Origin of the sequence: Neobacillus sp. C211 (assembly GCF_051842875.1) — a bacterium.
In the GTDB taxonomy this organism is placed as follows: domain Bacteria; phylum Bacillota; class Bacilli; order Bacillales; family Cytobacillaceae; genus Neobacillus.
Map to the genome: position 1 here is coordinate 1 of NZ_JBPXRO010000027.1, position 56,185 is coordinate 56,185.

At 40.5% G+C, this 56,185-nt stretch carries 69 protein-coding genes and 2 other annotated features (1 of these 71 cut by a window edge); of the genes, 68 read left to right on the forward strand and 1 reads right to left on the reverse strand.

What is annotated here, in order from left to right; genetic code table 11:
• The first annotated feature begins 514 nt into the window (after positions 1-514).
• The 67 genes from ACSU6B_RS21575 (at position 515) to rpsI (ending at position 53,929) form a co-directional block, all read left to right on the forward strand.
• Complete coding sequence (locus tag ACSU6B_RS21575) at positions 515-976, forward strand: CtsR family transcriptional regulator (protein ID WP_410888397.1); 462 nt, start codon at positions 515-517, stop codon at positions 974-976.
• 27 nt (positions 977-1,003) lie between these two features.
• Positions 1,004-1,552: a UvrB/UvrC motif-containing protein gene (locus ACSU6B_RS21580; RefSeq protein ID WP_215000181.1), complete on the forward strand. Its 549-nt coding sequence runs from the start codon at positions 1,004-1,006 to the stop codon at positions 1,550-1,552.
• A 1-nt stretch (position 1,553) separates the two neighbouring features.
• Entirely contained in the window at positions 1,554-2,624 is a 1,071-nt protein-coding gene (locus ACSU6B_RS21585) for a protein arginine kinase (RefSeq protein WP_168241487.1), read from the forward strand.
• 17 nt (positions 2,625-2,641) lie between these two features.
• Positions 2,642-5,083 (forward strand): ATP-dependent protease ATP-binding subunit ClpC, encoded by a 2,442-nt coding sequence (gene clpC / locus ACSU6B_RS21590; RefSeq protein WP_215000179.1) that lies wholly within the window; start codon positions 2,642-2,644, stop codon positions 5,081-5,083.
• Between the two features lie 112 nt (positions 5,084-5,195).
• The gene (gene radA / locus ACSU6B_RS21595; RefSeq protein ID WP_168241489.1) at positions 5,196-6,578 is read left to right on the forward strand and encodes a DNA repair protein RadA; all 1,383 of its coding nucleotides are present in this window, start codon (positions 5,196-5,198) and stop codon (positions 6,576-6,578) included.
• Positions 6,579-6,581: 3 nt separating this feature from the next.
• Positions 6,582-7,655 (forward strand): DNA integrity scanning diadenylate cyclase DisA, encoded by a 1,074-nt coding sequence (gene disA, locus ACSU6B_RS21600; protein WP_410888398.1) that lies wholly within the window; start codon positions 6,582-6,584, stop codon positions 7,653-7,655.
• A gap of 205 nt (positions 7,656-7,860) precedes the next feature.
• Positions 7,861-8,949, forward strand: a complete 1,089-nt coding sequence (locus ACSU6B_RS21605; RefSeq protein WP_215000175.1) for a PIN/TRAM domain-containing protein — start codon at positions 7,861-7,863, stop codon at positions 8,947-8,949.
• 125 nt (positions 8,950-9,074) lie between these two features.
• On the forward strand, positions 9,075-9,779 hold the full coding sequence (gene ispD, locus ACSU6B_RS21610) for a 2-C-methyl-D-erythritol 4-phosphate cytidylyltransferase (protein ID WP_410888399.1): 705 nt from the start codon (positions 9,075-9,077) through the stop codon (positions 9,777-9,779).
• Positions 9,780-9,806: 27 nt separating this feature from the next.
• Positions 9,807-10,289 (forward strand): 2-C-methyl-D-erythritol 2,4-cyclodiphosphate synthase, encoded by a 483-nt coding sequence (gene ispF, locus ACSU6B_RS21615; protein ID WP_088084963.1) that lies wholly within the window; start codon positions 9,807-9,809, stop codon positions 10,287-10,289.
• Between the two features lie 114 nt (positions 10,290-10,403).
• The gene (gene gltX, locus ACSU6B_RS21620) at positions 10,404-11,861 is read left to right on the forward strand and encodes a glutamate--tRNA ligase (protein WP_410888400.1); all 1,458 of its coding nucleotides are present in this window, start codon (positions 10,404-10,406) and stop codon (positions 11,859-11,861) included.
• 46 nt (positions 11,862-11,907) lie between these two features.
• Positions 11,908-12,157: a binding site (T-box leader), on the forward strand.
• Positions 12,158-12,272: 115 nt separating this feature from the next.
• Positions 12,273-12,941, forward strand: a complete 669-nt coding sequence (gene cysE, locus ACSU6B_RS21625; RefSeq protein ID WP_410888401.1) for a serine O-acetyltransferase — start codon at positions 12,273-12,275, stop codon at positions 12,939-12,941.
• Positions 12,922-14,319, forward strand: a complete 1,398-nt coding sequence (cysS, locus tag ACSU6B_RS21630) for a cysteine--tRNA ligase (protein WP_410888402.1) — start codon at positions 12,922-12,924, stop codon at positions 14,317-14,319. The genes cysE and cysS overlap by 20 nt, the downstream gene beginning before the upstream one ends.
• 3 nt (positions 14,320-14,322) lie before the next feature.
• Positions 14,323-14,742: a Mini-ribonuclease 3 gene (locus ACSU6B_RS21635; RefSeq protein WP_410888403.1), complete on the forward strand. Its 420-nt coding sequence runs from the start codon at positions 14,323-14,325 to the stop codon at positions 14,740-14,742.
• A gap of 1 nt (position 14,743) precedes the next feature.
• Positions 14,744-15,490, forward strand: coding sequence for a 23S rRNA (guanosine(2251)-2'-O)-methyltransferase RlmB (rlmB, locus tag ACSU6B_RS21640; protein WP_410888404.1), 747 nt, complete (start codon positions 14,744-14,746; stop codon positions 15,488-15,490).
• 2 nt (positions 15,491-15,492) lie between these two features.
• Positions 15,493-16,002, forward strand: coding sequence for an NYN domain-containing protein (locus tag ACSU6B_RS21645; protein ID WP_214716663.1), 510 nt, complete (start codon positions 15,493-15,495; stop codon positions 16,000-16,002).
• A gap of 69 nt (positions 16,003-16,071) precedes the next feature.
• Positions 16,072-16,722, forward strand: coding sequence for an RNA polymerase sporulation sigma factor SigH (gene sigH / locus ACSU6B_RS21650; protein ID WP_210427096.1), 651 nt, complete (start codon positions 16,072-16,074; stop codon positions 16,720-16,722).
• Positions 16,723-16,831: 109 nt separating this feature from the next.
• On the forward strand, positions 16,832-16,978 hold the full coding sequence (gene rpmG / locus ACSU6B_RS21655; protein ID WP_088084971.1) for a 50S ribosomal protein L33: 147 nt from the start codon (positions 16,832-16,834) through the stop codon (positions 16,976-16,978).
• A gap of 47 nt (positions 16,979-17,025) precedes the next feature.
• A complete protein-coding gene (gene secE, locus ACSU6B_RS21660; protein WP_215009927.1) occupies positions 17,026-17,208 on the forward strand; it encodes a preprotein translocase subunit SecE in 183 nt (60 codons plus the stop codon).
• A 320-nt stretch (positions 17,209-17,528) separates the two neighbouring features.
• Complete coding sequence (gene nusG, locus ACSU6B_RS21665) at positions 17,529-18,065, forward strand: transcription termination/antitermination protein NusG (protein WP_098933849.1); 537 nt, start codon at positions 17,529-17,531, stop codon at positions 18,063-18,065.
• 233 nt (positions 18,066-18,298) lie between these two features.
• Positions 18,299-18,724, forward strand: a complete 426-nt coding sequence (rplK, locus tag ACSU6B_RS21670) for a 50S ribosomal protein L11 (RefSeq protein WP_007085303.1) — start codon at positions 18,299-18,301, stop codon at positions 18,722-18,724.
• A gap of 101 nt (positions 18,725-18,825) precedes the next feature.
• Positions 18,826-19,524 carry a 50S ribosomal protein L1 gene (gene rplA / locus ACSU6B_RS21675; protein WP_168241499.1) on the forward strand — a complete coding sequence of 233 codons (699 nt, stop codon included), beginning with the start codon at positions 18,826-18,828 and terminating at the stop codon, positions 19,522-19,524.
• Positions 19,525-19,577: 53 nt separating this feature from the next.
• Positions 19,578-19,724 (forward strand) — a sequence feature (ribosomal protein L10 leader region).
• A 33-nt stretch (positions 19,725-19,757) separates the two neighbouring features.
• A complete protein-coding gene (rplJ, locus tag ACSU6B_RS21680; protein ID WP_098933847.1) occupies positions 19,758-20,258 on the forward strand; it encodes a 50S ribosomal protein L10 in 501 nt (166 codons plus the stop codon).
• A 58-nt stretch (positions 20,259-20,316) separates the two neighbouring features.
• Positions 20,317-20,676, forward strand: coding sequence for a 50S ribosomal protein L7/L12 (gene rplL, locus ACSU6B_RS21685; RefSeq protein ID WP_098933846.1), 360 nt, complete (start codon positions 20,317-20,319; stop codon positions 20,674-20,676).
• Positions 20,677-20,781: 105 nt separating this feature from the next.
• Positions 20,782-21,384 (forward strand): class I SAM-dependent methyltransferase, encoded by a 603-nt coding sequence (locus ACSU6B_RS21690; protein ID WP_168241500.1) that lies wholly within the window; start codon positions 20,782-20,784, stop codon positions 21,382-21,384.
• 252 nt (positions 21,385-21,636) lie between these two features.
• Entirely contained in the window at positions 21,637-25,194 is a 3,558-nt protein-coding gene (rpoB, locus tag ACSU6B_RS21695) for a DNA-directed RNA polymerase subunit beta (RefSeq protein WP_098933844.1), read from the forward strand.
• 216 nt (positions 25,195-25,410) lie between these two features.
• Positions 25,411-29,010 (forward strand): DNA-directed RNA polymerase subunit beta', encoded by a 3,600-nt coding sequence (gene rpoC / locus ACSU6B_RS21700; protein ID WP_410888405.1) that lies wholly within the window; start codon positions 25,411-25,413, stop codon positions 29,008-29,010.
• A gap of 135 nt (positions 29,011-29,145) precedes the next feature.
• Positions 29,146-29,394, forward strand: coding sequence for a 50S ribosomal protein L7ae-like protein (locus ACSU6B_RS21705; RefSeq protein WP_410888406.1), 249 nt, complete (start codon positions 29,146-29,148; stop codon positions 29,392-29,394).
• A gap of 101 nt (positions 29,395-29,495) precedes the next feature.
• On the forward strand, positions 29,496-29,918 hold the full coding sequence (gene rpsL / locus ACSU6B_RS21710; RefSeq protein ID WP_026565517.1) for a 30S ribosomal protein S12: 423 nt from the start codon (positions 29,496-29,498) through the stop codon (positions 29,916-29,918).
• A gap of 40 nt (positions 29,919-29,958) precedes the next feature.
• A complete protein-coding gene (rpsG, locus tag ACSU6B_RS21715; RefSeq protein ID WP_098933842.1) occupies positions 29,959-30,429 on the forward strand; it encodes a 30S ribosomal protein S7 in 471 nt (156 codons plus the stop codon).
• A gap of 48 nt (positions 30,430-30,477) precedes the next feature.
• Positions 30,478-32,559, forward strand: a complete 2,082-nt coding sequence (gene fusA / locus ACSU6B_RS21720; protein WP_410888407.1) for an elongation factor G — start codon at positions 30,478-30,480, stop codon at positions 32,557-32,559.
• A gap of 131 nt (positions 32,560-32,690) precedes the next feature.
• The gene (tuf, locus tag ACSU6B_RS21725; protein WP_088084983.1) at positions 32,691-33,878 is read left to right on the forward strand and encodes an elongation factor Tu; all 1,188 of its coding nucleotides are present in this window, start codon (positions 32,691-32,693) and stop codon (positions 33,876-33,878) included.
• A 489-nt stretch (positions 33,879-34,367) separates the two neighbouring features.
• On the forward strand, positions 34,368-34,676 hold the full coding sequence (gene rpsJ / locus ACSU6B_RS21730; RefSeq protein WP_066094693.1) for a 30S ribosomal protein S10: 309 nt from the start codon (positions 34,368-34,370) through the stop codon (positions 34,674-34,676).
• Positions 34,677-34,715: 39 nt separating this feature from the next.
• Positions 34,716-35,342: a 50S ribosomal protein L3 gene (gene rplC / locus ACSU6B_RS21735; protein WP_410888408.1), complete on the forward strand. Its 627-nt coding sequence runs from the start codon at positions 34,716-34,718 to the stop codon at positions 35,340-35,342.
• Between the two features lie 28 nt (positions 35,343-35,370).
• Positions 35,371-35,994 carry a 50S ribosomal protein L4 gene (gene rplD / locus ACSU6B_RS21740; RefSeq protein WP_410888409.1) on the forward strand — a complete coding sequence of 208 codons (624 nt, stop codon included), beginning with the start codon at positions 35,371-35,373 and terminating at the stop codon, positions 35,992-35,994.
• Complete coding sequence (rplW, locus tag ACSU6B_RS21745; protein WP_066249400.1) at positions 35,994-36,278, forward strand: 50S ribosomal protein L23; 285 nt, start codon at positions 35,994-35,996, stop codon at positions 36,276-36,278. The genes rplD and rplW overlap by 1 nt, the downstream gene beginning before the upstream one ends.
• 29 nt (positions 36,279-36,307) lie before the next feature.
• Entirely contained in the window at positions 36,308-37,138 is an 831-nt protein-coding gene (rplB, locus tag ACSU6B_RS21750) for a 50S ribosomal protein L2 (RefSeq protein ID WP_410888410.1), read from the forward strand.
• 60 nt (positions 37,139-37,198) lie between these two features.
• Positions 37,199-37,477, forward strand: a complete 279-nt coding sequence (rpsS, locus tag ACSU6B_RS21755) for a 30S ribosomal protein S19 (protein WP_026565526.1) — start codon at positions 37,199-37,201, stop codon at positions 37,475-37,477.
• A 17-nt stretch (positions 37,478-37,494) separates the two neighbouring features.
• The gene (gene rplV / locus ACSU6B_RS21760; protein ID WP_088084987.1) at positions 37,495-37,836 is read left to right on the forward strand and encodes a 50S ribosomal protein L22; all 342 of its coding nucleotides are present in this window, start codon (positions 37,495-37,497) and stop codon (positions 37,834-37,836) included.
• 3 nt (positions 37,837-37,839) lie between these two features.
• Positions 37,840-38,496, forward strand: a complete 657-nt coding sequence (gene rpsC / locus ACSU6B_RS21765) for a 30S ribosomal protein S3 (RefSeq protein WP_098933838.1) — start codon at positions 37,840-37,842, stop codon at positions 38,494-38,496.
• Between the two features lie 2 nt (positions 38,497-38,498).
• Entirely contained in the window at positions 38,499-38,933 is a 435-nt protein-coding gene (rplP, locus tag ACSU6B_RS21770) for a 50S ribosomal protein L16 (protein ID WP_026565529.1), read from the forward strand.
• A complete protein-coding gene (gene rpmC / locus ACSU6B_RS21775) occupies positions 38,923-39,123 on the forward strand; it encodes a 50S ribosomal protein L29 (protein ID WP_026565530.1) in 201 nt (66 codons plus the stop codon). The genes rplP and rpmC overlap by 11 nt, the downstream gene beginning before the upstream one ends.
• A gap of 22 nt (positions 39,124-39,145) precedes the next feature.
• Positions 39,146-39,409, forward strand: coding sequence for a 30S ribosomal protein S17 (gene rpsQ, locus ACSU6B_RS21780; RefSeq protein ID WP_088084990.1), 264 nt, complete (start codon positions 39,146-39,148; stop codon positions 39,407-39,409).
• A gap of 40 nt (positions 39,410-39,449) precedes the next feature.
• A complete protein-coding gene (gene rplN / locus ACSU6B_RS21785) occupies positions 39,450-39,818 on the forward strand; it encodes a 50S ribosomal protein L14 (RefSeq protein WP_026565532.1) in 369 nt (122 codons plus the stop codon).
• Between the two features lie 35 nt (positions 39,819-39,853).
• Positions 39,854-40,162 (forward strand): 50S ribosomal protein L24, encoded by a 309-nt coding sequence (gene rplX / locus ACSU6B_RS21790; protein ID WP_168245868.1) that lies wholly within the window; start codon positions 39,854-39,856, stop codon positions 40,160-40,162.
• Positions 40,163-40,190: 28 nt separating this feature from the next.
• The gene (gene rplE / locus ACSU6B_RS21795) at positions 40,191-40,730 is read left to right on the forward strand and encodes a 50S ribosomal protein L5 (protein ID WP_088084992.1); all 540 of its coding nucleotides are present in this window, start codon (positions 40,191-40,193) and stop codon (positions 40,728-40,730) included.
• Positions 40,731-40,754: 24 nt separating this feature from the next.
• Positions 40,755-40,940 carry a type Z 30S ribosomal protein S14 gene (locus tag ACSU6B_RS21800; RefSeq protein ID WP_034676107.1) on the forward strand — a complete coding sequence of 62 codons (186 nt, stop codon included), beginning with the start codon at positions 40,755-40,757 and terminating at the stop codon, positions 40,938-40,940.
• Between the two features lie 29 nt (positions 40,941-40,969).
• Positions 40,970-41,368 (forward strand): 30S ribosomal protein S8, encoded by a 399-nt coding sequence (gene rpsH / locus ACSU6B_RS21805; protein WP_168241507.1) that lies wholly within the window; start codon positions 40,970-40,972, stop codon positions 41,366-41,368.
• Between the two features lie 31 nt (positions 41,369-41,399).
• Positions 41,400-41,936 carry a 50S ribosomal protein L6 gene (gene rplF, locus ACSU6B_RS21810; RefSeq protein ID WP_410888411.1) on the forward strand — a complete coding sequence of 179 codons (537 nt, stop codon included), beginning with the start codon at positions 41,400-41,402 and terminating at the stop codon, positions 41,934-41,936.
• 32 nt (positions 41,937-41,968) lie between these two features.
• The gene (gene rplR / locus ACSU6B_RS21815; RefSeq protein ID WP_098262320.1) at positions 41,969-42,331 is read left to right on the forward strand and encodes a 50S ribosomal protein L18; all 363 of its coding nucleotides are present in this window, start codon (positions 41,969-41,971) and stop codon (positions 42,329-42,331) included.
• Between the two features lie 24 nt (positions 42,332-42,355).
• Entirely contained in the window at positions 42,356-42,868 is a 513-nt protein-coding gene (rpsE, locus tag ACSU6B_RS21820; protein WP_088084996.1) for a 30S ribosomal protein S5, read from the forward strand.
• 1 nt (position 42,869) lies between these two features.
• Positions 42,870-43,052: a 50S ribosomal protein L30 gene (gene rpmD, locus ACSU6B_RS21825; RefSeq protein WP_088084997.1), complete on the forward strand. Its 183-nt coding sequence runs from the start codon at positions 42,870-42,872 to the stop codon at positions 43,050-43,052.
• A gap of 32 nt (positions 43,053-43,084) precedes the next feature.
• Entirely contained in the window at positions 43,085-43,525 is a 441-nt protein-coding gene (rplO, locus tag ACSU6B_RS21830) for a 50S ribosomal protein L15 (protein ID WP_168241509.1), read from the forward strand.
• A complete protein-coding gene (secY, locus tag ACSU6B_RS21835) occupies positions 43,525-44,820 on the forward strand; it encodes a preprotein translocase subunit SecY (RefSeq protein ID WP_410888412.1) in 1,296 nt (431 codons plus the stop codon). The genes rplO and secY overlap by 1 nt, the downstream gene beginning before the upstream one ends.
• 57 nt (positions 44,821-44,877) lie before the next feature.
• Positions 44,878-45,525, forward strand: coding sequence for an adenylate kinase (locus tag ACSU6B_RS21840; RefSeq protein WP_410888413.1), 648 nt, complete (start codon positions 44,878-44,880; stop codon positions 45,523-45,525).
• A complete protein-coding gene (map, locus tag ACSU6B_RS21845; RefSeq protein ID WP_410888414.1) occupies positions 45,525-46,271 on the forward strand; it encodes a type I methionyl aminopeptidase in 747 nt (248 codons plus the stop codon). Before ACSU6B_RS21840 ends, map begins: the two co-directional genes overlap by 1 nt.
• 192 nt (positions 46,272-46,463) lie before the next feature.
• The gene (gene infA / locus ACSU6B_RS21850; RefSeq protein ID WP_007085268.1) at positions 46,464-46,682 is read left to right on the forward strand and encodes a translation initiation factor IF-1; all 219 of its coding nucleotides are present in this window, start codon (positions 46,464-46,466) and stop codon (positions 46,680-46,682) included.
• Positions 46,683-46,720: 38 nt separating this feature from the next.
• The gene (gene rpmJ / locus ACSU6B_RS21855; RefSeq protein ID WP_000868344.1) at positions 46,721-46,834 is read left to right on the forward strand and encodes a 50S ribosomal protein L36; all 114 of its coding nucleotides are present in this window, start codon (positions 46,721-46,723) and stop codon (positions 46,832-46,834) included.
• Between the two features lie 24 nt (positions 46,835-46,858).
• Complete coding sequence (rpsM, locus tag ACSU6B_RS21860) at positions 46,859-47,224, forward strand: 30S ribosomal protein S13 (RefSeq protein ID WP_026565543.1); 366 nt, start codon at positions 46,859-46,861, stop codon at positions 47,222-47,224.
• Positions 47,225-47,246: 22 nt separating this feature from the next.
• Entirely contained in the window at positions 47,247-47,636 is a 390-nt protein-coding gene (gene rpsK, locus ACSU6B_RS21865; protein ID WP_075689916.1) for a 30S ribosomal protein S11, read from the forward strand.
• 176 nt (positions 47,637-47,812) lie between these two features.
• A complete protein-coding gene (locus ACSU6B_RS21870; protein WP_088085002.1) occupies positions 47,813-48,757 on the forward strand; it encodes a DNA-directed RNA polymerase subunit alpha in 945 nt (314 codons plus the stop codon).
• A gap of 64 nt (positions 48,758-48,821) precedes the next feature.
• Complete coding sequence (rplQ, locus tag ACSU6B_RS21875) at positions 48,822-49,184, forward strand: 50S ribosomal protein L17 (protein ID WP_168241513.1); 363 nt, start codon at positions 48,822-48,824, stop codon at positions 49,182-49,184.
• 408 nt (positions 49,185-49,592) lie between these two features.
• Positions 49,593-50,432, forward strand: a complete 840-nt coding sequence (locus tag ACSU6B_RS21880; RefSeq protein ID WP_168241514.1) for an energy-coupling factor ABC transporter ATP-binding protein — start codon at positions 49,593-49,595, stop codon at positions 50,430-50,432.
• On the forward strand, positions 50,408-51,277 hold the full coding sequence (locus ACSU6B_RS21885) for an energy-coupling factor ABC transporter ATP-binding protein (protein ID WP_215009939.1): 870 nt from the start codon (positions 50,408-50,410) through the stop codon (positions 51,275-51,277). The genes ACSU6B_RS21880 and ACSU6B_RS21885 overlap by 25 nt, the downstream gene beginning before the upstream one ends.
• The gene (locus tag ACSU6B_RS21890; protein WP_410888415.1) at positions 51,274-52,071 is read left to right on the forward strand and encodes an energy-coupling factor transporter transmembrane component T family protein; all 798 of its coding nucleotides are present in this window, start codon (positions 51,274-51,276) and stop codon (positions 52,069-52,071) included. The genes ACSU6B_RS21885 and ACSU6B_RS21890 overlap by 4 nt, the downstream gene beginning before the upstream one ends.
• A gap of 12 nt (positions 52,072-52,083) precedes the next feature.
• Positions 52,084-52,824, forward strand: coding sequence for a tRNA pseudouridine(38-40) synthase TruA (gene truA / locus ACSU6B_RS21895; RefSeq protein WP_410888416.1), 741 nt, complete (start codon positions 52,084-52,086; stop codon positions 52,822-52,824).
• Between the two features lie 254 nt (positions 52,825-53,078).
• The gene (gene rplM / locus ACSU6B_RS21900; protein WP_088085008.1) at positions 53,079-53,516 is read left to right on the forward strand and encodes a 50S ribosomal protein L13; all 438 of its coding nucleotides are present in this window, start codon (positions 53,079-53,081) and stop codon (positions 53,514-53,516) included.
• Between the two features lie 20 nt (positions 53,517-53,536).
• Positions 53,537-53,929 carry a 30S ribosomal protein S9 gene (rpsI, locus tag ACSU6B_RS21905; protein WP_215000111.1) on the forward strand — a complete coding sequence of 131 codons (393 nt, stop codon included), beginning with the start codon at positions 53,537-53,539 and terminating at the stop codon, positions 53,927-53,929.
• A 104-nt stretch (positions 53,930-54,033) separates the two neighbouring features.
• Here the strand turns inward: rpsI and ACSU6B_RS21910 are convergent, their stop codons facing one another.
• Positions 54,034-54,495 carry a hypothetical protein gene (locus tag ACSU6B_RS21910; protein ID WP_410888417.1) on the reverse strand — a complete coding sequence of 154 codons (462 nt, stop codon included), beginning with the start codon at positions 54,493-54,495 and terminating at the stop codon, positions 54,034-54,036.
• A 255-nt stretch (positions 54,496-54,750) separates the two neighbouring features.
• On the opposite strand from ACSU6B_RS21910, the gene ACSU6B_RS21915 reads away from it, so the two are divergent.
• Positions 54,751-56,185 carry the 5' portion of an outer membrane protein assembly factor BamB family protein gene (locus tag ACSU6B_RS21915; protein ID WP_410888418.1) on the forward strand. Its footprint extends 548 nt past the window's final position, so 1,435 of the gene's 1,983 nt are visible here — the first part of the coding sequence; its start codon is at positions 54,751-54,753; its stop codon lies off the right edge, out of view.

Below are 56,185 nucleotides of genomic sequence, written 5' to 3' on the forward strand. Positions count from 1 at the left end.
TCTAAGACAACCAGAAATGGTTGTCTTTTTGCTATGAGGAGAAACTTGTTTAGTGTTAGAAGATTAGGGTTTTACCATGCCCGTTAATGAGTAAAATGTCCATCGGAGGGTTTCCGAAGGACAAAACCCCACCAGTGAACAGGGAAAATGTCTATCGGAGAGCTTCCGAAGGACAAAACCTCGCAAGTGAACAAGGAAAATGTCTATCGGAGAGGGTCCGAAGGACAAAACTGCACAAGTGAACAGGGAAAATGTCTATCGTAAATGCTCTAAATGACAAAAGGTTACTGATAAAAAGGTCATTCCCAAATATAAATCAAAGACAGCCAAAAAGGTTGTCTTTTTTGTGTTCTCATTTTTATTCAACCACCCCACCCCTACATATTTTAACTAATGTACGTTTCACAATGGCGGGTTTTGGAGAAAATCATTAGTAGTGAATCGTTGCATCTACATAAAAAATTCAGTATAATTTAGTCAAATATAGTCAAAGTCAGAGAATGGGGGTGGGAAGATGAGAAACATCTCTGATATTATTGAAAAATATCTTAAACAAGTATTGGAATTAAGTGAAAAGGATCTTGTTGAAATTAAACGAAGTGAAATCGCTGATAAATTTCAATGTGTACCATCTCAAATAAATTATGTAATCAATACCCGTTTTACAATTGAAAGAGGATATATTGTGGAGAGTAAACGGGGCGGTGGCGGGTATATAAGGATTATGAAGGTTCAATCCCATGACTTGGCCCATTTAATTGATCAATTGCTCTCACTAATACAAGGCAGGGTTAGTCAAACGAGTGCAGAAGATGTCATTATAAGGCTCGTACAAGAAGAAATTATTTCACAGCGGGAAGCGAAAATTATGTTAAGTGTAATCGATCGTTCCGTTCTTTATATTGATCTTCCATACCGAGATGAATTAAGAGCAAGAATGCTAAAAGCGATGTTAACATCTTTAAAATATAAATAAATTTTTTTCTGAGTAAGAGGTGAAAGTATGATTTGCCAAGAATGTAATCAAAGACCTGCAGCGCTTCATTTTACAAAAATCATTAATGGTGAAAAGACTGAAGTGCATCTTTGTGAAAAGTGTGCTCAGGAAAAGGGAGAAATGTTCATTTTTAATGGGGAATCTGGTTTTGCTTTTAATAATTTATTAGCAGGATTATTAAATATTGATCCGAACTTTCAAAAGCCTAGCCAAAGTCCCTTCCACCAGGAGGAGATTCTTCAATGCGCTTCTTGTTCAATGACCTTTCCACAGTTTTTAAAGGTAGGCCGCTTTGGATGTTCCCATTGTTACGAAGCGTTTAAAGAACAACTTATACCAGTTTTAAGACGACTTCATAGCGGGAACTGGACACATAATGGGAAAATACCGAAGAGAATTGGTGGGGGCATCCATCTTCGTAAACAAATTGAAGAATTGAAAAGTAATCTAAAGGAATCCATCCAAAATGAGGAATTTGAAAAGGCGGCAGAGATTCGTGATGAAATACGAAAGTTGGAGAAAAATTTAGCAGCCAGCCACGAGGGAGGGGAATAACATGTCGCTTGAGCGATTTCTAAATCAAGCTGTCAGCTCCTGGATGAGTGCGGAAGGACCGGATTCAGATATTGTCCTTAGCTCCCGTATTCGTTTGGCTCGTAACTTTGATGCATATAAATTTCCAACCCTTTTTTCACATGAAGAAGCAAAATTGATTATTGAAAATATGGAAGAAATTTTAAAACAGTCTCCTATTCAAAAGTTTGGCCAAATGGAATTGTTGAAAATTGAAGAATTACAACCGCTCCAAAAAAGAGTATTAGTTGAAAAACATTTAATAAGCCCTCATCTAGCTGAAGATTCACCATATGGGGCAGTTATATTAACCGAAAATGAAGAAGTTAGTATTATGATTAATGAAGAGGATCATATCCGGATTCAATGCTTGTATCCAGGTTTGCAATTATCTGAAGCGTTGGATGCTGCGAATGAAATCGATGATTGGCTTGAAAGTAATATTCAATACGCATTTGATGAAAAACACGGCTATTTAACCAGTTGTCCTACAAACGTTGGAACAGGTCTCCGTGCTTCGGTCATGATGCACTTGCCAGGGTTAATGTTAACACAGCAAATTAATAAAATTATTCCTGCAATTCACCAATTAGGTCTTGTTGTTAGAGGAATTTATGGTGAAGGTAGCGAAGCATTAGGTAATATATTTCAAATTTCTAATCAGATCACACTTGGTAAATCAGAAGAGGACATTGGCCGTGACCTAAGAGGGGTTGTAAGTCAACTCATTTCACAAGAAAGGTCGGCCCGTGAAGCATTACGAAAAACTTCGAACATACAATTAGAAGACAGAGTGTTCAGATCATTAGGTGTGTTATCTAATAGCCGAATTATTGAATCGAAAGAAGCAGCTAGATGTTTATCTGATGTTCGGCTTGGAATAGATATGGGTTATATTGATAAAATGCCTAAGACAATCTTAAATGAATTAATGATACTGACCCAGCCAGGATTCTTACAGCAATATGCTGGGGGTTCATTAAGACCACATGAAAGAGACATCAGACGGGCAGCATTAATTAGGGAACGAATAAAAATGGAGCAAGAAAAATAGGTGGGGAGGAAGAGAATATGATGTTCGGCCGTTTTACTGAAAGAGCGCAGAAAGTTCTAGCTTTAGCACAAGAGGAAGCGATTCGTCTTGGTCATAACAATATTGGAACAGAGCACATTTTATTGGGGTTAACTCGGGAAGGGGAAGGGATTGCTGCGAAAGCCCTTTATGGACTTGGTTTAGGTTCTGAAAAAATCCAAAAAGAAGTAGAAAATTTAATTGGCAAAGGACAGGATGCTTCTCAAACCATTCACTATACTCCAAGAGCTAAAAAGGTCATTGAATTATCGATGGATGAAGCACGAAAATTAGGACATTCCTATGTAGGGACCGAGCATATTCTCCTTGGCTTAATCCGAGAAGGAGAAGGGGTTGCTGCCCGAGTACTTAATAATTTGGGAGTTAGTTTAAATAAGGCAAGACAGCAAGTGCTTCAACTATTAGGAAGTAATGAGTCTGGCGGGCATCAAGGCGGGGCATCAGCAAGTGCTAACACACCGACGCTAGATAGCCTTGCACGGGATCTAACGTCAATTGCCCGTGAAGGTAGCCTGGATCCTGTTATTGGACGCGGTAAGGAAATTCAACGTGTGATTGAAGTATTAAGCCGACGGACTAAAAATAACCCGGTATTAATTGGAGAGCCTGGTGTAGGTAAAACAGCCATAGCAGAAGGACTCGCCCAACAAATTGTCAATAATGAAGTCCCTGAAATACTGCGTGATAAACGAGTAATGACGCTTGATATGGGGACAGTAGTAGCAGGGACAAAATACCGTGGTGAATTTGAAGATCGTTTGAAAAAAGTCATGGATGAAATTCGCCAAGCAGGAAATATTATTCTTTTCATCGATGAGTTGCATACATTGATTGGTGCGGGTGGTGCAGAAGGGGCTATTGATGCTTCCAATATTTTAAAGCCATCGCTTGCTCGTGGAGAACTCCAATGTATTGGAGCAACCACACTTGATGAATATCGAAAATATATCGAAAAAGATGCCGCTTTAGAACGACGTTTCCAGCCAATTCGTGTTGATGAACCAACAGCGGAAGAATCAATCCAGATTTTAGAAGGTTTACGTGACCGCTATGAAGCCCATCATCGTGTCTCCATTACAGATGAAGCGATTAAGGCAGCTGTTAAACTGTCAGACCGCTATATCTCTGATCGCTTCCTGCCAGATAAAGCGATTGATCTAATCGATGAAGCAGGTTCCAAGGTACGGCTTCGTTCCTTTACAACTCCACCTAATTTAAAAGAATTAGAAGTGAAGCTTGAGGAAGTACGAAAGGAAAAAGATTCTGCAGTCCAGAGTCAAGAATTTGAAAAAGCGGCTTCTTTACGGGATACGGAGCAGCGTTTGCGTGAACAACTAGAGGAAACAAAGAAGAGCTGGAAGGAAAAGCAAGGGAAAGAAAACAATGAAGTAACAGTTGAAGATATTGCAAGTGTTGTTTCAAGTTGGACCGGTGTACCTGTTTCCAAGCTAGCTCAAACTGAGATGACGAAGCTGCTTAATTTAGAGGAAGTTCTCCATTCTCGTGTGATTGGCCAGGAGGAAGCTGTTAAGGCAGTATCTAAGGCTGTCCGCCGTGCTAGAGCAGGATTAAAAGATCCAAAACGGCCAATTGGCTCCTTCGTTTTCTTAGGACCAACTGGTGTAGGGAAAACAGAATTAGCCCGTGCCCTTGCTGAAGCCATGTTTGGTGACGAGGATGCGATGATTCGGATTGACATGTCCGAGTATATGGAAAAGCATTCTACCTCTCGTCTAGTTGGTTCTCCGCCAGGATATGTCGGCTATGAGGAAGGCGGACAATTAACAGAGAAGGTTCGCAGAAAGCCATATTCCGTTGTTTTACTTGATGAAATTGAAAAGGCACATCCAGACGTATTTAATATCCTTTTGCAGGTTCTAGAGGATGGCCGTTTGACTGATTCAAAAGGAAGAACAGTAGATTTCCGTAATACCGTCTTGATTATGACATCCAATGTGGGTGCTGAAGCCTTAAAACGGAACAAGTATGTCGGCTTTAATATTCAGGATGGCGATCAGGATTATAAAGACATGAAGGGGAAAGTAATGGGCGAATTAAAGAAAGCCTTCCGCCCTGAATTCCTGAACCGTATTGATGAAATTATTGTTTTCCATGCGTTGGAAAGAAAGCATCTTGAAGAGATTGTAACTTTACTTTCAGAGCAGTTAATTAAACGCTTAAAAGAGCAAAATATTTCTTTAGAATTAACTTTAGCAGCGAAGGAAAAAATTTCTCAGGAAGGTTATGACCCTGAGTATGGGGCAAGACCATTGCGTCGTGCGATTCAAAAGCATATTGAAGACAGACTTTCAGAAGAATTATTAAAAGGAACATTGTTAACAGGTCAGCATGCGGTGATCGATGTTGATAATGGAGAATTTATTGTTCGAATGGAAGAGAAAACAAGTTTGGTAAAATAGAAATGTAATCCATTAGTGTTGCTATACCATGAGAGGTACACGTGAATAAAGCTAAACCGTGTGCCTCTTTTTTTAATTATTTGTAATGTTTCAACGAGAGGATCGAAGTAGAATGGCAAAACGAAAGACAAAGTTTATGTGTCAGGAGTGCGGTTATGAATCTCCAAAGTGGATGGGGAAATGCCCTGGCTGCGGTGAATGGAATAAGATGGTTGAGGAAGTTGAAGTAACTGGTGCAACAAGAAGAGGGGCATTCGCCCATTCCCAAGGCGGATCAGGACTATTAACCAAACCAATGCCGATCAATTCTATTGAAATGGAGAATGAACCAAGGATTCAAACAGACTTAAATGAATTAAACCGGGTACTTGGCGGGGGTGTGGTCAAAGGATCCTTAGTGCTGATTGGCGGAGACCCTGGAATCGGTAAATCAACGCTTCTGTTACAGGTATCATCGCAATTAGCGAATAAAGGAAATAAGGTTTTATACATATCTGGTGAAGAATCATTACGGCAAACAAAGCTTCGTGCGGAGCGATTAGGAATATCCTCTGAAAATCTCCTCGTTTACTCTGAAACGAATCTTGAGGAAATTAACCGGACCATCGATAGTACAAATCCAAGCTTTGTCATCATTGATTCTATCCAAACTGTATTTCATCCAGATGTAACAAGCGCACCTGGGAGTGTCTCACAGGTGCGTGAGTGTACCTCGGAATTAATGAGAATAGGGAAAACCAAAGGGATTGCGATCTTTATTGTTGGACACGTAACGAAAGAAGGATCGATAGCCGGCCCTAGACTGTTAGAGCATATGGTGGATACCGTCCTCTATTTTGAAGGAGAAAGACATCATACCTATCGGATTTTACGGGCAGTTAAAAACCGTTTTGGTTCAACGAATGAAATGGGAATCTTTGAAATGAAAGAATTCGGTCTTGAAGAAGTGGCAAATCCCTCCGAGATATTTTTAGAAGAGCGTTCACGGGGTGCTGCTGGCTCAACGGTGGTCGCATCGATGGAAGGGACAAGACCGGTCCTCGTTGAAATTCAAGCGTTAATTTCCCCCACTAGCTTTGGTAACCCAAGAAGAATGGCAACTGGAATTGATCATAACCGTGTGCCACTTTTGATGGCAGTTTTAGAAAAGCGGGTTGGGATGCTCCTTCAGAATCAGGATGCATACCTAAAAGTTGCTGGTGGCGTAAAATTGGATGAACCAGCAATTGATTTAGCCGTGGCTGTCAGTATTGCTTCCAGCTTTAGAGATAAACCCACAAGACCAACCGATTGTATTATCGGAGAGGTCGGGTTAACCGGTGAAGTAAGAAGGGTTTCAAGGATTGAGCAGCGTGTCCAGGAAGCGGCCAAGCTAGGATTTGAGCGAGTCATTCTCCCTGCTAATAATCTTGGCGGCTGGAAGGGCCCAAACGGAGTTGAACTCATTGGTGTGAAGTCAGTGAGCGAAGCATTAAAAGCAGCGTTAGGAGGGTAGCAGATGGAGAGTAAAAAGCTTGGTGAGCATACCGTAAGTGAAGTTTTACAGTTCCTTGCACCTGGTACACCCATTCGCGAGGGAATCGACAATGTGCTCCGTGCGAACACAGGCGGCCTTATTGTCATTGGTTTTAACGAAAAGGTAAAAAGTATCGTTGACGGCGGCTTTGAAATCAACTGCCCATTTTCGCCCAGCTTTTTATATGAATTAGCAAAAATGGACGGGGCCATCATCCTCAATGAATTAGGAAATAAAATTCTCTTTGCCAATGCCCAGTTGGCCCCTGATTCCGATATACCTTCTTCTGAAACAGGGATGCGGCACCGCACAGCAGAAAGGGTAGCGAAACAAACAAAAGCCCTAGTGATTGCCATTTCCCAAAGGAGAAATGTCATTACCCTGTATCAAGGGAATTTTCGCTATGCATTAAAAGATATTGCGGTAATTTTAACTAAAGCCAATCAAGCCATTCAGACGCTTGAGAAGTATAAAACCGTTTTGGAACAAAGCATCAGCAATTTGAGTATCCTAGAGTTCGAGGAGTCCGTAACCTATAACGATTTTTTACTTGTTCTCCATCGTTTTGAAATGGTCTTAAAGATTAAGAATGAACTTCTAACCTATTTACATGAGTTAGGAACAGAAGGCCGTCTCATTCGTTTACAATTGAATGAAATATTAACAGATCTCGAAGACGAGACCATGCTCATTATTAAAGATTATGCCTTCGACAGAGACATCAAGGCCAGAGAAGTGATTGGACGGATGCAGTCCATGGCTACGAGCGGTACCATTGAGGATATGGTCTTATTAAAATTGATGGGATACCTTGGCTATGTGCACCTTGATGAGAATAAAAGTCCGCGCGGCTACAGAATTCTTAATAAAATTCCAAGACTTCCATCCATCATTATTGAAAATCTCATCAGCAGTTTTGGTGAGCTTTCAAAAATAATAACCGCAACAGTGGAAGAACTTGATGAAGTGGAAGGAATCGGGGAAGTTCGTGCCAAAAAGATTAAGGAAGGCTTTAAATTGATTAAAGAGCGGTTATACACCGATCGCCATCTATAAAGGCAATTATTCTAGGTTCCTAAAAGTTAAAAAAATCCAATTGTTTGACACAAAAATTTTCCAATGCTACCCTATGAGGAGAATCTTCAACCTATTAATTTTCACTAACAAATTAAATTTAATACGTTTTTTAATCTAAAAATAATCCGTAAATTAAGGTTTCATTTCCATGAATATGTTTATAATGAATAGAGGAGGTGAAGGAATGTTAAAACGTATTGTGCAGGCTTGCTTCCTCATTATAGGTGGTACGCTTGGTATTTTGTTATTACCGGAATTGTTCAATTTACTTCATATCAATGACATTCCCTTAATTAATAACTCGTATATCACTGCTATTATAGGTGCTATTATTTTTTATCTTATTACCTTTTGGGCAGTAGATTATGTTTTTAACTTTATTAAATGGGCTGAAGATTCTTTAGTGAAAGTTCCTGTAACAGATGTCCTTTTTGGAAGTGTAGGTCTAATCTTTGGATTGTTGGTTGCGTTTTTAATCGGCTTTGCCCTGAATGCTGTGCAAGTCCCAATATTAAATGCTGTGGCTCCGATATTACTGACCATTTTGTTTGGTTATCTCGGCTTTCAGGTGGGCTTCAAGAAAAGAGATGAACTTTTAGGTCTTTTTGGAAACCGCGGTAATAAGAAAAAAACCAGTGATGAAGAGAATGATAAGGAAGTTAATCATCCTTTGAAAATATTAGATACGAGCGTTATCATTGATGGGCGCGTTGCTGATATTTGTCAGACCGGATTTTTAGAAGGAACGATTGTTATTCCACAGTTCGTCCTTGAGGAATTACAGCATATTGCCGATTCTTCCGATGTGTTGAAACGAAATCGCGGCCGCAGAGGCTTGGATATATTAAACCGAATTCAAAAGGAACTCGCCATAAAGGTAGAAATTTATGAAGGCGACTTTGAGGAAATTAGTGAAGTGGACTCAAAGCTCGTTAAATTAGCTAAAATAACCAATGGCATCTTGGTCACGAATGATTTTAATCTGAATAAAGTCTGTGAATTGCAAAATGTATCTGTGTTAAACATCAATGATTTAGCAAATGCAGTTAAGCCTGTTGTCCTTCCTGGTGAGGAATTAACCGTTCAAGTAATTAAGGATGGAAAAGAATATCATCAAGGCGTTGCTTATTTAGATGACGGAACGATGATTGTGGTTGAGGAAGGTAGAGAATATATCGGGAAAAGAATCGAGGTTCTCGTAACGAGTGTTCTCCAGACATCGGCAGGACGAATGATATTTGCCAAGCCCAAATTATTAGAAAAAGCACTGTAGCTTAAAAAGCGGAAGCGCCTAGGCGCTCCTCAGAAAAGCTAACGCTTTTCTTTCGTGCGAGGCTTCGCTCCGAAGCATAATCTTATGGAGCTAGAGTTTGATATTAGATAGAGTGGGGTAATGATATGACCTACCAAGTCATTCTCCCGGCAGCTGGCCAGGGAAAAAGAATGGGAGCAGGGAAAAATAAGCTTTTATTGGAACTTAACGGTATTCCTGTTCTAATCCATACATTAAGGGTGTTTGAACAGGATGAAGCTTGCAGCGGGATTATTTTAGCCATTCACCCACAGGATAAACCAGAATTTCAAGTGTTACTCGATCGGTATCATGTGACGAAGGTTATCAACTTAGTACCGGGTGGAAATGAACGTCAGGATAGCATTTATAATGCTCTTAAATTAGTTGAAACCGACGGGATTATCCTTGTGCATGATGCGGCGCGTCCTTTTATCTTAAAAGAACATATCCATCGTTTAACTGAAATGGCTGAAGAAACAGGTGCAGCCATTTTGGGAGTGCCGGCAAAAGACACCATGAAAAAGATAAATGATGGTGTGGTCGTTGAAACTGTCGAACGTTCAAGCTTGTGGGCTGTTCAAACCCCACAAGCTTTTCGCATTTTGCTGCTTAAGGAAGCGTATGAAAAGGCCGAAAAGGATCACTTTCTGGGAACCGATGATGCTAGTTTGGTTGAGCGGCTTCACTATCCTGTTGCGGTAGTAGAAGGCGATTACGATAATATAAAACTAACGACACCAGAAGACTTGTTCTTTGCTGAAGCGATAATAGAAAAGCGGAAGCGCCTTGATCAGGGGCGCTGTAGCTAGACAATAGGAAAAAAGGGGTTTTTAATGATGTTTCGAATTGGTCAGGGCTTTGATGTTCATCAATTAACAGAAGGGCGTCCGCTAATCATTGGTGGGATTACAATCCCTTATGAAAGGGGTTTGCTAGGTCATTCGGATGCTGATGTGTTATTACATACGGTCTCCGATGCCTGCCTTGGTGCGATTGGGGAAGGCGATATTGGCAAACACTTTCCGGATACCGATCCAAATTTTAAGGATGCTGACTCCGCGAAGCTGATGGAGCATGTATGGCAATTGGTGAAAAATAAAGGGTACGAGCTTGTGAATGCCGATTGTACAATTATTGCTCAACAGCCCAAGATGGCACCCTATATTGAGCAAATGCGCGGTAGGATTGCGGAATTGCTAGAGGCAGCACCTGAACAAGTCAATGTAAAGGCGACAACAACAGAGAAGCTAGGCTTCACTGGCAGAGGGGAAGGCATTGCCTCCCAGGTAGTTGTATTGTTAAAAAAGGTTAACAATTAACCTTTTACAGTGAACGGCACAATGATACAATAAATCAGATAAAAACATATGGTAAAGCTGTCTAGCTCCAGCGCCTAGGGGCTTTTGCTTTTCGAGAATGGAGGCATTATAGTTATGTCAAACGAAGTTCGTGTAAGATATGCTCCAAGTCCAACGGGACATTTACATATTGGAAACGCCCGTACTGCATTATTTAATTATTTATTTGCACGCCATCATGGCGGGAAATTTATTATCCGAATTGAAGATACCGATAAAAAGCGGAATATTGAAGGCGGAGAAGAAAGCCAGTTAAAATATTTAAAATGGCTTGGGATGGATTGGAACGAGGGTGTCGACGTTGGTGGCGAATACGGTCCATATCGCCAATCTGAGCGTAATGATATTTATGAAACCTACTACAACCAATTATTAGCAAATGGCCATGCCTATAAATGTTATTGTACAGAAGCTGAAATCGAAGCAGAGCGGGAGGCCCAGAGCGAAAGAGGAGAAACACCTCAGTATTCCGGTAAATGCCGCCATTTAACCGATGAACAGCGCCGTCAATTTGAAAGCGAAGGCCGTCAGCCAAGCATCCGCATCCTCGTACCTGAAGGGAAAACCTATACGTTTGATGATATGGTCAAAGGCAGCGTTTCGTTTGAATCGGAAGGGATGGGTGATTGGGTCATCATTAAAAAGGATGGCACCCCAACCTATAACTTTGCTGTAACGATTGATGATTATTTAATGAAAATCTCTCATGTGCTCCGTGGCGATGATCATATTTCTAACACGCCAAAGCAATTGATGGTCTATGAAGCATTAGGCTGGGAGCCGCCAGTTTTTGGACACATGACTTTGATTGTCAATGAAAGCCGCAAAAAGTTAAGTAAGCGTGATGAGTCCATCATTCAGTTTATTGAACAATATGAAGAATTAGGTTATATCCCAGAAGCACTCTTTAACTTTATTACACTACTCGGCTGGTCGCCGGCAGGTGAAGAAGAAATTTACTCTAAGAACGAGTTTATTGAAATATTTGACGCGAATCGCCTATCCAAATCGCCAGCATTATTTGATAAGCAAAAGCTGTTGTGGATGAATAATCAATATATGAAAAAAATTGAGGTGAACCGTGTAGTTGATCTGGCTATGCCTCACTTAATTAAGGCAGGCCGAATAAGTGAAAGCATGACAGATGAACAGTATCAATGGCTCCAAGGACTTGTAGCTCTTTTACAGGAAAAAATGAGCTTTGGTGCTGAAATCGTAGAATTATCAGATATGTTCTTTCAAGAGGATGCCATCTATGAAGAAGATGCAAAGGAAATATTAACCGGGGAAACTGTTCCAGAAGTGTTAAGGGCATTTTCACATGAACTTGACCAACTGGAAAGCTTCCGGGCTGATGGTATAAAGGCAGCCATGAAGGCAGTTCAAAAGTCGACCGGTCAAAAGGGGAAAAATCTATTTATGCCAATTCGAGCGGCGGTAACAGGCCAAACACATGGACCAGACCTGCCAATGGCAATTGAACTCTTAGGTAAAAATAAGGTTCAAACGAGAATTAATAAAATTATTAGTTAACATTAGAGAAGAAATGTAATATAGTAGAGTAAACAATTATATAGTTACTAAAGTGTAGAAGAGGATAAGTAAAAAAAGGATGCTTTAAAGAGAAAACCATCACCGGCTGAAAGTGGTTTAAGCCTCTCGTTTTTTGAAATGCACCTCTGAGCCCTGTTTCGAAAAGAGTCAACTTCTAGTAGAAATGGGCGGAACCTATCCGTTACCAGGTAGAGTGAGACCCATATTAAGCTTTCCGTTACCAAAACGAGCTTTTCGGTCTAATCAGAGTGGAACCGCGCATAAGCGTCTCTGTCGTTAAGACAGAGGCGCTTTTTTGTTTCTAAGAAGATATATAACTTTGAACTTAGATAACAGTCCATACGCCGCTAAACGGGCGGCTTACGCTTTATAAAAAGGGGGAGAATGGTAATGTTCAAGAAGTTGAGGGAGGACGTTGAGGTTGTTTTTGAACAAGATCCTGCGGCAAGAAGTCATTTAGAAGTCATCTTAACGTATTCAGGCTTGCATGCCATTTGGTCACATCGACTCGCGCATGCACTCTTTAATCGGAAATTCTATTTTCTAGCCAGGGTTATTTCACAAGTAAGCCGCTTTTTTACCGGAATTGAAATTCATCCTGGGGCAAAAATAGGCAGAAGATTTTTTATTGACCATGGTATGGGCGTTGTTATAGGGGAAACGTGCGAAATTGGGGATAATGTAACTATATATCAAGGGGTAACACTTGGTGGAACGGGTAAAGAGAAAGGAAAGCGGCATCCGACGATTAAGGATAATGTCCTGATTGCCACAGGTGCAAAGGTGCTTGGTTCGATAACCATTGGAGAAAATTCCAAAATTGGCGGCGGCTCAGTAGTATTAATAGAAGTCCCCCCTAACTCGACGGTAGTTGGGATTCCAGGGAAAGTGGTGATCCAGGATGGTAGAAGAATTACAAGAGACTTGAATCACTGTGACTTACCAGACCCTGTTGCCGACCGCTTAAGAGAAATGCAAAATGATCTGGATAAATTAATGCACGAACTCGAAGAATTAAAAGGAGAAAGGATAAAAGTCAATGGCCATTCAACTTTATAATACACTAACTCGCAAAAAGGAAACCTTCGTACCGCTCGAAAAAGGGAAAGTCAAAATGTATGTTTGCGGTCCGACGGTCTATAATTATATTCATATCGGTAATGCACGTCCGGCAATCGTCTTTGATACAGTTCGGCGCTATTTGGAATATCGCGGCTATGATGTTCATTATGTTTCCAATTTTACCGATGTCGATGACAAATTGATTCGTGCTGCCAATCAATTAGGAGAAAGTGTTCCGGCGATTGCGGACCGATTTATCAATGCTTATTTTGAAGATGTGACGGCATTAGGCTGCCAAAAGGCAGATGTTCATCCACGGGTAATGGAAAACATGGACATTATCATTGATTTTATTAGTCAATTAGTCGAAAAAGGCTACGCTTATGAATCTGCAGGAGATGTTTATTTCCGGACAAGAAAATTCGATGAATATGGTAAGCTATCGCATCAATCCATTGATGACCTGCAGGTAGGTGCAAGAATTGAAGTCGGCGATAGGAAACAAGACGACTTAGACTTTGCCTTATGGAAAGCGGCAAAGGAAGGCGAAATCTTCTGGGAGAGTCCGTGGGGACTTGGCCGGCCGGGCTGGCATATTGAGTGCTCGGCAATGGCGAAAAAGTATCTTGGCGAAACCATTGACATTCATGCCGGTGGACAGGATTTGACCTTCCCGCATCATGAAAATGAAATTGCCCAATCAGAAGCACTGTCAGGAAAATTATTTTCTCGTTACTGGATGCACAATGGCTATATCAATATTGATAATGAAAAAATGTCTAAATCATTAGGAAACTTTGTCCTTGTTCATGACATTATTAAAAAACATAATCCGCAAGTGTTACGGTTTTTTATGTTATCCGTTCATTACCGCAATCCGATTAATTACAGCGAGGAATTACTGGAGAGTACGAAAGCAGCATTTGAACGTATCACCACCTCTTATCAAAACTTAAAGCATCGGAAAGAAGCGAGTACTGACTTAACAGATTCGAATCAGGTATGGCTTGAAGGTATTGCAAAAAGGCAAGAAGAATTTATTGAGGCAATGGATGATGATTTCAATACAGCTAAAGCGATTTCCGTTTTATTCGACCTTTCAAAACTGGCTAATTATTATCTTTTAGAGAAAAATACAGCTGTAGAAGTTATTGATGCCTTTACAAAACAATTTGAAAAGTTATTCCATGTCTTAGGGCTGACATTTGAAAAAGAAGAAATGCTCGATGAAGAAATCGATGCGCTGATTGAAAAGCGAATTCAAGCTCGAAAAGACCGTAATTTCCAATTGTCTGATCAAATAAGAGATCAGCTAAAGGAAATGAATATTATTTTAGAAGATACACCGCAGGGTACAAGGTGGAAAAGAGGCTAATTCATGCTTGATTATGAAAATACAGTGGATGTTAAACAATTGAATAGTCTCGCGCTTGCCTACATGGGTGACGCGATTTATGAAACCTATGTAAGGCGCCACCTCCTCTATAGCGGTAAGGTAAGACCGAATCAGTTACACCGCACCGGTACCAGTTACGTGTCGGCAAAGGCTCAAAGCCAAATTCTTTTTCAAATGATGGATCATAAACTGCTTGATGAAGAAGAATTAGCGGTGGTTATGCGCGGTAGAAATGCGAAATCAGGCACTGTTCCTAAAAATACAGATGTCCAAACTTATCACTATAGTACAGCATTTGAAGCATTGATGGGTTATCTGTATTTAACGGGTAAAAAGAACCGTTTAGAAGAGCTTATTAGCAGGGCATTTTCATATGTGGAGCAAAGAAAGGAGGAACGCTAGGATGGAACAACAAGAATATATTGTTGGCAAAAATCCAGTCATCGAAGCGCTTAAATCAGAAAGGGATATTAATAAAATATTAATTGCCGAAGGATCGCAGCGTGGCCAAATGCAGCAAATTACGCAATTAGCCAAAGAAGCAAATGTGATTGTTCAATTTGTTCCTAAGAAAAAAATTGACCAAATCGCGGATGAAAATCATCAAGGAGTTCTTGCTTATGTTGCTGCCTATCAATATGCGGAAATGGATGATTTGTTTGCAGCAGCAGAAAAGAAAAATGAACCGCCATTCTTTTTATTGCTGGACGAAATTGAGGATCCTCATAACCTTGGGTCGATTATGAGAACAGCCGATTCAGTCGGTGCTCATGGCATCATTATTCCAAAGCGTCGGGCTGTCGGCCTAACTGCAACAGTTGCCAAAGCTTCGACAGGTGCGATTGAATATATCCCAGTGGTCCGTGTCACTAATATGGCGCGAACCATCGATGAACTTAAGGAACGAGGTATTTGGATTGCCGGAACAGATGCAAAAGGCAAAGATGATTACCGAAGATTAGACGGGACGCTGCCACTAGGCTTGGTGATTGGCAGTGAAGGAAAAGGAATGGGAAGACTGATCCGCGATAAATGTGATTTTCTCATCCATTTGCCAATGATTGGTAAAGTAACCTCGTTAAATGCTTCTGTTGCGGCGGCTTTACTGATGTATGAGGTATATCGAAAACGACACACACTTGAGGGATAGTAATGGATATCCTGCTTGTGGACGGTTACAACATCATAGGAGCCTGGCCTGAACTAAGAGCTTTAAAGGATCATGATTTACCTGCTGCACGGGACCGTTTAGTGGAAAGAATGGCTGAATACCAAGCCTATTCAGGCTTCCGTGTGATTGTGGTATTCGATGCCTATTATGTACAAGGGACGGAAAAGAAGTATAAAAATCATAAAATAGAAGTTATCTTTACGAAAGAAAATGAGACGGCAGATGAGCGGATTGAAAAAATGGCCATTAGTTTAAGTAATCGAAGAACACAAATTCATGTAGCGACTTCCGACTTTACAGAGCAATGGGCTATTTTTGGACAAGGGGCATTAAGGAAGTCTGCACGTGAATTGCTCATTGAAATGTCTTCGATTGAAAGAGGCATCGAAAAGAAAGTGAAAACCATTCAAGAAAAAAGACCCGTTTCTAAAATAAAGATGAGTGCGGAAATGGCAGAAATTTTCGAAAAGTGGCGCAGAGGACAAAAGTGAACGTGGACTAATAAAAAATTGTCATGTATACTATTACTATCTATGCTTGTTCGGTGGAGGGGATCTACTTTGAGTACGGACTTTGGAACAAAGATCAACCAGCAGTTCCTGATAATGGAAGACGAAGGAATTGTTGATTTAGTGCACCAAGGTGATAGTGAAGCATTGGATTATTTAATCCATAAGTATCGTAATTTTGTACGTGCAAAAGCAAGGTCCTATTTTTTAATCGGTGCAGATAAGGAAGATATTGTCCAAGAAGGTATGATTGGACTGTATAAGGCAATTCGTGACTTTCGGGAGGACAAGCTTACCTCTTTCAAGGCATTTGCAGAGCTTTGTATAACTCGTCAAATCATTACCGCAATTAAAACCGCCACAAGGCAGAAGCATATCCCATTAAATTCATACGTTTCATTGGACAAGCCAATCTACGATGAAGAATCGGACCGAACATTAATGGATGTTTTGTCTGGAACAAAGGTTCTCGACCCAGAGGAACTGATTATTAATCAGGAAGAATTTGACCATATCGAAGTGAAGATGACTGAATTATTAAGTGATTTAGAAAGGAAGGTATTGGCTCTCTACTTAGATGGTCAATCATACCAAGAGATTTCTGAAGAGCTAAACCGCCATGTGAAATCAATTGATAATGCTCTGCAGCGTGTCAAAAGAAAGCTGGAAAGATATTTAGAACTTCGTGAATTTTCACTTTGATGATTAAATATGTCATATAATTGAACCGTTTCCAAGGGTTATTGACAATAATTAGGACTCATGTTACATTTTTAAGGATATAATAGAAAATTGGGTAAAGGTGTCGACTATGAGTAAAAAAGTAATCCTTTCCTGTGCTGATTGCGGCTCGCGAAATTATTCGACGATCAGCAAGCAGACACAAACAGAGAGATTAGAATTGAAAAAATTCTGCAAAACCTGCACCACCCATACCATTCATAGAGAAACGAAATAATGATCTTAGATTTTTGCAGATATTTATAGATTTTGGGGGTTACAGAAATGCAGCGCATAACTAAATTCTTCAGTGATATTCTCCGTGAGATGAGAAAAGTTAGCTGGCCAAAACGTGGAGAACTAACTCGCTCAACGCTTACTGTTCTATCGACCGTTGTTTTTTTTGCAGCGTTCTTTGCGGTTCTAGATTTAGGGATTTCAAAATTGATTCGCTTAATTCTTGAATAATAAATCCACTTTCATGGTATAATGGTGATTAATAAAGGAATTTTTATCTAAAGCCCGTTTCACGGGTTTTTTGTTTGTTTGGAAATCATGAAATAATTATTATGGATATCTTGGAATAGTTCTCTGAATCCAGCTCCAGCGCCCAGCGGCTAGTGGACTTCGCTCTCCGCCCTACGATAAGTCAACATCGAATCGCTTACGCTCTCCGTGTTTCCTTTATCTCAGTTGGAGTGCTCCAGTCCATACGCAGCTAAACGGGCGCTTGCGCCTTTTGTTTTTGAATAAGAAATAGGGAGGGACGGACGTTCAAGTCCTCTTAAATGGAAAAAAATTGGTATGTTTTACATACTTACTCAGGTTATGAAAATAAGGTAAAAGCAAATCTAGAAAAACGAGTCGAATCGATGGGTATGACAGATAAGATTTTCAGAGTAGTTGTCCCTGAGGAAGAAGAGACTGAGATCAAAAACGGCAAGAAAAAAGTAGTAAAGCGCAAAGTGTTCCCTGGTTATGTATTAGTTGAAATTGTGATGACTGATGATTCATGGTATGTGGTCCGGAATACCCCGGGTGTAACAGGCTTTGTTGGTTCATCTGGTGGTGGATCGAAGCCCACTCCATTGCTTCCGGAAGAAGTTGTCGTAATTTTAAAACGCATGGGCGTTTCCGAAAATCGCGTCGATGCTAATTATGAGATTGGTGAAACAGTTCGTGTGAAGGAAGGTCCTTTTGCGAACTTTACTGGGTCTGTGGAAGAAATGGATAAAGATCGCGCGAAACTGAAGGTTCTTGTCAATATGTTCGGCCGTGATACCCCGGTAGAACTGGATTTCACACAAATCGAGAAGCTGGATTAAGAAAAGCAAAAGTACCTAAATTGCGTCGATATTCAAAGAAAATAATGTTATATTGTAAAAAAACTTGAAATCATTTTTAAAAAGTGGTAATATTTCATAGGTCAGTATGTCTCCTTGTGAGACAAGACTTATGTCAAGTTCTTTATGATCAATAGATAAAGACAGATGCCTGAGTGGGAGGATTCCTAACGGATTCCAATTACCACATCACGGACTTTAAGGAGGTGTGTCTCGTGGCTAAAAAAGTAATTAAAGTCGTTAAATTACAAATTCCTGCTGGGAAAGCAAACCCTGCGCCACCAGTTGGTCCTGCACTAGGTCAAGCCGGTGTTAATATCATGGGATTCTGTAAAGAATTTAACGCTCGTACAGCAGATCAAGCTGGTTTGATCATTCCTGTTGAAATCACGGTATTTGAAGACCGTTCATTTACATTTATTACGAAAACTCCTCCTGCTGCCGTTCTTTTGAAAGTAGCAGCTGGAATCCAGTCTGGTTCTGGTGAACCTAACCGTAATAAAGTAGCAACAGTAAAGCGTGATACAGTACGCGAGATTGCGGAACAAAAAATGCCTGACCTAAACGCAGCTAGCGTTGAAGCAGCAATGCGCATGGTCGAAGGTACTGCACGCAGCATGGGTATCGTCATCGAAGACTAATTCATGTACTGTTCGTGTTGAATGAGTGGGGTTGCGTTTCTGCGCAACCTTTATTCGTGGGAGAGTAATTCGCTAAAACCACAATCTAGGAGGAAATAAAAATGGCTAAAAAAGGTAAGAAGTATTTAGAAGCTTCAAAGCTTGTAGATCGCCTAAAGGCATATCCAATTGCAGAAGCGATTGATCTTGCTAAAAAAACAAACTTCACTAAATTTGATGCAACTCTAGAAGTAGCATTCCGTTTAGGTGTTGACCCTAAGAAAGCTGACCAACAAATCCGTGGTGCAGTTGTACTTCCAAACGGAACTGGTAAAACGCAACGCGTTCTAGTTTTCGCTAAGGGTGAAAAAGTAAAAGAAGCAGAAGCAGCTGGTGCTGATTATGTAGGTGATGCAGAGTACATCAACAAAATCCAACAAGGTTGGTTTGAATTTGATGTAATCGTAGCAACTCCTGACATGATGGGTGAAGTTGGTAAACTTGGTCGTGTATTAGGACCTAAAGGTTTAATGCCAAACCCTAAAACAGGTACAGTTACATTTGATGTGACTCGTGCGATTAATGAAATTAAAGCTGGTAAAGTTGAATACCGCGTTGACAAGTCTGGTAACATTCACGTGCCAATCGGTAAAGCATCTTTCGAAAACGAGAAGCTTGTTGAAAACTTCAACACTATCTTTGAAACTATGCTAAAAGTGAAGCCATCTGCTGCAAAAGGAACTTACATGAAGAACGTAACTGTTGCTTCAACAATGGGACCTGGCGTTAAAGTTGATCCTTCATCTGTAGCAGTTAAATAAATTTTACCAATTGACAATCTAGAATAGATTTTATATAATCTATTTTGTTGTTTAAAATAATAACATTTGTACTGTAGACAGCAGGTGCTCTAGCAGCTTAATTTCCTGCCGAGGTAATGCGATAGAATTAGCTGAACTTGTTCAGCTGTTGTATGCTGCCTCCATGTCACCGGTTGATATGGAGGCTTTTATTTGCCTGGTATAAATGTAGACATTCTACAGGAGGTGTAAAGATGAGCAGTGTAATCGAATTAAAGAAACAAATCGTTGATGAAATTACTGATAAGTTAAAAGCTAGTGTTTCTACTGTTGTTGTTGATTATCGTGGTCTTTCAGTTGCAGAAGTAACTGAACTTCGTAAACAACTTCGTGAAGCAGGCGTTGAATTTAAAGTTTACAAAAACTCAATGGTTCGCCGTGCGGCTGAAGCTGCTGAACTTGCTGGCTTAAACGCTGCATTAACAGGCCCTAACGCAATTGCGTTCAGTACTGAAGATGTAGTAGCACCAGCTAAGATCTTGAATGACTTTGCGAAAAAACATGAAGCACTTGAACTTAAAGCGGGTGTAATTGAAGGAAACGTTGCAACAGCCGAAGAAATTAAAGCTCTTGCAGACCTACCATCACGCGAAGGTTTACTATCTATGTTACTCAGCGTACTACAAGCTCCAATCCGCAACCTTGCTCTTGTTACCAAAGCAGTTGCAGAACAAAAAGAAGAACAAGGCGCGTAAGCTAGCCTGAATACGCACATCAAATAAATTTGAACGAAAACTAAGGAGGAAATTTATCATGACTAAAGAACAAATCATTGAAGCAGTTAAAACTATGACTGTTTTAGAACTTAACGATCTAGTAAAAGCAATCGAAGAAGAATTTGGCGTAACTGCTGCAGCTCCAGTTGCAATGGGTGGCGCAGCTGTAGCGGCTGTTGAAGAACAAACTGAATTTGATGTTATCCTAGCTAGCGCTGGCGATCAAAAAATCAAGGTTATCAAAGTTGTTCGTGAAATCACTGGTCTTGGACTTAAAGAAGCAAAAGACCTTGTTGACAACACACCAAAAGCTGTTAAAGAAGGCGTTTCTAAAGAAGAAGCTGAAGAAGTTAAAGCTAAACTTGCTGAAGTTGGAGCAAACGTTGAAGTTAAGTAATAATCTTATAAAAAAGCTCGCTGTATAAGCGGGCTTTTTTTGCCTTAACTAAATTTTTAGTCCTCGGTTATCTTCAATTATTAATATTCCTCGGAGGTGAGTCAGTTGTCTGAACACTACTATTCTCGAATGCAGAAGGTTGAAAGTGATCCGAAATTTTGGGATTACACTTTAAAAAATAACCAGTTCCGTTTTAAAACGGATAACGGTGTTTTTTCAAAAAGAGAAGTAGATTTCGGCTCACGTTTATTAATTGAGTCTTTTGAAATGCCGAATGCAGATGGATTACTTCTGGATGTAGGCTGCGGCTATGGACCAATTGGTCTTTCGATTGCGAAATCTTACCACGATCGTATGATACATATGATTGATGTTAATGAACGGGCGATTGCTTTGGCGAAGGAAAATGCAGAACTTAATCGGATACAGAATGTTAAGATATATGAAAGTGATCGTTTGCTGAATGTAAAAGAAAACACGTTTGCTGCTATTTTAACAAATCCACCGATAAGAGCGGGAAAAAAAACGGTTCATGATATTTTTGAACAAAGCTTCGAGCATCTTACATCTCAGGGTGAGCTCTGGGTTGTCATTCAAAAGAAACAAGGAGCACCATCCGCAATTGAAAAATTAAATAATTTATTTAACCACGTCGAAACTATTGACAAATCCAAAGGTTATTTTGTCATAAAGGCACAAAAAAGTTGACTTGAAAATGTCACTATGATAGCATTATAAAATGCCATCATAATAATTTCCGAATTATTCCTTAAAATACTTAATTTCAACGTATAAAAAAGGGATATTAAGGAAATGATGACAAAATAATAGTCAAAATGTGAAAATGTGGTTTTTAGTAAAAAACCCTTTTTCTTTTTGTTTACTGGAAAGGAAGTAAAATTCTGATCCATAAACGCTAATAGATTTTAATAATAACGCTTGATTTGAGGGGTGAATCAGTTGACAGGTCAACTAGTTCAGTATGGACGACACCGCCAACGAAGAAGTTACGCACGAATCAGTGAAGTTTTAGAATTACCAAATCTTATTGAAATCCAAACCTCTTCCTATCAATGGTTTCTTGATGAGGGTTTGCGTGAAATGTTCCAGGACATTTCACCAATAGAAGACTTTACTGGTAACCTATCACTAGAATTTATTGATTACAGCCTTGGCGATCCAAAGTATTCTGTTGAAGAATCAAAAGAACGGGACGTTACATATTCTGCTCCATTACGTGTAAAAGTACGTCTTGTAAACAAAGAAACAGGCGAAGTAAAAGATCAAGATGTTTTTATGGGTGATTTTCCACTTATGACTGAAACGGGTACGTTTGTCATTAACGGGGCAGAGCGTGTTATCGTTTCACAATTAGTGCGTTCTCCGAGCGTATACTTTAGTGGGAAACTCGATAAAAATGGAAAACGTGGCTACTCGGCTACTGTCATTCCGAACCGCGGCGCTTGGCTGGAATATGAAACAGACGCCAAAGATGTCGTATATGTGAGAATAGATCGTACTCGGAAACTGCCCGTTACGGTTCTTTTGCGTGCACTTGGCTTCGGTTCTGACCAAGAAATCATCGAATTGATCGGTGATAACGAGTACATCCGTAACACATTAGAGAAGGACAATACAGAAGGTGTTGACAAAGCGCTTCTAGAAATTTATGAGCGACTTCGTCCGGGTGAACCCCCTACTGTTGAAAACGCAAAGAGTCTATTAATTTCGCGTTTCTTCGATCCAAAGCGATATGATCTTGCGAATGTAGGCCGTTATAAAATTAATAAAAAGCTTCATATTAAAAATCGCTTATTCAACCAGCGCTTAGCAGAATCCCTTGCGGATCCTGAAACGGGCGAAATTATCGCTGAAAAGGGAACAGTTCTAGACAGGAGAAACCTGGATAGAGTCTTACCAGCCTTGGAGAAGAATATCAACTTCAAAGGCTTCAATCCTTATGGCGGCGTGGTAGATGAAGAGATTACTCTTCAGGACATTAAGATTTATGCTCCTGGCGATGAAAATGAAAAAGTCATTAATGTTTTAGGTAATGCCTATGTTGCCGAACCAATTAAAAATATTACACCTGCTGATATCATTGCATCTATTAGCTACTTCTTTAATTTACTGCATGGTGTAGGCGATACAGATGATATTGACCATCTTGGTAATAGACGTCTTCGTTCTGTAGGAGAACTCTTACAAAATCAGTTCCGTATTGGATTATCCCGGATGGAACGTGTTGTTCGCGAAAGAATGTCAATCCAAGATACTGCTACGATTACACCGCAGCAATTGATCAATATCCGTCCAGTTATTGCATCGATTAAAGAGTTCTTTGGAAGCTCTCAGTTATCGCAGTTCATGGATCAAACCAACCCGCTTGCTGAATTAACACACAAGCGTCGTCTATCTGCCTTAGGGCCTGGTGGTTTAACGCGTGAGCGTGCTGGGTTCGAAGTTCGTGACGTTCACTACTCCCACTATGGTCGTATGTGTCCGATCGAAACGCCAGAGGGTCCGAACATTGGTCTGATTAACTCGTTATCATCTTATGCAAAAGTAAACCGTTTTGGTTTTATTGAAACACCTTACCGTCGTGTCGACCCTGATACAGGGAAAGTTACGAGTCGGATTGATTACTTAACTGCTGATGAAGAAGATAACTATGTTACAGCCCAAGCGAATTCTCGTCTAAGTGATGATGGTTCATTCGTTGATGAAGATGTTGTTGCTCGTTTCCGTGGTGAAAACACGGTAGTTAAACGTGAACGAATTGATTATATGGATGTATCGCCAAAGCAGGTTGTGTCTGCGGCAACAGCGTGTATCCCATTCCTTGAAAACGATGACTCCAACCGTGCCCTTATGGGTGCGAACATGCAGCGTCAAGCAGTACCGCTTATGCAGCCAGAAGCTCCTAGAGTTGGAACGGGTATGGAATACGTATCCGGTAAAGACTCAGGTGCTGCGGTTATCTGTAAGCACGAAGGTATTGTTGAGCATGTAGAAGCACGTGAAGTATGGGTGCGTCGCATTAATGTTGTTGATGGTCAAGAGGTTAAAGGTAATCTTGATAAGTACCGTATGTTAAAATTCATCCGTTCCAATCAAGGAACATGTTATAACCAACGTCCAATCGTTGCTGTGGGCAACCGCGTAACAAAAGGCGAAATTCTTGCTGATGGTCCATCAATGGAACTTGGTGAATTAGCTCTTGGACGCAACGTCCTTGTTGCTTTTATGACATGGGATGGCTATAACTATGAAGATGCGATTATTATGAGTCAACGTCTTGTTAAAGATGATGTATACACATCTATCCATATCGAAGAATACGAGTCAGAATCTCGTGATACAAAGCTCGGACCTGAAGAAATTACACGTGATATTCCAAACGTGGGTGAAGATGCCCTTCGCAACTTGGATGAGCGTGGAATTATCCGTACGGGTGCTGAAGTTAAAGATGGAGACCTCCTAGTTGGTAAAGTTACGCCAAAAGGGGTTACAGAATTAACTGCTGAAGAACGTCTTTTACACGCGATCTTTGGTGAGAAGGCACGTGAAGTTCGTGATACATCACTACGAGTTCCACATGGCGGCGGCGGAATTGTTCTTGATGTAAAAGTCTTTAATCGTGAAGATGGCGATGAACTGCCACCAGGTGTGAATCAACTAGTCCGTGTTTATATCGTTCAGAAGCGTAAGATTTCTGAGGGAGATAAAATGGCGGGACGTCATGGTAACAAAGGGGTAATCTCTCGTATTTTACCGGAAGAAGATATGCCGTTTTTACCAGATGGTACACCTGTTGATATCATGTTAAATCCACTGGGCGTACCTTCACGTATGAACATTGGACAGGTGCTTGAACTTCACCTTGGGATGGCAGCTCGCTACCTAGGTATTCATGTCGCTTCTCCTGTATTTGATGGAGCGCGTGAAGAAGATGTTTGGGGAACGATTGAAGAAGCAGGAATGGCTCGTGATGCGAAAACGGTCCTTTATGATGGCCGTTCTGGGGAACCATTTGATAACCGTGTCTCTGTGGGTGTCATGTATATGATTAAACTCGCACACATGGTCGATGATAAACTCCATGCCCGTTCAACTGGTCCTTACTCACTTGTTACGCAGCAGCCATTGGGCGGTAAAGCTCAATTTGGCGGACAGCGTTTTGGTGAGATGGAAGTTTGGGCACTTGAAGCATACGGAGCAGCATACACACTTCAAGAAATTCTTACTGTTAAATCAGATGACGTTGTTGGTCGTGTGAAGACCTATGAAGCGATTGTTAAAGGTGAAAATGTTCCGGAACCAGGTGTTCCTGAATCATTCAAAGTATTAATTAAAGAACTTCAGAGTCTTGGAATGGATGTAAAAATTCTTTCTGGTGATGAAGAAGAAATTGAAATGCGCGATACGGAAGATGACGATGACTTACAACAAGTCGATACGTTAAACATCGTTCCTGAGCAAGCATTTGAATCTGAAAAAGTCGGTTCAAAAGAGTAATAATATATGCTAGTTGGAGTGCAATCTGCACTCCAACTTAACTTGATTCCTAGCTGCAGCGCGCAACCCCTCGAGGTCATAAGCCAAAATCCTCCAGAAGGCAAAAGACGCCTTCTTGCGGATTTCGTCTTATGCTTGTCGGGGCTAAGACGCGCGCTTCCGCTTTATAACGCAATAAGGGTAAAACCTGGAGATATCAAAAGGGAGGTAGGCCCCTTGCTGGATGTTAATAATTTTGAGTATATGAAGATTGGTCTTGCTTCACCGGACAAAATCCGTTCATGGTCTTTCGGAGAAGTCAAAAAACCAGAAACGATTAACTATCGTACATTAAAGCCTGAAAAGGATGGTTTATTCTGTGAACGAATTTTCGGTCCAACGAAGGACTGGGAATGTCATTGCGGGAAGTACAAGCGTGTCCGTTATAAAGGTGTAGTATGTGACCGCTGTGGTGTGGAAGTAACTCGTGCTAAAGTTCGTCGTGAACGAATGGGGCACATCGAGCTTGCTGCACCAGTTTCACATATATGGTACTTTAAAGGAATTCCAAGCCGAATGGGACTTGTTTTAGACATGTCGCCAAGGGCTTTGGAGGAAATCATCTACTTTGCTTCTTATGTAGTGACGGAATCCGGTGATACAGCTCTTGATAAAAAGCAGCTATTATCTGAAAAAGAATATCGTGCATACCGTGAAAAGTATGGAAATAAATTCCAAGCTTCTATGGGTGCAGAAGCAATTAAAAAACTTCTTTTTGATATCGATTTAAACAAGGAAGTAGACGCCTTAAAAGAGGAATTAAAAAGTGCACAAGGTCAGCGTCGTACGCGTGCGATTAAACGCCTTGAAGTGCTGGAAGCATTCCGTGGTTCTGGAAATGAGCCTTCATGGATGATTCTTGACGTTCTTCCAGTTATACCTCCTGAACTTCGTCCAATGGTTCAATTGGATGGGGGGAGATTTGCGACATCTGATTTAAACGATCTTTACCGTCGTGTAATAAACCGTAATAACCGCTTAAAGCGTTTGTTAGATTTAGGTGCTCCAAGCATTATTGTTCAGAATGAAAAACGGATGCTTCAAGAAGCAGTTGATGCCTTGATTGATAACGGCCGCCGCGGGCGTCCAGTTACAGGACCAGGTAACCGTCCATTGAAGTCACTTTCCCATATGCTAAAAGGAAAGCAAGGCCGTTTCCGTCAAAACTTGCTTGGAAAACGTGTAGATTATTCTGGACGTTCCGTTATCGTTGTAGGACCGAACTTAAAAATGTATCAGTGCGGACTTCCTAAAGAAATGGCGTTAGAACTATTTAAGCCATTTGTTATGAAGGAACTCGTTGAAAAGGGCTTAGCACATAACATTAAATCTGCAAAACGTAAAATAGAAAGAGTATCTCCAGATGTATGGGATGTACTTGAAGATGTAATCAGAGAGCATCCGGTATTATTAAACCGTGCCCCTACATTGCATAGATTAGGGATTCAAGCATTTGAACCAACACTTGTTGAAGGCCGTGCGATTCGTCTTCATCCTCTTGTATGTACAGCATACAATGCGGATTTTGATGGTGACCAAATGGCTGTTCACGTGCCGCTTTCATCAGAGGCACAAGCAGAAGCACGATTATTAATGCTTGCAGCACAAAATATCTTAAACCCTAAAGATGGTAAGCCAGTTGTTACTCCTTCTCAAGACATGGTTTTAGGTAACTATTACTTAACATTGGAAAGAGATGGCGCTGTCGGTGAGGGAATGATTTTTAAAGACACGAACGAAGCAGTTCTTGCTTATCAAAACGGCTATGTTCACATGCATACACGTGTAGCTGTCCATGCGGGCTCATTAGGAAATGAAACATTCACAGAAGAACAAAATAATAAGTTATTAATCACAACAGTTGGTAAACTTATTTTCAATGAAATTCTGCCAAAATCATTCCCGTATATTAATGAACCAACTAGACAGAATTTGGAAGTAGAAACACCTGTAAAATATTTTGTTGAAAAAGGCGAAGACATTAAGGCGAAAATTCAAGGAATGCCATTAATTGATCCGTTCAAAAAGAAAATCCTTGGAAATATCATTGCTGAAGTATTCAAGCGTTTCAAAATTACCGAAACGTCAAAAATGCTTGACCGCATGAAGGACTTGGGCTTTAAGCATTCAACGAAAGCAGGACTTACGGTTGGTGTAGCTGACATTGTCGTACTTCCTGAAAAGCAGGAAATTCTTAAAGAAGCACAAGGTAAAGTAGATAACGTTTTGAAGCAGTTCAGACGTGGTCTAATTACTGAAGATGAGCGTTACGATCGTGTTATTGCGATCTGGAGTGCCGCAAAAGACACCATTCAAGGTAAGCTAATGAAATCCCTGAATAAATCGAATCCAATCTTTATGATGAGTGATTCCGGTGCCCGTGGTAACGCATCTAACTTTACGCAGTTAGCTGGTATGCGTGGTCTAATGGCCAACCCGGCTGGGCGAATTATTGAATTACCGATTAAATCAAGTTTCCGTGAAGGATTAACCGTATTAGAGTACTTTATCTCCACTCATGGTGCGCGTAAAGGTCTTGCTGATACTGCCCTTAAAACGGCTGACTCTGGTTACTTAACACGTCGTCTTGTTGACGTTGCACAGGATGTTATTGTCCGTGAAGATGATTGTGGAACAGACCGTGGCTTTATAATCAGTGCATTAAAAGACGGAACTGAAATTATCGAAGGATTGGATGAACGTCTAATTGGCCGTCATGCACGAACTGCGATTAGACATCCAGAAACCAAGGAAGTACTTGTTCCTGAAAATGGCTTGATTACTGAGGATTTAGCAGAAATTATTGTCGAAGCAGGTATTGAACAAGTAAAAATCCGGTCTGCGTTTACATGTAATACCCGTCATGGTGTATGTAAGAAGTGTTATGGCCGCAACTTGGCAACTGGTCAAGAGGTTGAGGTTGGTGAATCTGTAGGTATTATTGCAGCGCAATCCATCGGTGAGCCGGGTACACAGTTAACAATGCGTACTTTCCATACAGGTGGTGTTGCGGGAGACGATATTACTCAAGGTTTACCGCGTATCCAAGAGATTTTTGAAGCTCGGAACCCTAAAGGTCAAGCAGTTATCACTGAAATTGAAGGTGTTGTTGTTGGAATTAATGAAGGCCGTGATCGCCAACATGAAATTGTTGTTCAAGGTGAAGTTGAATCACGCACCTACAATGCTCCATATACAGCACGTTTGAAAGTGGCAGTAAATGATCATGTCGCTCGTGGTGAAGAACTAACTGAAGGTTCGATTGATCCGAAAGAGTTAATCAGAGTAAAAGATGTTACCTCTGTTCAAGAGTACCTATTAAAAGAAGTACAAAAGGTTTACCGTATGCAAGGGGTAGAAATTGGTGATAAGCACGTTGAAGTAATGGTCCGTCAAATGCTGCGCAAGGTTCGCGTGGGGGATGCTGGTGAAACAGATGTTCTTCCAGGTACGCTTCTTGATATCCATCAGTTTACTGATGCGAATGAAAAGGCATTGTTAGCTGGCAAATTACCGGCTACAGGTCGTCCAGTATTACTTGGTATTACCAAAGCGTCGCTTGAAACTGATTCATTCCTATCTGCAGCATCTTTCCAAGAAACAACAAGAGTTCTTACTGATGCAGCCATCAAAGGTAAACGTGATGAATTACTAGGTCTAAAAGAAAATGTAATTATCGGAAAGTTGATTCCGGCTGGAACAGGAATGCCGCGTTATCGTAAAGCTGAGCCTGTACTCCGTGATACCACTTCTGAAGAAACAGTTACGATTGATTAATGAAAATAAGGGATCTGCTAACTAGCAGATTCCTTATTTTAAGAAATTATTTAAAGTCGTGTTGACATCTATTTATAAAGATGGTACTATATCAAAGGTGCTCCTATTCACCTGATACTTTGGAGGATATGAACTATGTCTTATGAAAAAGTATTGCAGGCACAAAAGTTCGTCATAGGAACAAAACAAACAGTCAAAGCACTTAAAGATGGTAATGTGCGAGAGTTGATTATAGCAATTGATGCTGATGCGAAAGTAACAGCAGCAGTTGTTAAAGAAGCTCTTGATATAAATGTTCCTATCCTATATGTTGACTCGATGAAAAAACTCGGGAAGGCATGCGGGATTGAAGTTGGTGCTTCAACTGTTGCAATTATCAGCTAAAAGCGTTTTTGTAGATAGCAAGTCTGCAAAAACTTTGTTTTTGCGAAAAAATGAACCACCTGGATGTGTGGGCTTACAAATAATGAAGGGAGGAAACACAAATGCCAACTATTAACCAATTAGTGCGGAAACCTCGTCAATCTAAAGAGGAAAAGTCAAAATCACCTGCGTTAAATAAAGGTTATAACAGCTTCAAAAAATCACAAACGAATGTATCTTCACCACAAAAACGCGGTGTATGTACTCGTGTTGGTACAATGACACCAAAGAAACCAAACTCAGCGTTACGTAAATATGCGCGTGTACGTTTGACTAATGGTATCGAGGTAACAGCATACATTCCTGGTATTGGTCACAATCTTCAAGAACACAGCGTTGTTCTTATCCGTGGAGGACGTGTAAAAGATTTACCAGGGGTACGTTATCACATCGTACGTGGAGCACTTGATACAGCTGGTGTAAACAACCGTATGCAAGGACGTTCTAAATACGGTACAAAGAGACCAAAAGCAGCTAAGAAATAAAACAACTTAAATAGAAGCTTCTTTGAAAGGAGGAAATATAATGCCACGTAAAGGTCCTGTAGCAAAAAGAGACGTGTTACCAGATCCACTTTATAACTCTAAATTAGTTACTCGTTTAATCAACAAAATGATGGTTGACGGTAAGAGAGGTAAATCACAAGAAATTCTTTACTCAGCGTTCGATACAATTCGCGAACGTACTGGCAAAGAGCCAATGGAAGTTTTTGAAGCGGCACTTAAAAACATCATGCCTGTACTTGAAGTTAAAGCTCGCCGTGTAGGTGGTGCTAACTACCAAGTTCCAGTTGAGGTGCGTCCTGACCGCCGTTCAACTCTAGGTCTTCGTTGGTTAGTGAATTATTCACGTAACCGTGGAGAAAAAACGATGGAAGAGCGTTTAGCTAATGAAATCATGGATGCAGCTAACAACACTGGTGCATCTGTTAAAAAGCGCGAAGATACACACAAAATGGCAGAAGCAAACAAAGCGTTTGCTCACTATCGTTGGTAATCTAACCTTCAATATAAAAACTTTCAAACTAGGAAGGAGAAAGACCCAATGGCAAGAGAGTTCTCCTTAGCAAACACTCGTAATATCGGTATCATGGCTCACATTGATGCCGGTAAGACGACTACCACTGAGCGTGTTCTTTATTACACTGGTCGTATCCATAAGATTGGTGAAACACATGAAGGTGCTTCTCAGATGGACTGGATGGAGCAAGAACAAGAGCGCGGAATCACAATCACTTCCGCTGCAACAACAGCACAATGGCATGGCCATCGTGTAAACATTATCGATACACCGGGACACGTAGACTTTACAGTTGAAGTTGAACGTTCTTTACGTGTACTCGATGGTGCAGTAGCAGTACTTGATGCACAGTCTGGTGTTGAACCGCAAACTGAAACAGTTTGGCGTCAAGCAACAACTTACGGTGTACCTCGTGTAGTATTTGTAAACAAGATGGACAAAATTGGAGCAGACTTCTTATATTCTGTAGGAACAATCCATGACCGTCTTCAAGCAAATGCACATCCAATTCAGTTGCCAATCGGTGCTGAAGATCAGTTTGAAGCAATCATTGACCTTGTGGAAATGAATGCAGTATTTTACGGAAATGACTTAGGTACTGACATTGAAGTACGTGAGATTCCTGAAGAATACCGCGCTCAAGCTGAAGAATACCGTGAAAAGTTAGTAGAAGCAGTAGCTGAGTTAGATGAAGAATTAATGGAAAAATACCTTGGTGGAGAAGAAATCACTAAAGAAGAGCTTAAAGCAGCGATTCGTAAAGGTACTGTTAATGTTGAATTCTATCCAGTTATCTGTGGTTCAGCATTCAAAAACAAAGGTGTTCAGCTAATGTTAGATGCTGTTATCGATTACCTTCCATCTCCATTAGATGTGCCTGCAATTAAAGGGCATGCTGTTGATGATGATGAAGAAATCGTTGAACGTCATTCTAGCGATGAAGAGCCATTTTCTGCTCTAGCATTCAAAGTTATGACTGACCCTTATGTTGGTAAATTAACATTCTTCCGCGTTTACTCTGGTACATTAGATGCTGGATCATATGTCCAAAACTCTACAAAAGGCAAGCGTGAGCGTGTAGGACGTATCCTGCAAATGCATGCAAACAGCCGCCAAGAAATCTCTAAGGTTTACGCGGGTGACATTGCTGCTGCTGTAGGTTTGAAAGATACAACTACTGGTGATACTCTTTGTGATGAGAAAAATCTTGTTATCCTTGAGTCTATGGTATTCCCAGAACCAGTAATTCAACTTTCAGTAGAACCAAAATCAAAAGCTGACCAAGACAAAATGACAACTGCACTTCAAAAACTTCAAGAAGAAGATCCTACATTCCGTGCACATACTGACCAGGAAACTGGACAGGTAATCATTGCGGGTATGGGTGAACTTCACCTTGATATTCTTGTAGACCGTATGCGTCGTGAGTTTAAGGTAGAAGCTAATGTTGGTGCGCCTCAGGTTGCATATCGCGAAACTTTCCGTGCTTCTGCACAAGTTGAAGGTAAATTCGCTCGTCAATCTGGTGGTCGTGGTCAATATGGACATGTCTGGATTGAATTCTCACCTAACGATGAAGGTAAAGGATTCGAGTTTGTAAACGGTATTGTTGGTGGGGTTGTTCCTCGTGAATACATTCCTGCTGTTCAAGCTGGACTTGAAGATGCACTAGACCGTGGTGTTCTTGCTGGATATCCATTAGTTGATATTAAAGCAAGATTATTTGATGGTTCATACCATGATGTTGACTCCTCAGAGATGGCGTTTAAAATCGCTGCATCAATGGCACTTAAGAATGCTGCTTCTAAGTGTAAGCCTGTTATTCTTGAGCCTATGATGAGAGTTGAAGTTGTTATCCCTGAAGAATATTTAGGAGATATCATGGGACAAATCACAGCTCGCCGTGGCCGTGTTGAAGGTATGGAAGCTCGTGGTAACGCACAAGTAGTTCGCTCTAGCGTTCCACTTTCAGAGATGTTTGGTTATGCAACAGCACTTCGTTCGAGTACTCAAGGACGTGGAGTATTCTCCATGCACTTCGATCACTATGAAGAAGTACCAAAGTCAGTTTCTGAAGAAATCATCAAAAAAAATAAAGGTGAATAATTGATTTTCACCTTTTGATAAAGTATAACTACAATTGTAGGCAGTGGAAGCCGTGAGTTTGGGACAACCCTATTTACGGCTTACATAAAAAACTAAACATAAATTTTTATAATTTAGAGGAGGATTTCCTAATGGGTAAAGCTAAATTCGACCGTTCAAAGCCACACGTTAACATTGGTACAATCGGACACGTTGACCATGGTAAAACAACTTTAACAGCTGCAATCACTTCTGTACTTGCTAAATCTGGTAAAGCAGAAGCACGTGCATACGATCAAATCGATGGTGCACCAGAAGAAAAAGAACGTGGTATCACAATCTCTACTGCACACGTAGAATATGAAACAGATGCTCGTCACTATGCACACGTAGACTGCCCAGGACACGCTGACTATGTTAAAAACATGATCACTGGTGCTGCGCAAATGGACGGCGGTATCCTAGTTGTATCTGCAACTGACGGCCCAATGCCACAAACTCGCGAACACATCCTTCTTTCACGTCAAGTAGGTGTACCATACCTTGTTGTATTCATGAACAAGTGTGACATGGTTGACGATGAAGAGCTTCTTGAATTAGTAGAAATGGAAATTCGTGATCTATTATCAGAATACGACTTCCCTGGTGATGACACTCCAGTTATCAAAGGTTCTGCTCTTAAAGCATTAGAAGGCGAAGCTGCATGGGAAGAAAAAATCAATGAACTTATGACAGCTGTTGATGAGTGGATCCCAACTCCAACTCGTGACACTGACAAGCCATTCATGATGCCAGTTGAGGATGTATTCTCAATCACTGGTCGTGGAACTGTTGCTACAGGACGTGTTGAGCGTGGTGTAGTTAAAGTTGGGGACGTAGTTGAAATCGTAGGTTTCACTGAAGAGCCAAAATCTACTACTGTTACAGGTGTAGAAATGTTCCGTAAGCTTCTTGACTTCGCTGAAGCAGGTGACAACATCGGTGCCCTTCTTCGTGGTGTAGCTCGTGAAGATATCGAACGTGGTCAAGTATTGGCTAAACCAAAGTCAATCACTCCACACACAAAGTTCAAAGCACAAGTTTACGTTTTATCAAAAGAAGAAGGTGGACGTCACACTCCATTCTTCTCAAACTACCGTCCACAATTCTATTTCCGTACTTCTGATATCACTGGAATTTGTATGCTTCCAGAAGGTACTGAAATGGTTATGCCTGGCGACCACATCGAAATGACTGTTGAACTTATCGCTCCAATCGCTATCGAAGAAGGAACTAAGTTCTCTATTCGTGAAGGTGGACGTACAGTAGGTTCAGGTTCAATCACTACAATCACTGAGTAATTAGAAACTGCAGCTCCTTTAGTGCTGAGTGGATAATTAGTAAACATATAAAAAGCAGATGGATGACGATCCATCTGCTTTTTTGTTGTTTTGGCTGTGTTAATGACATTGTTTTAAAAAGGTTTTAGATCGAGTTTCTTCTATATAATTATATTCATAATATTCGTACCTCAACCTTTATAATTATATTCATAATATTCGTACCTCAACCTTTATATTAGGATATTTCTGGAGATTGATAATAATAGTTGATAAAGTGAATATCAGCCGCTATAATAGGAAAAGTGTTCGAAACAGAGGCATAAAAAAAAATCGTAATAAGTGTTGCGTTTGTTTTATGTTTTATGTATAATAGACAATGTTGGTCTTTGACTGCGATGATGTGAAAGGTTGCTGACACACCCGGCCGCTTTGCCATGGCGAGTGTGTGAGGGAAATTTTCACTGAGAATGTCTATTTAGAAAATAGGCGAATAAAGGAGGGAAAATAATGGCAAAACAAAAAATTCGTATCCGTTTAAAAGCGTATGATCACAGAATCCTTGATCAATCTGCAGAAAAAATCGTTGAAACAGCAAAACGTTCTGGTGCGGCTGTATCGGGTCCAATTCCGCTACCGACTGAAAAAACTATTTACACGATTCTACGTGCGGTTCATAAGTACAAAGATTCACGTGAGCAATTCGAACAACGGACACATAAGCGTCTAATCGACATCGTTAACCCAACTCCGCAAACAGTTGATGCGTTGATGCGTTTAGATTTACCATCTGGTGTTGATATCGAAATTAAACTTTAATCAAAATAAATGATAAATAATCTAGGAGGTGTGACTTAAATGACCAAAGGAATCTTAGGAAGAAAGATTGGTATGACTCAAGTATTTGCAAGTAATGGTAACTTAATTCCTGTAACTGTAGTTGAGGTAGCTCCAAACGTAGTTCTTCAAAAGAAATCAGTTGAAAGCGATGGATATGTTGCAGTTCAAGTTGGTTTTGAAGACAAACGTGAAAAGTTAGCTAACAAACCAGAAAAAGGACATGTTGCTAAAGCAAACACTGCTCCTAAGCGCTTCGTTCGCGAATTCCGCGGAGATGACTTAGCAGGCTTTGAAGTTGGTCAAGAAGTCAAAGTTGATATTTTCGCTGCCGGCGATATCGTAGATGTAACAGGAATCTCAAAGGGTAAAGGTTTCCAAGGTGTAATTAAACGCCATGGACAATCACGCGGCCCAATGGCTCACGGTTCACGTTATCACCGTCGTCCTGGTTCAATGGGACCTGTTGCTCCAAACCGCGTATTCAAAGGTAAATTATTACCTGGTCGTATGGGTGGAGAACAAATCACTGTACAAAACCTTGAAATCGTTAAGGTTGATACAGAGCGTAACTTACTTTTAATCAAAGGTAACGTACCAGGCGCTAAAAAAGCTCTATTAAAAATTAAAGGTGCAATTAAAGCATAGTCACCCTTTAAGAAAGGAGGAACAAAGAATGCCTAAAGTAGCATTATTGAACCAAGCTGGATCACAAGTTGGGGACATCGAACTTAATGATTCTGTATTTGGTATTGAGCCTAACCAACACGTATTATTTGAAGCGATCGTTATGCAAAGAGCTTCATTACGTCAAGGAACTCATAAAACTAAAATTCGTTCTGAAGTACGCGGCGGTGGTCGTAAGCCATGGCGTCAAAAAGGAACTGGACGTGCTCGTCAAGGGTCTATCCGTTCTCCACAATGGCGCGGAGGTGGTACTGTATTCGGTCCAACACCACGCAGCTACAGCTATAAATTACCGAAAAAAGTGCGTCGTTTAGCAATCAAATCTGCGCTTTCTTCTAAAGTATTGGAAGAAAACATTTTAGTGTTAGATATTTTAGCTATCGATACTCCGAAAACAAAAGATTTCAAAACAGTATTAAACGGTCTTTCTGTTGAGAAGAAAGCATTAATCGTTACAGCTGACCTTGATGAAAATGTAGCACTTTCTGCTCGTAACATTCCTGGTATCACAGTAGTAACAGCAGATGGAATTAACGTATTAGATGTTGTTAATCATGAGAAATTGATCATGACTAAAGCAGCGGTTGAAAAAGTAGAGGAGGTGCTTGCATAATGGATGCACGCGATATCATTAAGCGCCCCGTTATCACTGAACGTACTACTGACCTAATGGCTGAAAAGAAATATACTTTTGAAGTTGATGTTAGAGCTAACAAAACTCAAGTTAAAGATGCGATTGAAGAAATCTTTAGCGTTGATGTTGAGAAAGTAAACATCATGAACTACAAAGGTAAATTTAAGCGTATGGGGAAATTCGGTGGTTACACAAACAAACGTCGTAAAGCAATTGTAAAATTAACAACTGATAGCAAAGAAATCGAATTCTTTGAAGCATAAGAACCTATCAAGAAGAGGAGGGAAATAAAATGGCGATTAAAAAGTACAAACCTACCTCCAATGGTCGTCGCGGAATGACTACTTCTGATTTCGCAGAAATCACAACTAGCACTCCAGAAAAATCTCTTTTAGCACCTGTAAAGAGAAAAGGCGGCCGTAATAACCAAGGTAAGTTAACTGTTCGTCATCAAGGTGGCGGTCATAAACGTCAATATCGTTTAATTGACTTTAAACGTAACAAAGATGGCATTCCTGGACGCGTTGCTACGATCGAATACGATCCTAACCGTTCTGCAAATATCGCGTTAATCAACTACGCGGATGGAGAAAAGCGTTATATCTTAGCTCCTAAAAACCTAGTAGTTGGATTGGAAGTAATGTCTGGCCCTGAGGCTGATATTAAAGTGGGTAACGCACTTCCACTAACAAACATTCCTGTTGGTACAGTAGTACACAACATCGAGTTAAAACCAGGAAAAGGCGGCCAGTTAGTTCGTTCTGCTGGAACAAGCGCACAAGTACTTGGTAAAGAAGGAAAATACGTACTAGTACGTTTAAATTCTGGTGAAGTTCGTATGATTCTTGCTGAATGCCGTGCAACAATCGGTCAAGTAGGTAACGAACAACACGAATTAATTAACATTGGTAAAGCAGGACGTAATCGTTGGTTAGGCAAACGCCCAACAGTTCGTGGATCTGTAATGAACCCTAATGATCACCCACACGGTGGTGGTGAAGGACGTTCACCAATCGGACGTAAATCACCAATGTCTCCATGGGGTAAACCAACTCTTGGATACAAAACTCGTAAAAAGAAAAACAAATCAGATAAATTCATCGTACGTCGTCGTAAAAAATAACGTGATTCTCCTACGGTTCAAAGAAAGAACCGTAGAACAGTCACGAAGGGAGGTTCCTTCATGGGTCGCAGCTTAAAAAAAGGACCATTTGTTGATGATCATTTAATGGTTAAGGTTGAAAAGTTGAACGAGACTGAAAGCAAACAAGTTATTAAAACTTGGTCACGCCGTTCTACAATCTTCCCACAATTTATTGGCCACACTATCGCTGTATATGATGGTCGCAAACACGTGCCTGTATATGTTACTGAAGACATGGTAGGACACAAGCTTGGAGAATTTGCTCCAACTCGTGCTTACAAGGGCCATGGTAATGATGACAAGAAAACAAGACGTTAAGAGAGGAGGGCATCCAAATGCAAGCTAAAGCTGTTGCAAGAACAGTTCGTATTGCTCCTCGTAAAGCACGTTTAGTCGTAGATTTAATTCGAGGTAAGCAAATTGGTGAAGCTGTGGCGATTTTAAATCTCACACCTAAGGCTGCTTCTCCAATCGTGGAAAAAGTATTAAAATCAGCTATGGCAAATGCTGAGCACAACTATGAAATGGACGTTAACAACCTAGTTGTTGCACAAGCATTTGTCGACGAAGGACCAACGTTGAAACGTTTTCGTCCTCGCGCAATGGGCCGTGCAAGCCAGATTCTTAAACGCACTAGCCACATCACAATCGTATTATCAGAAAAGAAGGAGGGATAAGCTGTGGGTCAAAAAGTAAATCCTGTCGGTTTGCGTATTGGAATCATCCGTGATTGGGAATCTAAATGGTACGCAGGCAAAGACTTCGCTACTCTTTTACACGAAGACCTTAAAATTCGTGAATACATCACGAAGCGTTTAAAAGATGCTTCTGTTTCTAAAGTAGAAATCGAACGTGCTGCAAACCGTGTAAACGTAACAGTGCATACAGCTAAGCCTGGTATGGTTATTGGTAAAGGCGGTACGGAAGTTGAAGCACTTCGTAAAGCATTAAATCAATTAACTGGCAAACGTGTTCACATCAATATCCTTGAAATCAAGAGAGCTGACGTTGATGCGAAACTAGTTGCTGAAAATATTGCTCGTCAATTAGAAAACCGTGTATCTTTCCGTCGTGCACAAAAGCAAGCAATTCAACGTGCTATGCGCGCTGGTTCAAAAGGTATTAAAACACAAGTATCTGGTCGTCTTGGCGGTGCGGATATCGCTCGTGCTGAACATTACAGCGAAGGAACAGTTCCACTTCATACACTTCGCGCAGATATCGATTATGCTACTGCTGAAGCTGATACTACTTATGGTAAGCTAGGCGTAAAAGTATGGATCTACAAGGGAGAAGTCCTTCCTACTAAGAAGAAAAATGCGGAAGGAGGCAAATAATCATGTTATTGCCAAAACGCGTAAAATATCGCCGTCAACACCGTGGTAACATGCGTGGTAACGCAAAAGGCGGTACAGAAGTAACTTTCGGTGAATTCGGCCTACAAGCTTTAGAAGCTTCATGGATCACGAATCGTCAAATCGAAGCAGCCCGTATTGCGATGACACGTTACATGAAACGTGGCGGTAAAGTTTGGATTAAAATTTTCCCACACAAGCCTTACACTGCTAAACCTCTAGAAGTACGGATGGGTTCCGGTAAAGGGGCACCTGAAGGCTGGGTAGCTGTTGTTAAGCCTGGAAAAATCATGTTCGAAATTGCTGGCGTTTCTGAAGAGATCGCTCGTGAAGCACTTCGACTTGCAATGCACAAACTTCCTGTTAAATGTAAGTTTGTAAAACGAGAAGAAATTGGTGGTGAATCAAATGAAAGCTAATGAACTTCGTGACCTAACCACTGCTGAAATTGAACAAAAAGTAAAATCTTTAAAAGAAGAACTTTTCAACCTTCGCTTTCAATTGGCGACAGGACAACTTGAAAACACTGCTCGCATTCGTGAAGTACGCAAAGCGATTGCTCGTATGAAAACAGTTGTTCGTGAAAGAGAAATCAACGTTAACAAGTGATAATTGAAGGGAGGTTCACACAATGAGTGAACGCAACCAACGTAAAGTTTACACAGGACGCGTTGTTTCTGACAAGATGGATAAAACAGTAACGGTTCTTGTTGAAACACAAAAAAAGCATCCTTTATATGGTAAACGCGTTAAGTACTCTAAAAAGTATAAAGCTCATGATGAGCAAAATGAAGCAAAAATCGGCGATGTAGTACGTATCATGGAAACTCGTCCGCTTTCAGCTACTAAACGTTTCCGTTTAGTTGAAGTTGTAGAAAAAGCAGTTATTATTTAATTGTTCGGATTAAGCTTCATTCCGAAGGGAGGTTACACACATGATTCAACAAGAATCACGTTTGAAAGTTGCTGACAACTCTGGTGCTCGTGAGGTACTAACGATTAAAGTTCTTGGTGGTTCTGGTCGCAAGTTTGCTGGTATTGGTGATGTTATCGTCTGTACAGTAAAACAAGCAACACCAGGTGGCGTTGTTAAAAAAGGTGACGTTGTTAAAGCAGTTATTGTTCGTACAAAGAGCGGTGCTCGTCGACCTGATGGTTCATACATTCGTTTTGATGAAAACGCATGTGTAATTATCAAAGATGATAAGAGCCCACGTGGAACTCGTATCTTCGGACCAGTTGCCCGTGAACTTCGCGACAACAACTTTATGAAAATCGTTTCTCTAGCTCCAGAAGTACTATAATTTAAATTCAAATGCCTTTAAGGAGGTGCTTAATGATGCATGTGAAAAAAGGTGACAACGTAAGAGTCATCTCTGGAAAGGATAAAGGCAAAACAGGAGTAGTCCTTGCTGCCTATCCTAAAGATAGCCGTGTACTAGTAGAAGGCGTGAACATTGCAAAGAAACACTCTAAACCTTCTCAAGTGAATCCACAAGGCGGTATCATCAGCTTTGAGGCTCCAATTCATGTATCGAACGTAATGCCTATCGATCCTAAGTCTGGTAACCCGACTCGTGTAGGTTCCACTACGGTAGATGGCAAAAAAGTACGCGTAGCAAAATCCGGTGAAATTTTAGATAAATAGTTTAAAATTAAGAAGGGAGGTACAATAAGTGAACCGCCTAAAAGAAAAATTTGTTAAAGAAGTTACTCCTGCTCTTATGAGCAAGTTCAACTATAAATCAGTTATGGAAGTTCCTAAACTTGATAAAATCGTCGTGAACATGGGCGTTGGTGATGCAGTTGCAAATGCAAAGGCACTTGATAATGCCGTTGAAGAACTTTCAACAATCACAGGTCAAAAACCAGTCGTAACACGTGCGAAAAAATCTATCGCTGGCTTCCGCCTTCGTGAAGGTATGCCAATCGGTGCAAAAGTTACACTTCGTGGTGAGCGCATGTACGAATTCTTGGATAAATTAGTTTCAGTTTCTTTACCTCGTGTACGTGACTTCCGTGGTATTTCTAAAAAAGCATTCGACGGTCGTGGTAACTATACATTAGGGATTAAAGAACAATTAATCTTCCCTGAAATTGATTACGATAAAGTAAGCAAGGTTCGTGGTATGGATATCGTTATCGTAACGACTGCTAAAACTGATGAAGAATCTCGTGAACTTTTAACTCAATTTGGAATGCCATTCCAAAAGTAATCGTTAAATAATGGAGGCGAAAACGTGGCTAAAAAGTCAATGATTGCGAAACAAAAGCGCACGCCTAAATATGCAGTACAAGAGTATACACGCTGCGAACGTTGTGGCCGTCCACACTCTGTATACCGTAAATTTAAGCTTTGTCGTATTTGTTTCCGCGAATTAGCGTACAAAGGACAAATTCCTGGTGTTAAAAAAGCTAGCTGGTAAAACCCAAGTCTGGGAAGGAGGTAAAAATAATGGTCATGACAGATCCAATTGCTGATATGCTTACTCGCATTCGTAATGCGAATATGGTGCGTCACGAAAAGTTAGAAGTGCCTGCTTCTAATATGAAAAAAGAAATTGCTGAAATTTTAAAGCGCGAAGGTTTCGTACGTGACGTCGAATTCATCGAAGACAACAAACAAGGTATCATCCGTATCTTCTTAAAATACGGTGCTAGTAACGAACGTGTTATTACTGGTCTTAAGCGCATAAGCAAGCCTGGACTTAGAGTTTACGCAAAATCAACTGAGGTACCACGCGTTCTTAACGGTCTTGGTATCGCATTAGTATCAACATCACAAGGTGTTATTACAGATAAAGAAGCTCGTGCAAAACAAGTCGGCGGAGAAGTATTAGCTTACGTTTGGTAATTGAGCTTTTGAATGAATGGAGGTGCACTAAATGTCTCGCGTAGGAAAAAAACCAATTGTTATTCCAGCAGGAGTTACAGTTACTTTAAATAATAATACTGCTACAGTTAAAGGACCTAAAGGTGAACTTACTCGTACTTTCCATCCTGATATTACTATCAACGTGGAAGAGAATCTTGTAACAATCACTCGTCCTTCTGATGTAAAAGAACACCGCGCATTACACGGAACTACTCGTGCCGTGCTTGCGAACATGATTGAAGGTGTATCCACTGGCTTCACTAGAGGCTTAGAGTTAATCGGGGTTGGTTATCGTGCTCAAAAGCAAGGTAACAAACTTGTATTAAACGTTGGATACTCTCATCCAGTTGAGATCGAACCTGAAGCGGGCCTTGAAATCGAGGTACCTGCAAATACTAAAATCGTTATCAAGGGTACTGACAAAGAACGTGTTGGTGCTTTAGCAGCGAATATTCGCGGAGTACGTCCTCCTGAGCCTTATAAAGGCAAAGGGATCCGTTACGAAGGTGAATTTGTTCGTCGTAAAGAAGGTAAAACTGGTAAGTAATGCCTCATAGGTAAACGAAAGGAGTGACGTAAATGATTACGAAGCTTGATAAAAACGCTACTCGCAAGAAAAGACATGCTCGTGTTCGTGCGAAACTTAGCGGAACTTCAGCTCGTCCACGTCTAAATGTGTTTCGTTCTAACAAACATATTTATGCTCAAATAATTGATGACATTAATGGAGTAACTTTAGCAAGTGCTTCTACTTTAGATAAAGACTTTACTTTAGAATCAACTAATAATGTTGAAGCTGCTAAAATGGTCGGAGAATTAGTTGCTAAACGTGCGGTAGAAAAAGGTATCACTTCTATTGTCTTTGATCGTGGCGGATACCTATACCATGGACGTATTCAAGTATTAGCTGATGCTGCCCGTGAAAACGGCTTACAATTCTAAAAGACAAAGGAGGGACACAAAAAGATGCGTCGTATTGATCCAAACAAACTTGAACTAGAAGAACGCGTAGTCACGGTTAACCGTGTTGCGAAAGTTGTTAAAGGTGGACGTCGTTTCCGCTTCACAGCCCTTGTTGTTGTAGGCGATAAAAACGGTCACGTTGGTTTCGGTACTGGTAAAGCTCAAGAAGTACCTGATGCTATTCGTAAAGCCATCGAAGATGCAAAGAAAAACTTAATAGAAGTAGCTATGGTTGGAACAACCATTCCTCACCAAGTAATCGGACGTTTTGGTGCTGGTGAAATTCTTCTAAAACCTGCTTCAGAAGGTACAGGAGTTATCGCTGGTGGACCAGTTCGTGCTGTTCTTGAATTAGGCGGAGTAGCTGATATCCTTTCTAAGTCATTAGGAACAAATACTCCTATTAACATGGTTCGTGCAACAATTGATGGTTTAAAACAATTAAAACGTGCTGAAGACGTAGCTAAACTACGTGGAAAATCAGTAGAAGAACTGTTAGGATACGGGGGGAAATAAAATGGCGAATAAACTATTAGTTACCCTCACTCGCAGCGTAATTGGCCGTCCTGGCGATCAACGTGAAACAGTTAAAGCTTTAGGATTACGTAAATTGAATCAAACAGTTGAGCATCAAGATAATGCTGCTATTCGCGGTATGATTACCAAAGTTGCTCACCTTGTAACAGTTAAAGAACAATAATTTATTGTTTTCTTTCATAAGGAGGTGCCAATATGAAACTTCATGAACTAAAACCTGCTGAGGGTTCTCGTAAAGATCGTAAGCGTCTAGGACGCGGTATCGGTTCTGGTCAAGGAAAAACTGCCGGTAAAGGTCATAAAGGTCAAAACGCTCGTTCGGGTGGCGGTGTACGTCTAGGTTTTGAAGGTGGTCAAACACCTTTATATCGTCGTTTACCAAAACGCGGATTTACAAACTTCAGCCGTAAGGAATATGCAGTTGTAAATCTTGATGCTTTAAACCGCTTTGCTGAAGGTACAGAAGTTACTCCAGAACTTCTTATCGAATCAGGTGTAGTTAGCAACGAAAAAGCAGGAATCAAAATTCTTGCAAAAGGGAACGTAGAGAAAAAGTTGACTGTCAAAGCTCACAAATTCTCCTCTGCTGCTAAGGAAGCGATCGAAGCTGCTGGTGGAAACACTGAGGTGATCTAATGTTCCAGACAATCTCCAATTTTATGCGCGTGGGTGAGATAAGACGGAAGATCATATTCACCCTTTTAATGTTAGTCGTATTTCGATTAGGTACATTTATCCCAGTACCCAATGTAAATGCAGATGTACTTGCAAATCAAGATAAGCTTAGTGTTTTCGGAATTTTAAATACTTTTGGCGGTGGAGCATTAAAACAATTCTCCATCTTTGCAATGGGTATCATGCCATATATCACTGCTTCGATCATAATACAGCTCCTGCAAATGGACGTTGTACCTAAGTTTACGGAATGGTCTAAGCAGGGTGAATCAGGCCGTCGTAAGATTGCTCAAATCACTCGATATTTCACAATTGTGCTTGGTTTTATCCAAGCATTAGGTATGTCCTACGGTTTTAATAATTTAGCCAGCGGTCAACTGATTGAAAATCCTGGAATTGCTACGTATCTGCTTATTGCAGTTGTCTTAACTGCAGGTACAGCATTTTTAATGTGGTTAGGGGAGCAGATTACTGAAAAAGGTGTTGGTAATGGAATTTCCATTATCATCTTTGCCGGTATTGTTGCTGGAATGCCATCAACTATTAATCAAATTTATGTACAGCAATTTGAGAATGCAGGAGAGGCATTATTCTTACGTATTGTTACTGTAGTGTTAATAGCACTTGCTGTTGTGGCTATTGTAGTTGGAGTTATTTTTATCCAACAAGCAAATCGTAAGATACCTATTCAATATGCTAAACGTGTGGTTGCTGGACGTAATCCTGTCGGAGGACAATCCACTCACATGCCATTAAAAGTTAATGCTGCGGGTGTAATTCCTGTAATCTTTGCGGTTTCATTCATTGTAACACCAAGAACGGTTGCATCATTTTTTCCAACTAATGATGTAACACTTTGGATTACAAAAGTATTTGATTATTCTCATCCAATCGGGATGACGTTATATGCTGCGTTAATTATCGCGTTTACTTATTTCTATGCATTTATCCAAGTTAACCCTGAACAAGCAGCGGAAAACTTGCAAAAGCAAAGCGGCTATATTCCAGGGATCCGTCCAGGAAAGAGCACGCAAGAATACTTAACACGCGTCTTATATCGTTTAACTTTTGTTGGTGCACTCTTCCTAGCTTTGATTGCTGTATTGCCTATGTTATTTATTCATTTAGCCAATCTGCCGCAATCGGCTCAAATCGGTGGAACAAGTTTGCTAATCGTTGTCGGTGTAGCATTAGATACGATGAAACAACTTGAAGCACAATTAGTTAAACGTCACTATAAAGGGTTTATAAAGTAAAGGTTTTGGGGGCCACTGCTCCCTAAAACCAATTTATAGCACGAGGGGGGAACACGTGTGAATTTAGTATTAATGGGGCTTCCGGGTGCCGGAAAAGGTACTCAAGCTGAAAGAATCGTCGAAAATTACGGCATCCCTCATATCTCTACTGGAGATATGTTCCGTGCAGCGATGAAAGAAGGAACAGAACTAGGTTTACAAGCGAAATCATTCATGGATAAAGGCGAACTTGTTCCTGATGAAGTAACAATCGGTATTGTTCGTGAACGATTAAGCAAGGAAGATTGTCAAAAGGGATTCCTTTTAGATGGCTTTCCTAGAACTGTACCTCAAGCAGAGGCGTTGGAAAATCTTTTAGTTGATTTAAATAAAAAAATTAACTATGTAATTAATATTAATGTCGATAAGGATTTATTAATGGAACGTTTGACAGGGCGTCGTATTTGTAAAGAATGTGGTTCTACGTATCATTTAGTTTTTAATCCTCCAAAACAAGAGGGCGTATGCGATCGTTGCGGAGGCGAGTTATACCAAAGAGCGGATGATAATGAAGAAACTGTTCAAAATCGTTTAGACGTGAATATCAAACAACAAGAACCATTATTAACTTTTTATAAAACAAAAGGTTATCTTCGCACGATTGATGGTCAGCAGGATATTAACAAGGTATTCTCTGATATCGAGCAATTACTTGGGGGCTTATAATGATCTTTTGCAAAACCCCTAGGGAAATTGAAATCATGCGCGCGGCCGGGCGGATTGTGGCCCTTACCCATCAAGAGTTACAAAAACATGTAGCTCCTGGAATTACCACAAAGGAATTAGACATGATTGCTGAAGAATTTATTCTCTCACAAGATGCATTTCCTTCGTTTAAAGGGTATAATGGTTTTCGCGGCAGCATTTGTACAAGTGTGAACGAAGAACTTGTTCATGGAATTCCTGGTAATCGTGTTCTCAATGAAGGAGACATTATTAGCATTGATATCGGTGCTAAGTATGAAGGTTATCATGGTGATTCAGCTTGGACCTATGCTGTAGGAGAGATTGATGATAATTCCCAGCATTTGCTTAAGGTAACAGAGGAATCTCTTTATCTAGGCATAAACGAAGCAAAACCGGGCGAGCGACTCTCGAACATCTCCCATGCGATTCAAACGTATGTGGAAGCAAATGGCTTTTCTATTGTACGCGAGTATGTAGGACACGGAGTAGGGCAAGACTTACATGAGGAACCTTCTATTCCACATTTTGGTCCGCCAAACAATGGTCCGCGTCTTATGCCTGGAATGGTACTTGCTATTGAACCGATGGTAAATGCCGGAAGCCGATATGTGAGAACATTGACTGACAATTGGACAGTTGTAACTGTTGACGGCAGGCGTTGTGCGCATTTCGAGCATACGGTTGCGATCACTGATGCAGGATTTGAAATCTTAACCAAATTATAAATTTGTGCAGATTTCAATAGTTGTTGTCGATTCTGGTCCGTTTTTAGGTAATTTGTAATATTTACTGAGGACAGAATGCTGCTCAATATGTTAGAATTGAAAGGTTGCATGACGACATACGAGCGAATAGCTTTGCTTGCTCTACCTAGTTTGAATAAACGCAATCCTGAAAAGAGAAGGGAAACGAGATCGATGGCCAAAGATGATGTAATTGAAATTGAAGGTAAAGTCATTGAAACATTGCCAAATGCAATGTTTAAGGTAGAATTAGAAAACGGTCATACCGTGCTAGCGCATGTTTCTGGTAAAATACGAATGCATTTCATTCGGATCCTTCCGGGTGACAAAGTGACTGTTGAGCTTTCTCCATATGACTTAACACGCGGAAGAATTACTTACCGCTTTAAATAATGCTTGCACTCCGTACTACTAAGGAGGTTAGGATAATAATGAAAGTAAGACCATCTGTTAAACCGATCTGCGAAAAGTGTAAAGTTATCCGTAGACGCGGAAAAGTTATGGTTATCTGTGAAAACCCTAAACATAAACAAAAACAAGGTTAATTTTGAAGGAGGTGCGCATTTTCTATGGCACGTATTGCTGGTGTAGATATTCCACGTGAAAAACGTGTAGTTATCTCTTTAACTTACATTTATGGAATTGGTAAAAATACTGCACAAAAAGTACTAGCAGAAGCTGGTGTTTCTGAAGATACACGTGTACGTGATTTAACAGAAGACGAATTAAACAAAATCCGTGACATCATCGACAAATTAAAAGTTGAAGGTGACCTTCGCCGTGAAATTTCTCTTAACATTAAGCGTTTAATGGAAATCGGCTGCTACCGCGGATTACGTCATCGTCGTGGTTTACCAGTTCGTGGACAAAATACGAAAAACAACGCTCGTACACGCAAAGGTCCTCGTAAGACTGTAGCGAACAAGAAGAAGTAATCGGTAAAGGAGGTTAATTTAAATGGCGCGTAAAACGAATACACGTAAACGTCGTGTTAAAAAGAATATTGAAGCTGGTATCGCTCATATCCGTTCAACATTTAACAATACGATTGTAACAATTACTGATGTACATGGTAATGCAATTTCATGGTCAAGTGCAGGTGCGCTTGGATTTAGAGGTTCTCGTAAATCCACACCATTTGCTGCACAAATGGCGGCTGAAACAGCAGCTAAGACTTCCATTGAACATGGTATGAAAACTTTAGAAGTTACTGTTAAAGGACCTGGTGCAGGACGTGAAGCTGCAATCCGTGCTCTTCAAGCTGCTGGTCTAGAAGTAACTGCAATTAAAGACGTTACACCTGTTCCTCATAATGGATGCCGTCCACCAAAACGTCGTCGTGTTTAATTTTTCTGTATAGATTTTGTATCATGCGTCTATAATGGGATATGATACTAATTTTTTGCACTCTTACAGAAGATTTATTCCAGTTGTTGTGCACAAAACGGGAACTTATACATGGGGACTTTTAATTAGCAAATATGCTGATTTAGAGTTTCGACGTTTTGAAGGAGGGTTATTTGATGATCGAAATAGAAAAACCAAAAATCGAAACGATTGAGATCAACGATGATGCTAAGTATGGCAAATTCATCGTAGAGCCACTTGAGCGTGGATATGGTACCACTTTGGGTAACTCCTTACGTCGTATCCTATTATCTTCACTCCCAGGTGCCGCGGTTACATCGATTCAAATCGATGGGGTACTTCATGAGTTCTCAACAATTGAAGGCGTCGTAGAGGATGTAACATCCATCATTTTAAACATTAAAAAATTAGCTTTAAAAATCTACTCTGATGAAGAGAAGACGCTTGAGTTTGATGTACAAGGTGAGGGTCCAGTTTTAGCTGGCAATATTACTCATGATAGTGATGTTGAGGTTTTAAATCCAGAACTTCATATTGCAACATTAGCTGCAAATGGTCATCTTCGCATGCGTTTGACTGCTAGACGTGGACGTGGATATACACCGGCTGTTCAAAACAAAAGAGAAGATCAACCGATAGGTGTTATTCCAATTGATTCCATTTTCACACCAGTTTCTCGTGTACAATTTCAAGTAGAAAACACACGTGTTGGTCAAATGTCTAATTTCGACAAGCTCACACTTGATGTTTGGACAGATGGAAGCACTGGGCCAAAAGAAGCGATCGCTCTTGGATCCAAAATTTTGACCGAGCATTTGAATATTTTCGTTGGTTTAACTGATGAAGCTCAAAATGCTGAAATCATGATTGAAAAAGAAGAAGACCAAAAAGAAAAAGTTCTTGAAATGACTATTGAAGAACTAGATCTTTCTGTTCGTTCTTACAATTGCTTAAAGCGTGCTGGAATCAACACTGTTCAGGAATTAGCTAATAAGACTGAAGAAGATATGATGAAAGTTCGTAACTTAGGCCGTAAATCACTTGAAGAAGTGAAGGCAAAACTAGAAGAGCTTGGATTAGGCTTGCGTAAAGACGACTGATTTGTTTACCGTTATACACATGCGTTAATCCGTTTAATGACTTCAACAAAGGAGGGAACCCTTCATGGCATACAGAAAGTTAGGACGCACAAGTGCACAGCGTAAAGCTATGCTACGTGATTTAACTACAGATTTAATTATCAATGAGCGCATTGAAACAACAGAAACTCGTGCGAAAGAAATTCGTGTGACTGTTGAAAAAATGATCACTTTAGGTAAACGTGGTGATTTACACGCTCGTCGTCAAGCTGCTTCATATGTTCGTAACGAAGTTGCTGATGCTGAAAATAACACAAGTGCAATACAAAAACTTTTCGCTGATATCGCTCCACGTTATCAAGAGCGTCAAGGTGGATACACTCGTATTATGAAACTTGGACCACGCCGCGGTGACGGTGCACCAATGGTTATTATCGAGTTAGTTTAATATAGCTTTAACAGACAACAAGGGCGCTGGACAGTTTACAAACAAACTTGTTCTTTGCCCTTTTTCTGTAAATGAATCTTATATCAAGATGACCCAAGCCAAAAAAGAGTGTTATGATGAGCGTAACTCCAATTCATTGGAGAAAATCTAAAAGTTTTACTTGATTTCATCTAGCTTTTCTACGTGACTTGATTTCTTGTATCTTTTATCATCTCGCAGCTATTGGTGCGCAGATTGAAATTAATAAATACGTCTCGTCTAGCTCATGCACCTCCTCTCATTTCTTTTATAGAAATTCCTTACATCGCAGTTTAAAGCGAAACTGCATAGGGACGAGGTGCAGGCTTTTTTTTATATGTAAAAGAAATAATGAGCAGAGAATTGTTTAGCTGAGAGGAGGAATTATCTGTGAAAAACTCGATTGTATCTCTTAATGGAGTATCTTTTCAATATGACGCACAAGAACGTTATGCTTTGAACAATGTCTCTTTTGATATATATGAAGGAGAATGGCTCGCGATTGTCGGTCATAATGGGTCAGGAAAATCCACGATGGCAAAACTCCTAAATGGGCTGCAATTTCCACAAACAGGTGAGATTACAGTTTGCGGAATAAAGCTGGATGAAGAGTCAATTTGGGATATCCGTAAAAAATTAGGGATGGTCTTTCAAAACCCTGACAATCAGTTTGTTGGAACGACAGTACAGGATGATGTGGCTTTTGGTCTAGAAAATAACGGCATTCCTAGAGACGAAATGGTCACAAGGGTCGAGGACTCGTTAAAGAGAGTTAAGATGGATAAGTTTCTATATCAAGAGCCCCACCATCTATCAGGCGGACAAAAGCAACGTGTGGCAATAGCTGGTGTACTAGCTTTACGGCCATCGATCATCATACTTGATGAAGCAACTTCCATGCTTGATCCAAGAGGACGCGAAGAGGTATTAGAGACCGTCCGATTATTAAAAGAAGAGAAATCATTGACCGTTATCTCGATTACACATGATTTAGAAGAGGCAGCTAAGGCGGATCGAATCATCGTCATGAACAAAGGGGAGGTCTTCCGGGAGGGTACACCTGAAGAGATTTTCTCTATGGATGAACAATTGGTTCAGTTAGGGTTAGATATTCCTTTTTCAGTGAAAATGACGAAAGCTTTAAGGAATGATGGAATCGATCTATCTAGGCACTATTTATCGGAAGAAGAGTTGGTGAAAGAGTTATGGACATCTCGCTCAAACATGTAGATTATCGTTATCAAGTCAATACTCCTTTTGAACGACTGGCCATTGAGGATGTGTCTATTGATATTCCTTCAGGTGTGTATATGGCGATTATTGGTCATACCGGGTCAGGGAAATCAACAGTCCTGCAGCATTTAAACGCTCTCCTTCAACCAACAAAAGGAACTGTAGCAATTGGCGAACATGAAATTAAAGCTTTGCAAAAAAATAAGAACTTAAAAAAAGTCCGGCAAAAAGTTGGCATCGTCTTTCAATTTCCTGAACACCAGTTATTTGAAGAGACGGTGGAAAAAGATATTATTTTTGGGCCGTTGAATTTTGGGGTTTCTGAAACAGCAGCAAAGGAAAGGGCACGGGTTGCTTTAAAACAAGTGGGTCTAGAGGAAGATATACTAAATAAATCACCGTTTGACCTCTCTGGTGGACAAATGCGCCGCGTCGCAATTGCAGGAGTACTTGCAATGGAGCCCGATGTTATTGTCCTGGACGAGCCTACTGCGGGTTTAGACCCAAGAGGCCGAAAAGAAGTTATGGATATGTTCTTTTCTCTTCATAAGGAAAGAAAGCTCTCTACCATTCTTGTTACACATAGTATGGAAGATGCTGCTAGATATGCAGACCAAATTGTGATCATGCAGCAAGGGAAGGTTGCCAATAAAGGGACACCAGAAGAGATTTTCTCCGCACCGACTGAGCTCGTTGAAATGGGACTTGATGTTCCTGAGGTCGTTCGGTTTCAACTGAAGCTTGAGGAGAAACTTGGCATGAAATTTGAGAAAATTTTTCTAACCATTGATGAGTTGTCAGCTGCTGTTACTAAGGTATTAAGTAGAGGTGTTCACTCATGATGGAAAAAATGATTTTTGGGCGCTATGTCCCGGCAGATTCTATTATTCATAAAATGGACCCTCGTTCAAAATTAATGATCATCTTTCTATTTGTTTGTGTTATTTTTTTAGCAAACAATGTCGTAACCTATGCACTTATTGGAATTTATACTTTTTTAATGCTTGGATTGTCGCGGGTCCCGGTACGCTTTTTATATGGCGGTCTTAAACCAGTCATCTGGCTCGTTCTTTTTACCTTGGTGCTGCAACTTTTTTTTACGAAAGAAGGTACCCTTTTATTTGAACTAGGTCCAGTAAAAATTTACGAGGAAGGGGTGAGACAGGGGATTTTTATTTCCTTGCGATTCTTTTTCTTAATTTTAATGACGTCGTTGTTGACGTTAACCACCACCCCAATTGAGATTACCGATGGCCTTGAAACGCTGTTACATCCTTTAAATAAGGTCCGCTTCCCTGTCCACGAAATGGCATTAATGATGTCTATTTCCTTAAGGTTCATTCCTACACTTATGCAGGAAACGGATAAAATAATGAAGGCGCAAATAGCCCGTGGCGTTGAGTTTGCTAGCGGCCCTTTTAAGGAACGCATTAAAGCCGTCATTCCACTGCTTATCCCATTGTTTGTCAGTTCCTTTAAACGAGCGGAGGAATTAGCGATCGCTATGGAGGCTAGAGGATATCAAGGCGGGGAAGGAAGAACAAAATACCGGGAATTATCCTGGAAAATAACTGATTCCTTACAGATTGGGATATTAGTCCTTCTATCGATCCTACTATTTTTATTACGTTCATAATGGAGCGAAACCATGGCAAGGTATAAATGTATTATTTCCTATGACGGGTCGGGCTTTTCCGGCTATCAGGTCCAACCAAATAAGCGAACCGTACAGTCTGTATTAGAAGCTGTTTTATCAAAAATGCATAAGGGTGATACGGTGAAAGTCGTCGGCTCAGGTCGAACGGATGCCGGTGTTCACGCAAAAGGACAAGTTATTCATTTTGATTCACCACTACTGATTCCAGCTGACAAGTGGGAGAAAGCATTGAATTCCATGCTGCCTGAAGATATTTCCGTTCTAAGGGTTGTTACTGTCACCGAGTCCTTTCATGCTCGCTTCGACGCGAAAGGGAAGGAATATCGCTATGTTCTTCATTTATCTCAAAAAAGAGATCCTTTTCAGCGGAAATTTGCTTATCAATATCCATACCGTTTAAATTTCCAGGCGATGGAGGAGGCAAGTAAACTTTTCCTTGGTACACATGACTTTACTAGTTTTTGTGCGGCAAAGACGGAAGTAGTTGATAAAGTTCGAACGATTGAATCGATTGACTTTACACGTAAGGATGAGTTACTGACGATCCGTTTTGTTGGAAATGGCTTTTTGTATAATATGGTTCGTATTTTAGTTGGAACTTTATTAGAGGTGGGATCAGGTGAACGCAGTCCTGAAGATATTCCGATTATATTAGCCCATAAAGACCGGAGGCTATCGGGAAAGACAGCTCCAGGTCATGGTTTATATCTTTGGGAAGTCTTTTATGAATAAAATGAGCTAAACAACTTCACCTGGTGTAACATTTTCTTGACATATTGACCCGCAGGTTTTATTATATTAGATGTGCGTGTTTTTAATCCCACGATAAAGCCCCGGAAAGTCTTCATCGTGATTGAAAATATATGAATACAAACTTAACCGCACAAGGGTATTAGATGTTCATTCCCGGAACAGAATCGGACTCTAATTACTTTAAAAGTGCGAAAACAATAATCTTTTATGGATTTAAATTAGGAGGGAAACTCATGCGTACAACGTTTATGGCAAATGCCAACACTATCGAGCGTAAATGGTACGTAATTGATGCTGAGGGCAAAACTCTTGGACGTCTTGCTTCTGAAGTAGCATCAATTTTACGTGGTAAAAACAAACCAACTTTTACACCACATGTTGACACTGGTGATAATGTAATTATTCTTAATGCTTCAAAAGTAGAACTTACTGGAAAGAAATTAACTGACAAGATTTACTACCGTCACACAATGCATCCAGGTGGTTTAAAAACAAGAACTGCTCTAGAAATGCGTACTAACTATGCTGAGAAAATGATCGAGCTTGCTGTTAAAGGTATGCTTCCAAAGAATTCTCTTGGCCGTCAAATGTTTAAAAAATTACATGTATATGCTGGCAGCGAACATCCGCACCAAGCACAACAACCTGAAGTTTACGAACTTCGCGGTTAATAAAGAGGGAGGGAATTAACTTGGCACAAGTTCAATATATCGGTACAGGTCGCCGTAAAAGTTCTGTTGCACGTGTACGTTTAGTACCAGGCACAGGTAAAATTATTGTAAATAGTCGTGGAATTGAAGATTATATCCCATTTGAAGCATTACGTGTTGTTGTAAGACAACCATTAGTAGCTACTGAAACAGTTGGAAGCTATGATGTTCTTGTAAACGTAAGCGGCGGTGGATACACTGGTCAAGCTGGCGCAATCCGCCACGGTATTGCTCGCGCATTACTTCAAGCTGACCCTGAATTCCGTCCAACATTAAAGCGCGCTGGATTATTAACTCGTGATGCACGTATGAAAGAACGTAAAAAATACGGTCTTAAAGGTGCTCGTCGTGCGCCTCAGTTCTCAAAGCGTTAATCTTTTGCGAACATACAAAGACTCCCAACCATTTGGTTGGGGGTCTTTTTTTACAAATAAAAACCCCAGGCTTGGCCTAGGGATCTAAAAGTATCTTTTTTTGGCTATTTTTTAATTTGGAAGTTAATTGTCCACTGTCCCTTTTGATTTAGAATTGCATCTGTACTAAGTGCCGCATTTGAAGTGGCAGGTATATATTGCGGCATGTTCACCTTGACCGCACCTTGATATTTCTGGCTGCTTATTTTTTTATGTTCGGCATCAATCCCTTGAAGACTATTATTCGCAATGGAAATTTCCGGGTTTTCTAACAGCCCTTTCCCGTCTTCAACCATCAAATTATCTGTTGTAGATTCTACGGTATAATACAGAATCATCTCTTGACCGTAGTTTGTGATCGCATAGTTAGTAATCGTAAGTTTGATCCCGCCATTTTCCGCGGTACCGACCGTTTTTTCCGGTGCAGCCAACGCGCTTTGGGAAGAAGTCCATGCTCCCCCAACGAGAAAGCAAAGTAATAAGACAAACCCACCCAACCGATTCGTCATTTTTGAGAAAACCTTCATTCAATCACCATCCTGAGATTCTTTAAATTCATTCAAATATAGAATGTCTCCATATTTGGTAAATATTCCTCTCCCACCATTGTTAAAAATCATTTTGTGATTAATATTTTTTTGCATAATTAAGGAATCTTTTACTCAATATAGAAAAAAGAGTGAGGACCAATAAAGTAGGGTTCTCCCCGAATGGGAAAATTCAGAGGCAACCAAAAATAGAGGCAATCACTCTGGACTTATAAGCATAAGGAGGGTCTTTTTTTGAATCGTTATTTAAAAGCGATAATCGTAGCTTTATTGGCGGTAGTATTAATTGTTGGCTGTCAGCAGAAACCTGCAAAAAAGGATAATACTGCCAATAAACAAACCACCAGTTCTGAAAAAGATAAAGGTTTTCCACTTTGGGGGTATGACTTACAACAAACTCGGCATGTCCCTTATAACAAGATTACAAAAGACAATGTGAAGGATTTAGGTATTGTCTGGCAGGCAGATTTGGCAAATTGGGATAAGAAGATTCCGAATGCCTCGGAGGATTTCCCGGTAGTGAAAGATGGTGTCATGTATGTCACGACATCAATGAACCGAGTGTTTGCCATTGATGCCTCAAATGGGAAGAAAATTTGGCAATGGACGCCGCCAAAAGATGTACTTTACCATCTAGACCATGCGGATCTAAGCCTTTTAGAGGTTGTTGCCAGCCGGGGTGTGGCTGTTGCGGAAGGCAATGTGTTTGTCCTTATTGCGGATAATCGCTTAGCCAAACTTAACGCGAAAGACGGAAAATTGATTAAAATGATCAACCTTTGGGATACAATACCAGGAGCCAAGCTTGAAAACCGATATTATGAAACAATGGCTCCGATGTTCTATAAAGGAAACGTCTATGTGGGAAGCAGCGGCGGTGATAATGGCATTCGCGGCTTTGTGATGGCCTATAAAGCAAGTGACTTGACGCCAGCCTGGGATGGACCCTTTTGGACAGTCCCTGAGAAGGGGGAAGGTTGGGTGAAGGGCAAATATACAGGGGGCGGAGCGGTCTGGGGAGAGATTGCTTTTGACCCGGACACTGACGTGATGTATTTTGGCACGGGTAATCCCGCTCCTGACTTTTTTAAGAAAATCCGCCTAGGTAAAAACCCTTATACAGACTCGGTCGTTGCTCTTGAAAGTAAAACAGGCAAATTGATTTGGGCAAATTCGGAAATGGATGAGGAGGACGAATGGGATTATGATGCGGCCTCGACTCCGATGATTCTCAATGCTACGGTCAACAACAAAAAGCAGAAAATCGTCGTACACGGCGGAAAGAACGGGAAATGGTTTGCGTGGGATGCCAAATCAGGGGACACCATTTATAATGGCGTTCCATTCGTCAAAATCCAGCACACGTCACAGCCGACGGATCCAAATAAACCGGCGATGCAATGGCCGGGAGCGGAAGGCGGACAAAACTATGCTCCGGAAACCTATGATCCTAAAACCAATTATGTATTGATTCCTGGTATTAATAAGCCATCTTTAGAGGTTGCAGCAAAAGATGAAAATGAACTTGAGCAAAAAAAAGGTTTATTCCCAGGAACTGCGATAACGTTAGGGCCAAAAGGTGAAGACATATCCGGTACTATCACCGCCATTGATGTGAATACTGGCAAGCGTGCCTATCAGAATAAGACTAAACAACCAATGCGCGGAG

What these genes read in the sequence shown, in the direction of transcription:
- rplP (WP_026565529.1), top strand. Translation starts at nt 38,499, where the DNA reads ATGTTATTGCCAAAACGCGTAAAATATCGCCGTCAACACCGTGGTAAC.
- rplL (WP_098933846.1), top strand. Translation starts at nt 20,317, where the DNA reads ATGACTAAAGAACAAATCATTGAAGCAGTTAAAACTATGACTGTTTTA.
- cysS (WP_410888402.1), top strand. Translation starts at nt 12,922, where the DNA reads ATGGCCATTCAACTTTATAATACACTAACTCGCAAAAAGGAAACCTTC.
- map (WP_410888414.1), top strand. Translation starts at nt 45,525, where the DNA reads ATGATCTTTTGCAAAACCCCTAGGGAAATTGAAATCATGCGCGCGGCC.
- rpsJ (WP_066094693.1), top strand. Translation starts at nt 34,368, where the DNA reads ATGGCAAAACAAAAAATTCGTATCCGTTTAAAAGCGTATGATCACAGA.
- ACSU6B_RS21645 (WP_214716663.1), top strand. Translation starts at nt 15,493, where the DNA reads ATGGATATCCTGCTTGTGGACGGTTACAACATCATAGGAGCCTGGCCT.
- ACSU6B_RS21705 (WP_410888406.1), top strand. Translation starts at nt 29,146, where the DNA reads ATGTCTTATGAAAAAGTATTGCAGGCACAAAAGTTCGTCATAGGAACA.
- rplN (WP_026565532.1), top strand. Translation starts at nt 39,450, where the DNA reads ATGATTCAACAAGAATCACGTTTGAAAGTTGCTGACAACTCTGGTGCT.
- infA (WP_007085268.1), top strand. Translation starts at nt 46,464, where the DNA reads ATGGCCAAAGATGATGTAATTGAAATTGAAGGTAAAGTCATTGAAACA.
- ACSU6B_RS21890 (WP_410888415.1), top strand. Translation starts at nt 51,274, where the DNA reads ATGATGGAAAAAATGATTTTTGGGCGCTATGTCCCGGCAGATTCTATT.
- rlmB (WP_410888404.1), top strand. Translation starts at nt 14,744, where the DNA reads ATGGAACAACAAGAATATATTGTTGGCAAAAATCCAGTCATCGAAGCG.
- rpsL (WP_026565517.1), top strand. Translation starts at nt 29,496, where the DNA reads ATGCCAACTATTAACCAATTAGTGCGGAAACCTCGTCAATCTAAAGAG.
- rplR (WP_098262320.1), top strand. Translation starts at nt 41,969, where the DNA reads ATGATTACGAAGCTTGATAAAAACGCTACTCGCAAGAAAAGACATGCT.
- rpsG (WP_098933842.1), top strand. Translation starts at nt 29,959, where the DNA reads ATGCCACGTAAAGGTCCTGTAGCAAAAAGAGACGTGTTACCAGATCCA.
- clpC (WP_215000179.1), top strand. Translation starts at nt 2,642, where the DNA reads ATGATGTTCGGCCGTTTTACTGAAAGAGCGCAGAAAGTTCTAGCTTTA.
- nusG (WP_098933849.1), top strand. Translation starts at nt 17,529, where the DNA reads ATGGAAAAAAATTGGTATGTTTTACATACTTACTCAGGTTATGAAAAT.
- rplD (WP_410888409.1), top strand. Translation starts at nt 35,371, where the DNA reads ATGCCTAAAGTAGCATTATTGAACCAAGCTGGATCACAAGTTGGGGAC.
- tuf (WP_088084983.1), top strand. Translation starts at nt 32,691, where the DNA reads ATGGGTAAAGCTAAATTCGACCGTTCAAAGCCACACGTTAACATTGGT.
- rplJ (WP_098933847.1), top strand. Translation starts at nt 19,758, where the DNA reads ATGAGCAGTGTAATCGAATTAAAGAAACAAATCGTTGATGAAATTACT.
- ACSU6B_RS21580 (WP_215000181.1), top strand. Translation starts at nt 1,004, where the DNA reads ATGATTTGCCAAGAATGTAATCAAAGACCTGCAGCGCTTCATTTTACA.
- ispF (WP_088084963.1), top strand. Translation starts at nt 9,807, where the DNA reads ATGTTTCGAATTGGTCAGGGCTTTGATGTTCATCAATTAACAGAAGGG.
- ispD (WP_410888399.1), top strand. Translation starts at nt 9,075, where the DNA reads ATGACCTACCAAGTCATTCTCCCGGCAGCTGGCCAGGGAAAAAGAATG.
- rplA (WP_168241499.1), top strand. Translation starts at nt 18,826, where the DNA reads ATGGCTAAAAAAGGTAAGAAGTATTTAGAAGCTTCAAAGCTTGTAGAT.
- rpmJ (WP_000868344.1), top strand. Translation starts at nt 46,721, where the DNA reads ATGAAAGTAAGACCATCTGTTAAACCGATCTGCGAAAAGTGTAAAGTT.
- ACSU6B_RS21635 (WP_410888403.1), top strand. Translation starts at nt 14,323, where the DNA reads ATGCTTGATTATGAAAATACAGTGGATGTTAAACAATTGAATAGTCTC.
- rplF (WP_410888411.1), top strand. Translation starts at nt 41,400, where the DNA reads ATGTCTCGCGTAGGAAAAAAACCAATTGTTATTCCAGCAGGAGTTACA.
- rplX (WP_168245868.1), top strand. Translation starts at nt 39,854, where the DNA reads ATGCATGTGAAAAAAGGTGACAACGTAAGAGTCATCTCTGGAAAGGAT.
- rpsM (WP_026565543.1), top strand. Translation starts at nt 46,859, where the DNA reads ATGGCACGTATTGCTGGTGTAGATATTCCACGTGAAAAACGTGTAGTT.
- rpsE (WP_088084996.1), top strand. Translation starts at nt 42,356, where the DNA reads ATGCGTCGTATTGATCCAAACAAACTTGAACTAGAAGAACGCGTAGTC.
- rplV (WP_088084987.1), top strand. Translation starts at nt 37,495, where the DNA reads ATGCAAGCTAAAGCTGTTGCAAGAACAGTTCGTATTGCTCCTCGTAAA.
- ACSU6B_RS21575 (WP_410888397.1), top strand. Translation starts at nt 515, where the DNA reads ATGAGAAACATCTCTGATATTATTGAAAAATATCTTAAACAAGTATTG.
- rplC (WP_410888408.1), top strand. Translation starts at nt 34,716, where the DNA reads ATGACCAAAGGAATCTTAGGAAGAAAGATTGGTATGACTCAAGTATTT.
- rplM (WP_088085008.1), top strand. Translation starts at nt 53,079, where the DNA reads ATGCGTACAACGTTTATGGCAAATGCCAACACTATCGAGCGTAAATGG.
- rpmD (WP_088084997.1), top strand. Translation starts at nt 42,870, where the DNA reads ATGGCGAATAAACTATTAGTTACCCTCACTCGCAGCGTAATTGGCCGT.
- rpmC (WP_026565530.1), top strand. Translation starts at nt 38,923, where the DNA reads ATGAAAGCTAATGAACTTCGTGACCTAACCACTGCTGAAATTGAACAA.
- rplO (WP_168241509.1), top strand. Translation starts at nt 43,085, where the DNA reads ATGAAACTTCATGAACTAAAACCTGCTGAGGGTTCTCGTAAAGATCGT.
- ACSU6B_RS21870 (WP_088085002.1), top strand. Translation starts at nt 47,813, where the DNA reads ATGATCGAAATAGAAAAACCAAAAATCGAAACGATTGAGATCAACGAT.
- rpsH (WP_168241507.1), top strand. Translation starts at nt 40,970, where the DNA reads ATGGTCATGACAGATCCAATTGCTGATATGCTTACTCGCATTCGTAAT.
- ACSU6B_RS21910 (WP_410888417.1), bottom strand. Translation starts at nt 54,495, where the DNA reads ATGAAGGTTTTCTCAAAAATGACGAATCGGTTGGGTGGGTTTGTCTTA.
- secE (WP_215009927.1), top strand. Translation starts at nt 17,026, where the DNA reads ATGCAGCGCATAACTAAATTCTTCAGTGATATTCTCCGTGAGATGAGA.
- fusA (WP_410888407.1), top strand. Translation starts at nt 30,478, where the DNA reads ATGGCAAGAGAGTTCTCCTTAGCAAACACTCGTAATATCGGTATCATG.
- rpsS (WP_026565526.1), top strand. Translation starts at nt 37,199, where the DNA reads ATGGGTCGCAGCTTAAAAAAAGGACCATTTGTTGATGATCATTTAATG.
- rpmG (WP_088084971.1), top strand. Translation starts at nt 16,832, where the DNA reads ATGAGTAAAAAAGTAATCCTTTCCTGTGCTGATTGCGGCTCGCGAAAT.
- rplQ (WP_168241513.1), top strand. Translation starts at nt 48,822, where the DNA reads ATGGCATACAGAAAGTTAGGACGCACAAGTGCACAGCGTAAAGCTATG.
- ACSU6B_RS21585 (WP_168241487.1), top strand. Translation starts at nt 1,554, where the DNA reads ATGTCGCTTGAGCGATTTCTAAATCAAGCTGTCAGCTCCTGGATGAGT.
- cysE (WP_410888401.1), top strand. Translation starts at nt 12,273, where the DNA reads ATGTTCAAGAAGTTGAGGGAGGACGTTGAGGTTGTTTTTGAACAAGAT.
- rpsQ (WP_088084990.1), top strand. Translation starts at nt 39,146, where the DNA reads ATGAGTGAACGCAACCAACGTAAAGTTTACACAGGACGCGTTGTTTCT.
- radA (WP_168241489.1), top strand. Translation starts at nt 5,196, where the DNA reads ATGGCAAAACGAAAGACAAAGTTTATGTGTCAGGAGTGCGGTTATGAA.
- gltX (WP_410888400.1), top strand. Translation starts at nt 10,404, where the DNA reads ATGTCAAACGAAGTTCGTGTAAGATATGCTCCAAGTCCAACGGGACAT.
- disA (WP_410888398.1), top strand. Translation starts at nt 6,582, where the DNA reads ATGGAGAGTAAAAAGCTTGGTGAGCATACCGTAAGTGAAGTTTTACAG.
- rplW (WP_066249400.1), top strand. Translation starts at nt 35,994, where the DNA reads ATGGATGCACGCGATATCATTAAGCGCCCCGTTATCACTGAACGTACT.
- rplB (WP_410888410.1), top strand. Translation starts at nt 36,308, where the DNA reads ATGGCGATTAAAAAGTACAAACCTACCTCCAATGGTCGTCGCGGAATG.
- ACSU6B_RS21885 (WP_215009939.1), top strand. Translation starts at nt 50,408, where the DNA reads ATGGACATCTCGCTCAAACATGTAGATTATCGTTATCAAGTCAATACT.
- secY (WP_410888412.1), top strand. Translation starts at nt 43,525, where the DNA reads ATGTTCCAGACAATCTCCAATTTTATGCGCGTGGGTGAGATAAGACGG.
- rpsK (WP_075689916.1), top strand. Translation starts at nt 47,247, where the DNA reads ATGGCGCGTAAAACGAATACACGTAAACGTCGTGTTAAAAAGAATATT.
- truA (WP_410888416.1), top strand. Translation starts at nt 52,084, where the DNA reads ATGGCAAGGTATAAATGTATTATTTCCTATGACGGGTCGGGCTTTTCC.
- ACSU6B_RS21605 (WP_215000175.1), top strand. Translation starts at nt 7,861, where the DNA reads ATGTTAAAACGTATTGTGCAGGCTTGCTTCCTCATTATAGGTGGTACG.